At 73.1% G+C, this 56,997-nt stretch carries 52 protein-coding genes (2 of these 52 running past the window's edge); 34 read left to right on the top strand and 18 right to left on the bottom strand.

Annotated elements, in window-relative coordinates:
* The 6 genes from gatA to pucL all read left to right on the top strand — a co-directional run.
* Positions 1-465, top strand: partial view of an Asp-tRNA(Asn)/Glu-tRNA(Gln) amidotransferase subunit GatA gene (gene gatA, locus OHL10_RS10965; protein ID WP_265522243.1) — the 3' end only. It extends 1,053 nt beyond the left edge of the window; the window shows 465 of its 1,518 coding nt (coding positions 1,054-1,518); its start codon lies off the left edge, out of view; its stop codon occupies positions 463-465.
* A complete protein-coding gene (gene gatB / locus OHL10_RS10960) occupies positions 462-1,970 on the top strand; it encodes an Asp-tRNA(Asn)/Glu-tRNA(Gln) amidotransferase subunit GatB (RefSeq protein WP_265522242.1) in 1,509 nt (502 codons plus the stop codon). The genes gatA and gatB overlap by 4 nt, the downstream gene beginning before the upstream one ends.
* 41 nt (positions 1,971-2,011) lie before the next feature.
* Positions 2,012-2,578, top strand: coding sequence for a GNAT family N-acetyltransferase (locus OHL10_RS10955; RefSeq protein ID WP_265522241.1), 567 nt, complete (start codon positions 2,012-2,014; stop codon positions 2,576-2,578).
* A gap of 198 nt (positions 2,579-2,776) precedes the next feature.
* Positions 2,777-3,289 carry a 2-oxo-4-hydroxy-4-carboxy-5-ureidoimidazoline decarboxylase gene (gene uraD, locus OHL10_RS10950; protein WP_265522240.1) on the top strand — a complete coding sequence of 171 codons (513 nt, stop codon included), beginning with the start codon at positions 2,777-2,779 and terminating at the stop codon, positions 3,287-3,289.
* Positions 3,286-3,663, top strand: a complete 378-nt coding sequence (uraH, locus tag OHL10_RS10945) for a hydroxyisourate hydrolase (RefSeq protein ID WP_265522239.1) — start codon at positions 3,286-3,288, stop codon at positions 3,661-3,663. The genes uraD and uraH overlap by 4 nt, the downstream gene beginning before the upstream one ends.
* Positions 3,664-3,665: 2 nt before the next feature.
* Positions 3,666-4,586 (top strand): factor-independent urate hydroxylase, encoded by a 921-nt coding sequence (pucL, locus tag OHL10_RS10940; RefSeq protein ID WP_265522238.1) that lies wholly within the window; start codon positions 3,666-3,668, stop codon positions 4,584-4,586.
* An 89-nt stretch (positions 4,587-4,675) separates the two neighbouring features.
* Here the strand turns inward: pucL and OHL10_RS10935 are convergent, their stop codons facing one another.
* Positions 4,676-5,458 (bottom strand): IclR family transcriptional regulator, encoded by a 783-nt coding sequence (locus OHL10_RS10935; RefSeq protein WP_265522237.1) that lies wholly within the window; start codon positions 5,456-5,458, stop codon positions 4,676-4,678.
* Positions 5,459-5,585: 127 nt separating this feature from the next.
* Here OHL10_RS10935 and aceB point away from each other — a divergent pair, with 127 nt between their 5' ends.
* The 4 genes from aceB to alc are packed head-to-tail and all read left to right on the top strand — an operon-like array spanning position 5,586 to position 11,009.
* Entirely contained in the window at positions 5,586-7,235 is a 1,650-nt protein-coding gene (aceB, locus tag OHL10_RS10930; RefSeq protein ID WP_265522236.1) for a malate synthase A, read from the top strand.
* Positions 7,232-8,533 (top strand): DUF6986 family protein, encoded by a 1,302-nt coding sequence (locus OHL10_RS10925; protein ID WP_265522235.1) that lies wholly within the window; start codon positions 7,232-7,234, stop codon positions 8,531-8,533. Before aceB ends, OHL10_RS10925 begins: the two co-directional genes overlap by 4 nt.
* A complete protein-coding gene (gene allB, locus OHL10_RS10920; RefSeq protein WP_265522234.1) occupies positions 8,530-9,885 on the top strand; it encodes an allantoinase AllB in 1,356 nt (451 codons plus the stop codon). Before OHL10_RS10925 ends, allB begins: the two co-directional genes overlap by 4 nt.
* A complete protein-coding gene (alc, locus tag OHL10_RS10915) occupies positions 9,885-11,009 on the top strand; it encodes an allantoicase (RefSeq protein WP_265522233.1) in 1,125 nt (374 codons plus the stop codon). The genes allB and alc overlap by 1 nt, the downstream gene beginning before the upstream one ends.
* A 23-nt stretch (positions 11,010-11,032) precedes the next feature.
* Here alc and OHL10_RS10910 read toward each other — a convergent pair whose 3' ends face one another.
* Positions 11,033-12,409, bottom strand: a complete 1,377-nt coding sequence (locus OHL10_RS10910; RefSeq protein ID WP_265522232.1) for a cryptochrome/photolyase family protein — start codon at positions 12,407-12,409, stop codon at positions 11,033-11,035.
* Positions 12,410-12,468: 59 nt separating this feature from the next.
* Positions 12,469-13,125: a DoxX family protein gene (locus OHL10_RS10905; protein ID WP_265522231.1), complete on the bottom strand. Its 657-nt coding sequence runs from the start codon at positions 13,123-13,125 to the stop codon at positions 12,469-12,471.
* Between the two features lie 266 nt (positions 13,126-13,391).
* Between OHL10_RS10905 and ilvD (OHL10_RS10900) the strand changes: the two genes are divergently transcribed.
* The 3 genes from ilvD (OHL10_RS10900) to OHL10_RS10890 all read left to right on the top strand — a co-directional run bounded on the left by ilvD (OHL10_RS10900) (position 13,392) and on the right by OHL10_RS10890 (position 17,787).
* Entirely contained in the window at positions 13,392-15,257 is a 1,866-nt protein-coding gene (gene ilvD, locus OHL10_RS10900; protein WP_265522230.1) for a dihydroxy-acid dehydratase, read from the top strand.
* A 22-nt stretch (positions 15,258-15,279) separates the two neighbouring features.
* Positions 15,280-16,986 carry a dihydroxy-acid dehydratase gene (ilvD, locus tag OHL10_RS10895; RefSeq protein WP_265522229.1) on the top strand — a complete coding sequence of 569 codons (1,707 nt, stop codon included), beginning with the start codon at positions 15,280-15,282 and terminating at the stop codon, positions 16,984-16,986.
* A 132-nt stretch (positions 16,987-17,118) separates the two neighbouring features.
* Positions 17,119-17,787, top strand: a complete 669-nt coding sequence (locus tag OHL10_RS10890) for a VOC family protein (protein ID WP_265522228.1) — start codon at positions 17,119-17,121, stop codon at positions 17,785-17,787.
* A gap of 35 nt (positions 17,788-17,822) precedes the next feature.
* Here OHL10_RS10890 and OHL10_RS10885 read toward each other — a convergent pair whose 3' ends face one another.
* The 3 genes from OHL10_RS10885 to OHL10_RS10875 all read right to left on the bottom strand — a co-directional run bounded on the left by OHL10_RS10885 (position 17,823) and on the right by OHL10_RS10875 (position 19,821).
* Complete coding sequence (locus tag OHL10_RS10885; protein WP_265522227.1) at positions 17,823-18,089, bottom strand: hypothetical protein; 267 nt, start codon at positions 18,087-18,089, stop codon at positions 17,823-17,825.
* A gap of 126 nt (positions 18,090-18,215) precedes the next feature.
* Positions 18,216-18,473 (bottom strand): hypothetical protein, encoded by a 258-nt coding sequence (locus OHL10_RS10880; RefSeq protein ID WP_265522226.1) that lies wholly within the window; start codon positions 18,471-18,473, stop codon positions 18,216-18,218.
* A gap of 73 nt (positions 18,474-18,546) precedes the next feature.
* Positions 18,547-19,821: a cytochrome P450 gene (locus OHL10_RS10875; protein ID WP_265522225.1), complete on the bottom strand. Its 1,275-nt coding sequence runs from the start codon at positions 19,819-19,821 to the stop codon at positions 18,547-18,549.
* A gap of 103 nt (positions 19,822-19,924) precedes the next feature.
* On the opposite strand from OHL10_RS10875, the gene OHL10_RS10870 reads away from it, so the two are divergent.
* The 9 genes from OHL10_RS10870 to OHL10_RS10830 all read left to right on the top strand — a co-directional run bounded on the left by OHL10_RS10870 (position 19,925) and on the right by OHL10_RS10830 (position 30,367).
* Entirely contained in the window at positions 19,925-21,001 is a 1,077-nt protein-coding gene (locus tag OHL10_RS10870) for a 3-oxoacyl-ACP synthase III family protein (protein WP_265522224.1), read from the top strand.
* On the top strand, positions 20,998-21,771 hold the full coding sequence (locus OHL10_RS10865; RefSeq protein ID WP_265522223.1) for a glycosyltransferase family 2 protein: 774 nt from the start codon (positions 20,998-21,000) through the stop codon (positions 21,769-21,771). The genes OHL10_RS10870 and OHL10_RS10865 overlap by 4 nt, the downstream gene beginning before the upstream one ends.
* Complete coding sequence (locus tag OHL10_RS10860) at positions 21,768-23,018, top strand: cytochrome P450 (RefSeq protein WP_265522222.1); 1,251 nt, start codon at positions 21,768-21,770, stop codon at positions 23,016-23,018. The genes OHL10_RS10865 and OHL10_RS10860 overlap by 4 nt, the downstream gene beginning before the upstream one ends.
* A complete protein-coding gene (locus OHL10_RS10855) occupies positions 23,015-24,730 on the top strand; it encodes a class I adenylate-forming enzyme family protein (protein WP_265522221.1) in 1,716 nt (571 codons plus the stop codon). Before OHL10_RS10860 ends, OHL10_RS10855 begins: the two co-directional genes overlap by 4 nt.
* Positions 24,730-25,683, top strand: coding sequence for an NAD-dependent epimerase/dehydratase family protein (locus tag OHL10_RS10850; RefSeq protein ID WP_265522220.1), 954 nt, complete (start codon positions 24,730-24,732; stop codon positions 25,681-25,683). Before OHL10_RS10855 ends, OHL10_RS10850 begins: the two co-directional genes overlap by 1 nt.
* Positions 25,684-26,004: 321 nt before the next feature.
* Positions 26,005-27,909, top strand: a complete 1,905-nt coding sequence (locus tag OHL10_RS10845) for an acetolactate synthase large subunit (protein WP_265522219.1) — start codon at positions 26,005-26,007, stop codon at positions 27,907-27,909.
* A 14-nt stretch (positions 27,910-27,923) separates the two neighbouring features.
* Positions 27,924-28,448 carry an acetolactate synthase small subunit gene (gene ilvN, locus OHL10_RS10840; protein WP_265522218.1) on the top strand — a complete coding sequence of 175 codons (525 nt, stop codon included), beginning with the start codon at positions 27,924-27,926 and terminating at the stop codon, positions 28,446-28,448.
* Between the two features lie 11 nt (positions 28,449-28,459).
* Positions 28,460-29,515: a ketol-acid reductoisomerase gene (gene ilvC, locus OHL10_RS10835; RefSeq protein WP_343224625.1), complete on the top strand. Its 1,056-nt coding sequence runs from the start codon at positions 28,460-28,462 to the stop codon at positions 29,513-29,515.
* 321 nt (positions 29,516-29,836) lie between these two features.
* The gene (locus OHL10_RS10830) at positions 29,837-30,367 is read left to right on the top strand and encodes an ASCH domain-containing protein (RefSeq protein ID WP_265522216.1); all 531 of its coding nucleotides are present in this window, start codon (positions 29,837-29,839) and stop codon (positions 30,365-30,367) included.
* Between the two features lie 102 nt (positions 30,368-30,469).
* On the opposite strand, the gene OHL10_RS10825 is transcribed toward OHL10_RS10830, so the two are convergent.
* A complete protein-coding gene (locus OHL10_RS10825) occupies positions 30,470-31,720 on the bottom strand; it encodes an ROK family transcriptional regulator (RefSeq protein WP_265522215.1) in 1,251 nt (416 codons plus the stop codon).
* A 194-nt stretch (positions 31,721-31,914) separates the two neighbouring features.
* Here OHL10_RS10825 and OHL10_RS10820 point away from each other — a divergent pair, with 194 nt between their 5' ends.
* On the top strand, positions 31,915-32,958 hold the full coding sequence (locus OHL10_RS10820; RefSeq protein ID WP_265522214.1) for a 3-isopropylmalate dehydrogenase: 1,044 nt from the start codon (positions 31,915-31,917) through the stop codon (positions 32,956-32,958).
* A gap of 182 nt (positions 32,959-33,140) precedes the next feature.
* On the top strand, positions 33,141-34,274 hold the full coding sequence (locus tag OHL10_RS10815) for a branched-chain amino acid aminotransferase (RefSeq protein WP_265522213.1): 1,134 nt from the start codon (positions 33,141-33,143) through the stop codon (positions 34,272-34,274).
* A gap of 47 nt (positions 34,275-34,321) precedes the next feature.
* On the opposite strand, the gene OHL10_RS10810 is transcribed toward OHL10_RS10815, so the two are convergent.
* The gene (locus OHL10_RS10810) at positions 34,322-34,918 is read right to left on the bottom strand and encodes a hypothetical protein (protein ID WP_265522212.1); all 597 of its coding nucleotides are present in this window, start codon (positions 34,916-34,918) and stop codon (positions 34,322-34,324) included.
* Positions 34,919-35,287: 369 nt separating this feature from the next.
* On the opposite strand from OHL10_RS10810, the gene cimA reads away from it, so the two are divergent.
* The 5 genes from cimA (at position 35,288) to murQ (ending at position 42,098) form a co-directional block, all read left to right on the top strand.
* Positions 35,288-36,925 (top strand): citramalate synthase, encoded by a 1,638-nt coding sequence (cimA, locus tag OHL10_RS10805; RefSeq protein WP_265522211.1) that lies wholly within the window; start codon positions 35,288-35,290, stop codon positions 36,923-36,925.
* A gap of 65 nt (positions 36,926-36,990) precedes the next feature.
* Positions 36,991-38,040 carry a lipoate-protein ligase LplAB gene (lplAB, locus tag OHL10_RS10800; protein ID WP_265522210.1) on the top strand — a complete coding sequence of 350 codons (1,050 nt, stop codon included), beginning with the start codon at positions 36,991-36,993 and terminating at the stop codon, positions 38,038-38,040.
* 247 nt (positions 38,041-38,287) lie between these two features.
* On the top strand, positions 38,288-39,868 hold the full coding sequence (locus OHL10_RS10795) for a glycoside hydrolase family 3 N-terminal domain-containing protein (protein WP_265522209.1): 1,581 nt from the start codon (positions 38,288-38,290) through the stop codon (positions 39,866-39,868).
* Positions 39,865-41,145 (top strand): anhydro-N-acetylmuramic acid kinase, encoded by a 1,281-nt coding sequence (locus tag OHL10_RS10790; protein WP_265522208.1) that lies wholly within the window; start codon positions 39,865-39,867, stop codon positions 41,143-41,145. The genes OHL10_RS10795 and OHL10_RS10790 overlap by 4 nt, the downstream gene beginning before the upstream one ends.
* Positions 41,142-42,098, top strand: coding sequence for an N-acetylmuramic acid 6-phosphate etherase (gene murQ, locus OHL10_RS10785; protein WP_265522207.1), 957 nt, complete (start codon positions 41,142-41,144; stop codon positions 42,096-42,098). Before OHL10_RS10790 ends, murQ begins: the two co-directional genes overlap by 4 nt.
* A 54-nt stretch (positions 42,099-42,152) precedes the next feature.
* Here murQ and OHL10_RS10780 read toward each other — a convergent pair whose 3' ends face one another.
* Entirely contained in the window at positions 42,153-42,719 is a 567-nt protein-coding gene (locus OHL10_RS10780) for a GNAT family N-acetyltransferase (protein ID WP_265522206.1), read from the bottom strand.
* Positions 42,720-42,950: 231 nt separating this feature from the next.
* Positions 42,951-43,676 carry a YggS family pyridoxal phosphate-dependent enzyme gene (locus OHL10_RS10775; protein ID WP_265522205.1) on the bottom strand — a complete coding sequence of 242 codons (726 nt, stop codon included), beginning with the start codon at positions 43,674-43,676 and terminating at the stop codon, positions 42,951-42,953.
* 62 nt (positions 43,677-43,738) lie between these two features.
* On the opposite strand from OHL10_RS10775, the gene OHL10_RS10770 reads away from it, so the two are divergent.
* Positions 43,739-44,113, top strand: coding sequence for a YccF domain-containing protein (locus OHL10_RS10770; RefSeq protein ID WP_265522204.1), 375 nt, complete (start codon positions 43,739-43,741; stop codon positions 44,111-44,113).
* Positions 44,114-44,197: 84 nt separating this feature from the next.
* On the opposite strand, the gene ybaK is transcribed toward OHL10_RS10770, so the two are convergent.
* Positions 44,198-44,746, bottom strand: coding sequence for a Cys-tRNA(Pro) deacylase (gene ybaK / locus OHL10_RS10765; protein ID WP_265522203.1), 549 nt, complete (start codon positions 44,744-44,746; stop codon positions 44,198-44,200).
* A gap of 58 nt (positions 44,747-44,804) precedes the next feature.
* Here ybaK and OHL10_RS10760 point away from each other — a divergent pair, with 58 nt between their 5' ends.
* Positions 44,805-45,536, top strand: a complete 732-nt coding sequence (locus OHL10_RS10760) for a sulfite exporter TauE/SafE family protein (RefSeq protein ID WP_265522202.1) — start codon at positions 44,805-44,807, stop codon at positions 45,534-45,536.
* A gap of 43 nt (positions 45,537-45,579) precedes the next feature.
* Here the strand turns inward: OHL10_RS10760 and OHL10_RS10755 are convergent, their stop codons facing one another.
* Positions 45,580-48,234, bottom strand: a complete 2,655-nt coding sequence (locus OHL10_RS10755; protein ID WP_265522201.1) for a DEAD/DEAH box helicase — start codon at positions 48,232-48,234, stop codon at positions 45,580-45,582.
* Positions 48,235-48,350: 116 nt separating this feature from the next.
* On the opposite strand from OHL10_RS10755, the gene OHL10_RS10750 reads away from it, so the two are divergent.
* The gene (locus OHL10_RS10750; protein WP_265522200.1) at positions 48,351-49,799 is read left to right on the top strand and encodes an alanine/glycine:cation symporter family protein; all 1,449 of its coding nucleotides are present in this window, start codon (positions 48,351-48,353) and stop codon (positions 49,797-49,799) included.
* A gap of 31 nt (positions 49,800-49,830) precedes the next feature.
* On the opposite strand, the gene OHL10_RS18685 is transcribed toward OHL10_RS10750, so the two are convergent.
* The 5 genes from OHL10_RS18685 to OHL10_RS10720 form a co-directional block, all read right to left on the bottom strand.
* Positions 49,831-50,298: a phosphotransferase gene (locus OHL10_RS18685; RefSeq protein ID WP_343224624.1), complete on the bottom strand. Its 468-nt coding sequence runs from the start codon at positions 50,296-50,298 to the stop codon at positions 49,831-49,833.
* Between the two features lie 354 nt (positions 50,299-50,652).
* On the bottom strand, positions 50,653-51,639 hold the full coding sequence (locus tag OHL10_RS10735) for a 3-methyladenine DNA glycosylase (RefSeq protein ID WP_425498998.1): 987 nt from the start codon (positions 51,637-51,639) through the stop codon (positions 50,653-50,655).
* Between the two features lie 63 nt (positions 51,640-51,702).
* Positions 51,703-52,098: an MmcQ/YjbR family DNA-binding protein gene (locus OHL10_RS10730; RefSeq protein ID WP_265522198.1), complete on the bottom strand. Its 396-nt coding sequence runs from the start codon at positions 52,096-52,098 to the stop codon at positions 51,703-51,705.
* Between the two features lie 132 nt (positions 52,099-52,230).
* Positions 52,231-53,271: an aldo/keto reductase gene (locus OHL10_RS10725; RefSeq protein ID WP_265522197.1), complete on the bottom strand. Its 1,041-nt coding sequence runs from the start codon at positions 53,269-53,271 to the stop codon at positions 52,231-52,233.
* A gap of 9 nt (positions 53,272-53,280) precedes the next feature.
* Positions 53,281-54,507, bottom strand: coding sequence for a heparan-alpha-glucosaminide N-acetyltransferase domain-containing protein (locus tag OHL10_RS10720; RefSeq protein WP_265522196.1), 1,227 nt, complete (start codon positions 54,505-54,507; stop codon positions 53,281-53,283).
* A gap of 133 nt (positions 54,508-54,640) precedes the next feature.
* Between OHL10_RS10720 and OHL10_RS10715 the strand changes: the two genes are divergently transcribed.
* Together OHL10_RS10715 and OHL10_RS10710 are read left to right on the top strand one after the other, a co-directional pair.
* Entirely contained in the window at positions 54,641-55,522 is an 882-nt protein-coding gene (locus tag OHL10_RS10715) for a class I SAM-dependent methyltransferase (RefSeq protein WP_265522195.1), read from the top strand.
* Between the two features lie 50 nt (positions 55,523-55,572).
* Positions 55,573-56,355 (top strand): fumarylacetoacetate hydrolase family protein, encoded by a 783-nt coding sequence (locus tag OHL10_RS10710; protein WP_265522194.1) that lies wholly within the window; start codon positions 55,573-55,575, stop codon positions 56,353-56,355.
* Between the two features lie 7 nt (positions 56,356-56,362).
* On the opposite strand, the gene glsA is transcribed toward OHL10_RS10710, so the two are convergent.
* Positions 56,363-56,997, bottom strand: the 3' end of a protein-coding gene (glsA, locus tag OHL10_RS10705; RefSeq protein ID WP_265522193.1) for a glutaminase A. The gene runs 751 nt beyond the window's last position; 635 of the gene's 1,386 nt are visible here — the last part of the coding sequence; its start codon lies off the right edge, out of view — the gene reads right to left on this strand; the stop codon is at positions 56,363-56,365.

The following is a 56,997-nucleotide window of genomic DNA, read 5'->3' as shown; positions in this document are numbered from 1 at the left end:
ATGGCTGCCACCCGCGGTCAGGGGTTCGGCGACGAGGTGAAGCGGCGCATCATCCTCGGCACGTACGCGCTCTCCGCCGGCTACTACGACGCCTACTACGGCAGCGCCCAGAAGGTCCGCACACTCATCCAGCGGGACTTCGACGCCGCGTTCGCCCAGGCTGACGTTCTGGTCTCGCCCACCGCGCCGACCACGGCGTTCCGGTTCGGGGAGAAGCTCGACGACCCCTTGGCGATGTACCTCAACGACGTCGCGACCATCCCGGCGAACCTCGCGGGAGTCCCGGGGATGTCCCTGCCGAACGGGTTGTCCGACGACGGACTGCCGGTCGGGTTCCAGATCCTCGCCCCGGTGAAGGCGGACGACCGTCTGTACCGGGTGGGCGCTGCGCTCGAGGCCGCGCTGGAGAACACGTGGGGCGGGCCGCTGCTCGACCGTGCCCCGGAGCTGGAGGTGTCGCGATGAGCACGCAGACCCAGGTGGACCTCGTCGACTACGACGAGGCCGTCCGCCGGTACGACCCGGTGATCGGGATCGAGGTGCACGTCGAGCTCGGCACCCTGACCAAGATGTTCTGCGCGGCCGAGGTGGAGTTCGGTGGTGAGCCCAACACGCAGGTCACCCCGGTCTCGCTGGGGCTCCCTGGCGCCCTGCCCGTCGTCAACGGCAAGGCCGTCGAGTACGCGATCCGGATCGGGCTCGCGCTGAACTGCGAGATCGCCGAGAGCTGCCGGTTCGCGCGCAAGAACTACTTCTACCCGGACGTGCCGAAGAACTTCCAGACGTCGCAGTACGACGAGCCGATCGCCTTCGACGGGTGGATCGACGTCGAGCTCGAGGATGGCACGGTCCACCGTGTCGAGATCGAGCGCGCGCACATGGAGGAGGACGCCGGGAAGAACACGCACGTCGGCGGTGCGACCGGCCGCATCCACGGCGCCGAGTACTCGCTCGTCGACTACAACCGGGCCGGGATCCCGCTGGTGGAGATCGTCACCCGTCCCATCACGGGTGCTGGCGAGCGAGCCCCCGAGGTCGCGCGTGCGTACGTGCAGACCCTGCGTGACATCTTCCGGGCGCTCGACGTCTCCGAGGCGCGGATGGAGCGCGGCAACGTCCGTGCGGACGTGAACCTCTCGCTCCGGCCCACCCCGGAGTCCCCGCTCGGCACGCGCACGGAGACGAAGAACGTCAACTCGTTCCGCTCGGTCGAGCGCGCCGTGCGCTACGAGGTCTCGCGCCAGGCCGCCGTGCTCGACGCCGCCGGCACCGTGACGCAGGAGACCCGGCACTGGCACGAGGACACGGGCATCACGACGCCCGGTCGCGTGAAGTCGGATGCGGAGGACTACCGGTACTTCCCTGAGCCCGACCTCGTCCCCGTCGCTCCGAGCCGCGACTGGGTCGCCTCGATCAAGGCGAGCCTCCCCGAGCTGCCGGTGGCGCGTCGTCGTCGGCTGCAGCAGGAGTGGGGCTACGCGGACGCGGAGATGCGGGACGTCGTGAACGCCGGCGCTCTCGACCTCATCGAGGCGACGGTCACGGCCGGTACGAGCCCCGCAGGTGCGCGCAAGTGGTGGATGGGCGAGCTCGCACGTCGTGCGAAGCAGACCGACACCGAGCTCGCCGCGATGTCGGTGACCCCCGAGCAGATCGCGCAGCTCCAGGGCCTCGTGGACTCGGGCCGGATCAACGACAAGCTCGCCCGGCAGGTGCTCGAGGGCGTCCTGGCGGGAGAGGGTGACCCGGAGCAGGTCGTGGTCGCCCGGGGCCTGGAGGTCGTGTCCGACGACGGTGCGCTCCTCGCCGCGATCGACGACGCGCTCGCCGCGCAGCCCGACATCGTGGAGAAGGTCCGTGGGGGCAACCTCGGACCGGTGGGCGCCATCATCGGTGCGGTCATGAAGGCCACCCGCGGTCAGGCCGACGCCGGGCGCGTGCGGGCGCTCGTCATCGAACGGATCGGCTGAGTGCGAGTGACGGCACCGGCGACCCACCGGGTGGTGGGCCGGTGACCCGGGGGCCCGTCGTGCACGGCGAGATGGTGCGGCTGCGTCCGATCGAGGAGCGTGACGCCGATCGCCTGTGGGAGTCGTTGCAGGACCCGGAGGCGATGCGCCTGACCGGGACGACCGCGGACTTCACCCGCGAGCAGGTCGAGGAGTGGGCCCGGACGGTCGCCGACCGTCCGGGTCGCTACGACTGGGCGATCACGGCCGGTGCGGTGCGGGACGGTCAGCCGGTGAGCGACGAGCTCATCGGGGAGATCGTCCTCAACGAGATCGACGAGCACGCCCGCTCGGCGAACCTGCGCCTCGTGCTCCTGCCGAACTACCGCGGCCGCGGGTACGGCCGGGAGGCGATCTACGAGGTGCTGCGGTTCGCGTTCGACGGCGGGCTGGAGCTGCACCGTGTGAGCCTGGACGTCCTGAGCATCAACCCTCGGGCGCGGATGCTCTACGAGTCGCTCGGCTTCCGTGAGGAGGGCCGCCTGCGGGACGCGTTCCGCGACGGTGACGGCTGGGCCGACGCGGTCGTCATGAGCATCCTCGAGGACGAGTTCCGCGCGGGAACCTGACGGACGATGACCGAAGCCCGCACGGGGTGGGGCACGACGCGAGCGAGCGTCGTGCCCCACCCCGTGCGGGCTTCGTCGTGCCTGCGGGCGATCTGCGGAGATCGCCGTGCCGTGCTACCTCTTGACAGCACCAACGACACCATGGGCTAATTCACCACACGGAAAGTTCATTCCGACATGCGGAAACAGGAGGTACGGGTGGAGGATCACCGGACGAGCCTGGCTGCCTTCAACGCCGCTCCTGCTGCCGCGGCCCGGCCGCTCCTGCTCGCGTGCGTCCCGGTGGAGCGTTGGGCCGACGAGATCCTCGCCGGACGGCCGTACGCGGACCGGTCCGCCGTCCTCGCCGTCGCCGAGCGTGCTGCCGAGCCGTGGAGTCGCGCGGAGATCGATCGGGCACTGGCAGCGCACCCCCGGATCGGGGAGCGACCCGTGGCCCCGGGCGCCGAGGCCGCCTTGTCGCGCTCCGAGCAGTCCGGCGTGGACCCCGACGACGCGGACGTCGCTCGCCGGCTGGCCGAGGGCAACCGCGCGTACGAGGAACGGTTCGGATACGTCTTCCTCGTGCGCGCCGCGGGCCGGGACGCCCACGAGATCCTCGCCGCCCTCGACGAGCGCCTGGGTCACGCACCCCACGAGGAGATCCAGGTCGCCGCGCGCAACCTGCGAGAGATCGCGGTCCTGCGGTTGGAGAGGATGCTGGACGCATGAGAAGTCACGTCACCACCCATGTTCTCGACACGTCCCGGGGTGCCCCCGCCGAGGGTGTGCAGGTCCGTCTCGAGGAGGCGGGGGCCACGGACGGCGCGACCGCCACGTCGGTGAGCGGCCCGTCGGTGATCGCCACGGGCGTGACCGACGCCGACGGGAGGGTCGGGCAGCTCGGCCCGGAGCGGCTGGCCGAGGGTGTGTACCGGCTGGTCCTCGCGACGGGGGACTACTTCGACGGCCGGGGCACCGAGTCGTTCTACCCGGAGGTCGTGGTCGTCTTCCGTCTGGTCGACGCCCCGGACGGGCAGCCGCAGCACTTCCACGTCCCCGTCCTGCTCAGCCCGTTCGCCTACTCCACCTACCGAGGGAGCTGACCATGTCCGAGCCCGCAGCGCGCACCGCGGTCGTCCTCGGGGACAACCAGTACGGCAAGGCGGAGGTCCGCCTCGTCCGTGTCGACCGCTCCACACCCCGGCACGAGATCACCGACCTCAACGTCAGCTCCCAGCTGCGCGGCGACCTCGAGGACGTCCACACCCTCGGGGACAACGCGCACTGCGTGGCGACCGACACCCAGAAGAACACGATCTACGCCCTCGCCCGGGACGGCATCGGGTCGATCGAGCAGTTCGCGCTGCGGCTGGGCGCGCACTTCACGGACGGCTTCGAGTGGATCACCGGCGGTCGGTGGGAGGTCGAGCAGTACACCTGGGACCGCATCGACACCTCCGCGGGGGAGCACGACCACTCGTTCGTGCGGTCCGGCGGTGAGACCCGGACGACGGTCGTCCAGCGCGCGGGCGACGAGGTGTTCGTCGTCTCGGGGCTGACGGACCTCGTGGTCCTCAAGTCGACCGGGTCCGAGTTCCACGGCTTCCCGCGCGACCGCTACACGACCCTGCCGGAGACGTCGGACCGCATCCTCGCGACCTCGGTGACGGCCCGGTGGCGGTACGCGGGCATCGACCCGGAGTCGTTCGACTTCGACGGAACGTTCGCCGCGGTGCGGGCGACGCTGCTCGAGACGTTCGCGACGACCCACTCCCTGGCGCTCCAGCAGACCCTCTACGCGATGGGCGAGAGCGCGCTGCAGGTGCACCCCGGCATCGCGGAGATCGCGTTCTCGATGCCGAACAAGCACCACTTCCTCGTGGACCTCACGCCGTTCGGGCTGGACAACCCGAACGAGGTCTTCTTCGCGGCCGACCGGCCCTACGGCCTCATCGAGGCCACGGTCCGGCGGGCGGACGCGCAGCCCGAGCCCCGGGCGTGGAGCACGGTGGCGGGGTTCTGCTGAGGCGCACCATGGGCACGGGAGCCGACCGACACCACGGAACCCACCGGACCCCCCGCACGCACCGGACCCGGCCGCTGCGTGCGGGCGGGTCAGGTCGTGACGAGCTCGCGCGCGAGGACGCGGGCGGCCTCGTGCAGGATCGGGACGGCGGACTCGCCGAACTCGACGCTCACGCGGGTCGTGGGTCCGGAGACGGAGAGCGCGGTCGGGGTCGGGGCGTCCGGGACACCCACGGCGAAGCAGCGCACCCCGAGCTCCTGCTCGCCGTCGTCGATCGCGTACCCCCGCTCACGGGTCCGGTGGAGCTCGACGAGCAGGTCGTCGACGTCGGTGATGGTCGCGCTGGTCGCCGGTGGCATCCCGGTGCGGGCGACGATCTCGCGGACCGTGCTGTCGGGGAGCTGGGCGAGCACCGCCTTGCCCACGCCGGTGCTGTGGGGGAAGACCCGGCGTCCGACCTCCGTGAACGTCCGCATCGCGTGCCGGGAGGACGCCTGGGCGACGTACACGACCATGTCGCGGTCGATCATGGCGAGGTTCGCGGACTCGCCGAGCCGGTCGGCGAGCTGCTCGAGGTGCGGCCGGGCGCCGGCACCGAGCTGCCGGCCGGCGCTCTCGCCGAGCCGGATCAGCCGGGGACCCAGGGTGTAACGGCGCGACGGCGTCTGGCGGACGTACCCGCGTCCGAGGAGCGTGCGCAGGAGCCGGTGGATCGTGGGCAGCGGCAGCCGCGCGGCCTCGGCGAGCTCGCTGAGCGTCGCCTGCCCGCCGGCGTCGGCGAGCAGCTCGAGCAGGTCGATCGCCCGGTCGACGGACTGGACGTTCCCTGCGGCCGTCCCGGTCCGCCGGGGCGGCTCCTCGCTCTCGGTCATGGTGCGTGCCTCTCGTCGTCGAGCGGATGGTCGTCCGGTCGCGGCTGTGCGCAGGGGAACGCGTCGACCGACCATCATTCCGTATCACGGAAACAGTACGACACGTCGAGCACGAGGAAGGACCAGCATGTCGGGAACGACGCAGATCATCGAGGCCCCTACGGTCGACCGTTCCGAGGAGGTCCTCACGCCCGAGGCGCTCGCCTTCGTCGGTGAGCTGCAGCGTCGCTTCGGGGCGCGCCGTGACGAGCTGCTCGCCGCGCGCGCGGCCCGCCGGGAGGAGGTCGCCCGGACCGGGACGCTCGACTTCCTGCCCGGCACGGCCGCCGTCCGGGACGCCGAGTGGTCGGTCGCGCCGGCGCCGGCCGACCTGCAGGACCGGCGGGTGGAGATCACGGGTCCGCCGACGCCGAAGATGGCGATCAACGCCCTCAACTCGGGCGCGAAGGTCTGGCTCGCCGACCTCGAGGACGCCTCCACACCGCACTGGCGCAACGTCGTGGGCGGGCAGGTCGTGCTCCGGGATGCCACCCGGCGCACGCTGGCGTTCACCCAGCGCGGCGCCGACGGCGACAAGACGTACGCCCTGCGCACCGACGCCCCGCTCGCCGTGATGGTCGTCCGCCCGCGCGGCTGGCACCTCGACGAGCTGCACGTGCACGTCGACGACGCGCCCGCCGTCGGCGCGCTCGTCGACTTCGGCCTGCACTTCTTCCACAACGCCGCAGAGCTGCTCGCGCGCGGGTCCGGCCCGTACTACTACCTGCCCAAGATGGAGTCCCACCTCGAGGCCCGCCTGTGGAACGACGTGTTCACCCACGCGCAGGAGGCGTTGGGGATCCCGCACGGGTCGGTGCGGGCCACGGTGCTCGTCGAGACCATCCCGGCGGCGTTCGAGATGGAGGAGATCCTCTACGAGCTGCGCGAGCACGCGTCCGGCCTCAACGCCGGCCGGTGGGATTACCTGTTCTCCGTCATCAAGTACTTCCGTGACTCCGGGCCCTCGTTCACGCTGCCCGACCGGGGCGCGATCACCATGACGGCGCCGTTCATGCGCGCGTACACCGACCTGCTGGTCTCCACGTGCCACCGTCGCGGCGCGTTCGCGATGGGCGGCATGGCCGCGGTCATCCCGAACCGTCGCGAGCCGGAGGTCACGGCGCGGGCGTTCGAGAAGGTGCGCGCCGACAAGCAGCGGGAGGCCCACGACGGCTTCGACGGGTCGTGGGTCGCGCACCCCGACCTCGTGCCGGTGTGCCGCGAGGTGTTCGACGACGTGCTCGGCGACCGGCCGAACCAGGTGGACCGGCGCCGCGACGACGTCTCGGTCACCGCCGCCCAGCTCCTCGACGCCTCGTCGGCCACGGGCGACGTCACCGAGGAGGGGCTGCGCGGCAACCTCTACGTGTCGGTCGCCTACGTCGCGGCGTGGCTCGACGGGAACGGTGCGGTCGCGATCCACAACCTCATGGAGGACGCCGCGACGGCCGAGATCTCGCGCTCGCAGGTCTGGCAGTGGGTGCGCAGCGGCGCGCGGTTCACCGCGGGCGACCGTGCGGGCGAGACCGTCACGGCGGACCTCGTGCGCGCGCTCCTCGGCGAGGAGACCGCCCGGCTGCGGGACGACGTCGGGCACGAGGCGTACGACGTGGGCTCCTACTCCCGCGCGGCCGAGCTCGTGATCGAGATCGCCCTCGGCGACGACTACGTCGACTTCCTCACGCTCCCGGCGTACGAGTCCGTGGTCGCCGCGGAGCGCGCGGAGGGCGGGCGGTGAGTCCCGACGACCCCGGGCCGGTCCTCGGGGAGGACCTCCTCGCCCTGCTCGACGACCGGCTCGGGCCGAGCGACGACGCGCTGGAGCAGCAGTACCCGGGCGACGACGGCACCCGCCAGCCCGTGCACACCGTGTACGTCCCGGCCGACCGCTTCCACCGCGGGCTCGTCGCGCAGTGGGGCGACGAGGCCCGCGCGACGCTCGCCGCCGCGGGCGGGTCGGAGCATCTCGCCCGCGTGCACGGGCTGTCCGGCGAGCTCGCCGAGCACGTCGCCCGGCTCGTCGACGCGAAGCTCGAGGTCGAGCCGATCGAGGACCTGCGGATCGACCTCGAGGACGGGTACGGCCGGCGCGCGGACGCGACCGAGGACGCCGACACCCGCGCCGCTGCGCGTGAGCTTGCCGCCGCCGAGGAGCGCGGCGCCGCCCCGGCCTTCGTCGGGCTCCGCATCAAGGCGTTCGAGCGAGCGACCCGCCGGCGCGGGATCCGGACGCTCGACCTCTTCCTCGCCGAGCTCGTCGCCGCTCGCGCGGGTGCCTCCGGCGGCTCCCGGGACGGGCTGCCGGACGGCTTCGTCGTCACGCTGGCGAAGGTCCAGTCCGTCGCGCAGGTCGAGGCCATGGCCACGGTGTGCGAGCGGCTCGAGCAGGCGCACGGTCTGGCGACGGGACTGTTGCGCTTCGAGGTCCAGGTCGAGACCCCGCAGGCCGTGCTCGGCGCCGACGGCCGGGCGACCGTCGCCCTGATGGTGCACGCGGGCGCCGGGCGCGTCGTCGGGCTGCACTACGGCACGTACGACTACAGCGCCTCGCTCGGGATCGCGGCCGAGCACCAGTCCGCCGACCACCCGGCCGCAGACCACGCCAAGGCGATCATGCAGCTCGCGGCCGCCGGGACCAGGGTCCGCGTGTCCGACGGGTCGACGAATGTCCTGCCCGTGGGTGAGCCCGCGGCCGTCGACGCGGCGTGGGCCCTGCACGGGAGGCTCGTGCGGCGCGCGCTCGAACGCGGCTTCTACCAGGGATGGGACCTGCACCCGGCCCAGCTCCCGAGCCGGTTCGCCGCGACGTACGCGTTCTACCGGCGGGGGAGCGTCGACGCGCTGCGCCGGTTGGCGGCCTACACCCGCCTGGAACCCGGCGGGGTCCTCGACGAACCGGCCACCGCACGCGCCCTGGCATGGTTCGTGCTGCGGGGGATCGACTGCGGCGCGCTCACCGAGACCGAGACCCGCGCGGGCAGCGGCCTGGACCGCGCGCACCTTGCCGCGCTGCGCAGCACGGGAGGTGTCCGGTGAACCAGCCGACGGACAGGCCCGACCTCGACCTCGTGGTGCGCGGTGAGCGGGTGCTCGTCGCGTCCGGGTTCCAGCCGCGCGAGGTGGGGATCGCGGACGGGATGATCCGGACGATCGAGCCCCTGGGCGCGGGGCTCGTCGGCGAGCGGGTCGTCGAGCTGACGGGCGACCAGGTGCTGATCCCCGGGCTGGTCGACACACACGTCCACGTCAACGAGCCGGGTCGTACGCACTGGGAGGGCTTCGCCTCGGCGACGCGGGCCGCCGCCGCGGGCGGGGTCACGACGATCGTCGACATGCCGCTCAACTCCGTCCCGCCCACGACCGACGTGCAGGCGCTGCAGCTCAAGCGGAGCGCGGCGCAGGACCAGGTCTTCGTCGACGTCGGGTTCTGGGGCGGGGCTGTGCCGGGCAATGCCGGCGAGCTGCGCGCGCTGTGGGACGCGGGCGTCTTCGGCTTCAAGTGCTTCCTGCTGCACTCCGGCGTCGAGGAGTTCGGCTTCCTCGAACCCGACGACCTCGAGGTCGACCTGAGGATCCTCGCGGAGTTCGACGGGCTGATGATCGTGCACGCCGAGGACTCGCGGGCGATCGACCACGCCCCCAGCCCCCACGGCGAGGACTACGCGGCGTTCCTCGCGTCACGGCCGCGCGGCGCGGAGAACCTCGCCGTCGCCGAGGTCGTCGAACGCGCGCGACGCACCGGCGCCCGCGCCCACGTCCTGCACCTGTCGAGCTCCGACGCGCTGCCGATGATCCGCTCCGCCAAGCGCGACGGGGTCCGCCTGACGGTCGAGACGTGCCCGCACTACCTGGCGCTCGCCGCGGAGGAGGTCCCGGACGGGGCGACGCAGTTCAAGTGCTGCCCACCGATCCGCGAGGCCGACAACCGCGAGCTCCTCTGGGAAGGGCTGCTCGACGGCACCATCGACGCCGTCGTCTCCGACCACTCGCCGTCGACCGCCGACCTCAAGGCGTTCGACACGGGCGACTTCGGGATCGCGTGGGGCGGGGTCTCGTCCCTGCAGCTCGGCCTGTCGATCGTCTGGACGGCCGCCCGCACCCGCGGTGTGCCGCTCGCGCGCGTCGTCGAGTGGATGTCCGCCCGGCCCGCGGCGCTCGCGGGCCTCACGCGCAAGGGCGCGATCGCCGTCGGGCACGACGCGGACCTCGTCGTCTTCGAGCCGGACGCGGCGTTCGTGGTCGACCCGGCGCGCCTGCACCACAAGAACCCCATCACGCCGTACGCGGACCGCGCGCTCGCGGGCGTCGTGATGACCACCTTCCTGCGCGGTCACGAGGTCGACCTCACCCGACCCGCCGGACGGCTACTGACGAGAGGACTCTCCTGATGACCGCACCGCACGCCGACGCCGTCCCCGCCGCGCGCTTCCTCGCCCTGCCCGACCTCGCGTCCCGCGCGCTCGGGGGCAGCGTCGTGTGGGCGAGCGACGAGCTCTTCGCGCAGCGGGAGAACCTCATCACGCCCGGCCCGTCGGTGTTCGACCCGACGGTGTTCGGGCACAAGGGGAAGGTCTACGACGGCTGGGAGACCCGGCGGCGGCGCGACGGCGGCGACCGGGACGCGGCGATCGTGCGGCTGGGCGCCGCGGGGATCGTGCACGGAGTCGTCGTCGACACGGCGTGGTTCCGCGGGAACTACCCGCCGTACGTCTCGGTCGAGGCGACGTCGGTCGAGGGCTACCCGTCGACCGAGGAGCTGCTCGCCGCACCCTGGACCACGATCGTGGAGCGCCAGGAAGCCCAGGGCGACTCGCCGAACGCCTACGAGGTGGACGACCGGACCCGCTGGACGCACGTGCGCCTGACGATCTACCCCGACGGCGGCGTCGCGCGGCTGCGGGTGCACGGCGAGGTCGTCGCCGACCCGCGCTTCCTGGTCGGCACGATCGATCTCGCCGCGGCGGAGAACGGGGGCCGGCTCGTCGAGACGTCCGACGCGTTCTACTCCTCGCCGGCGAACCTCATCATGCCGGGCCGCGCCGCCCACATGGGTCAGGGCTGGGAGAACGCGCGTCGGCGCGGGCCGGGCAACGACGTCGCCGTGTTCGCGCTCGCGCAGCGCGGGACGGTGCGGCACGTGGAGGTCGACACGACGTACTTCGTAGGCAACGCGCCGGGCGCGGTGCGCCTCGCGGTGCACGACGCCGGGACGCACCCGGGGGAGGGCGACGACCTGACCGCGGGGGCGCCGTCGGGCACCTGGGTGGACGTGCTGCCCCGCACCGACGTGCTCGCGGACACCCGCCACCGGTACGTCGTCGCGGACGCGCCGCCCGCGACGCACCTGCGCCTGGACGTGTACCCCGACGGCGGGCTGTCGCGGCTGCGCGTGTGGGGCGACCTCTCGCCCGAGGACCTCGTGGCGGCGCGACGACGCTGGTGGGCCGCGCTGCCGGAGGCGCACCGCGCACTCGTCCCGCACGAGGCCCCGCCGCCCGCCGTGGCCGGCTGAGCGCTGCGGGTGACCGCTGCGGGTCAGGCGCGCTTGCCGCGTTCGAAGTCGTCCAGCGACACCTTGCGCTCGACGCCGTGGTCCACGATCTGCTCGGGGTAGTCGGCGGGTGGCCGGTCGAGTGCCCACGGCTCGTGCACGGCCCTGCCCGGGACGTCGCGCAGCTCGGGGACCCAGCGCCGGACGTACGTGCCGTCCGGGTCGAACTTCTTGCCCTGGGTCACCGGGTTGAAGATGCGGAAGTACGGCGCCGCGTCACGTCCCGTGCCGGCCACCCACTGCCAGTTCAGCTGGTTCTGCGACACGTCCCCGTCGGCCAGGTGCGCCATGAAGTGGTCGGCGCCGCGCTGCCAGCGCACGTGCAGGTCCTTGACGAGGAACGACGCCACGACCATCCGCACCCGGTTGTGCATCCAGCCCTCGGCGAGGAGCTGGCGCATGCCCGCGTCGACCATCGGGTACCCCGTGCGGCCCGCCGCCCACGCCGCCAGGTACTCGTCCTCGGTGGACCCGCTCGCCCATGCGTCCTCGGGCACGACGTCGCGCAGCGAACGGCGCGCCGCGCCCGGGTGGTGGTGGAGCACGTCGGCGTGGAACTCGCGCCAGGCGAGCTCGGAGCGGAACGTCGTCACGTCGTCCGACGGCGCGCCGTCGTCGAGGGCCTCGCGCAGGTCCGCGAGCAGCGTCCGCGGGTGCACCTCGCCCCACTTGAGCGGGATCGACATGCCCGACGTCGCGGGGCGGTCCGGGCGGTCGCGCTCGCTCGCGTAGCCCGCGAGGTGGTCGGTGAGGAACTCGCGCCAGCGCCGGCGCGCCGCGAGCTCGCCGGCAGCCGGCAGCCCGGCGTCGGTGCCGGGGTCGTCCGGGACCCCGTCCGAGCGGACGTCGGCCCAGGGGACCTCGCGCGGGCGCGGTACCGGGGCGCGCCAGCCGTGCTCGAGCCACGCGTTGCGGAAGGGGGTGAACACCTGGAACGGGTCGCCCTGCTTGTTCCGCACCCGCCCGGGCGCCACCGCGTACGGCGAGCCGGTGCGCTCGAGGTGGGCGCCGACGTCGGGCAGGGCCTGCTCGACCTCCCGGTCACGGCGCGCCCCGTAGGGCTCGTAGCTCGCCGCGACGTGCACCACGCCGGCCCCGACCTCGCGCGCGACCTGCGGCACGATCTCCCGCGGGTCGCCGTGCCGCACGACGAGCCGGCCACCGGTCGCCTCCTCGAGCGCCCGGAGGCTGCGGGCGAGGTAGGCACGACGCGGAGCGCCCGCTGACTCCCACAGGCGCGGGTCCAGGACGTAGAGCCCGACGACGTCGCTGCCCGCGTCCCGCGCCTCGGCCACGGCGGCGGCGAGAGCGGGGTTGTCGGACAGGCGCAGGTCACGGCGGAACCAGTGGATCGACGTCATCTCGACACGGTATCCGGGCGTGCCCATAGACGCGCCCCGCCGGCGCGCTCGCCGACGTATCAGCGGAGCCAGGGGAGCCGGCGCACCAGAGGCAGGCGTGCCCACCGCCGTCCGAGCCCCCACGTCTCCCCGGCGAAGGTCAGGGCGAGGACCGCGAGCAGGAGGATGACGACGACGTGGGAGTCCACCACGGGGTTGGTGGAACCGGCCGCGAGCGGCCACCCGGCGACCCACAGCAGCGCCATGAGCAGCGAGCCCGCGACCGCGGCCACGCGCACACCGATGCCTAGCAGCAGCGCGACGCCCACCGCGGCGAGCCCGACCATGAAGAGCCAGTCGGTGACCGGGCCGGCGATCGCCGCGAAGGTCGGCGCGAACGGACCGCCCGCGCCGTGCTGCAGGTAGCCCTGGGTCGGTTCCCCGCCGCGGACCCAGGCGTTCTCGGGTGCGGTCGCGTACCCGAGCCCGAGGAGCTTGTCGAGGAACGGCCACAGGAAGACGAGCGCGACGCCGACCCGGGCGAGGGCCAGGGCGCGGCGCGCGGCGGGGGTCGTGACGACGTCGTGCTGGGTGCGGCCGCCGGTCGCGACCTCACCGGACCGCCGGGTGGCCCCGGGCGCTGTGCCGTTCGGTGTGCCGTTCGGTGTGCCGGCCGGGGTGCCGGTGGATGTCGCGTCGGATGTCGCGTCGGATGTCTCGGTGGCAGGCGCGGTCATGGTGTGCCCTTCTCGGGAATGTCTGGGGGGAGTCCGACGCCGCGCGTCGGTCGGCACAACGTCCCACCTGGGTCCGGGTCGTTCAACCCTTTCGTCGTGATTGTGGGGAATACCCGTACCGGGGACCGCGTACGTGTGCGGGTAAGGAGGTCGCGCTCCCACGCGCTCGACCACAGGGCGGACGGCACCGCCCGGGCCGTTCCCGCCGGTCGTACAGTGGCCGGGCGCCGCTCGGCCGCGGTGCCGCACCACTCGAAGGAGCTGACATGAGCCGTCCCCTGCGCTCTCGGACGTCCACCCACGGTCGCAACATGTCCGGAGCGCGTGCGCTCTGGCGCGCGACCGGCATGGGCTCGGAGGACTTCGGCAAGCCGATCATCGCGATCGCGAACTCGTACACGCAGTTCGTCCCGGGTCACGTGCACCTCAAGGACATGGGCGACCTCGTCGCCTCCGCGATCCGTGAGGCGGGCGGCGTCTCCAAGGAGTTCAACACCATCGCCGTCGACGACGGCATCGCGATGGGCCACGCCGGGATGCTCTACTCGCTGCCGAGCCGCGACCTCATCGCCGACTCCGTCGAGTACATGGTCAACGCGCACTGTGCCGACGCCATCGTGTGCATCTCCAACTGCGACAAGATCACCCCGGGCATGCTCAACGCCGCGCTGCGGCTCAACATCCCGGTGATCTTCGTCTCGGGCGGCCCCATGGAGGCGGGCAAGGCCGTCGTGGCCGACGGCGTCGCCTCCACACCCCTGAACCTCGTCAACGCGATCAACTACGCGGCGGACGACGCGGTCAGCGACGCGGCCCTCGCCCAGGTCGAGGAGAACGCGTGCCCCACGTGCGGCTCGTGCTCCGGGATGTTCACCGCGAACTCGATGAACTGCCTCACCGAGGCGCTCGGGCTGTCGCTGCCCGGCAACGGGTCGACCCTCGCGACGCACGCCGCCCGCCGCGAGCTCTTCCTCGAGGCCGGCCGGACCATCGTGGACCTCGCCCGCCGGTACTACGACGAGGAGGACGACACCGCCGCGCCGCGCTCCATCGCGAACCGGGCGGCGTTCACCAACGCGATGGCGCTCGACGTCGCGATGGGCGGGTCGACGAACACGGTGCTGCACGTCCTCGCCGCCGCCCAGGAGGGGGAGATCGACTTCGACCTCACCGACATCGAGCGGATCAGCCGCGCCGTCCCGTGCCTGTCCAAGGTCGCACCGAACCACCCGCGGTTCCACATGGAGGACGTGCACCGCGCCGGCGGCATCCCCGCCCTGCTCGGCGAGCTCGACCGCGCCGGCCTGCTCGACCACGACGTCACCTCCGTGCACACGCCGACGCTGCGTGCGTGGCTCGACGACTGGGACGTGCGCGGCGGCAAGGCGACCGAGCGCGCCGTCGAGCTGTTCCACGCCGCGCCCGGCGGGGTCCGGACCACGCAGGCGTTCTCGACGTCGAACCGGTGGGACCACCTCGACACCGACGCCGCGGAGGGCTGCATCCGCGACCTCGAGCACGCGTACACCGTCGAGGGCGGCCTCGCCGTGCTGCGCGGGAACCTGGCCGAGGACGGTGCCGTGTTCAAGACCGCGGGCGTCGACCCGGACGTGTTCCACTTCGTCGGCCGGGCGCTCGTGTGCGAGTCGCAGGACGAGGCCGTCGAGAAGATCCTCACCAAGCAGGTCGAGCCAGGGCACGTCGTCGTCGTGCGCTACGAGGGCCCCGCGGGCGGGCCGGGCATGCAGGAGATGCTCTACCCGACGTCGTTCATCAAGGGTCGTGGGCTCGGCAAGGTGTGCGCGCTCATCACCGACGGCCGGTTCTCCGGCGGGTCGAGCGGCATCTCCGTCGGCCACGTCTCGCCCGAGGCCGCGGCCGGCGGCGTCATCGCCCTCGTCGAGGACGGTGACGAGATCGAGATCGACGTCGACACCCGGCTCATCCGGCTCAACGTCCCCGACGAGGTGCTCGCCGAGCGACGCGCCAAGATGGAGGCGTCCGAGAACCCGTGGCAGCCCGTCGACCGCGACCGCTACGTGTCCCCGGCGCTGCAGGCGTACGCCGCGATGGCGACCTCCGCGGACCGCGGGGCCGTGCGTGACGTGTCCCTCATCCAGCGTCGTCGTTGACCGAGCGACCTAGACTCGACCCATGACCAGCACCGACGCCGTACCCGACATCAAGCCACGTTCTCGCAAGGTGACCGACGGTCTGGAGGCGACGGCCTCGCGCGGCATGCTGCGCGCCGTCGGGATGGGCGACGACGACTGGGTCAAGCCGCAGATCGGCGTCGCCAGCTCGTGGAACGAGATCACGCCCTGCAACCTGTCCCTCGACCGGCTCGCGAAGGCCGTCAAGGGCGGTGTCCACGCGGGCGGGGGGTACCCGCTGGAGTTCGGCACGATCTCCGTGTCCGACGGCATCTCGATGGGCCACGAGGGCATGCACTTCTCACTGGTCTCCCGCGACGTCATCGCGGACTCCGTCGAGACGGTCATGCAGGCCGAGCGGCTCGACGGCTCGGTGCTCCTCGCGGGCTGCGACAAGTCGCTGCCCGGCATGCTCATGGCGGCGGCGCGGCTCGACCTGGCGTCGGTCTTCCTCTACGCGGGCTCGATCATGCCGGGCTGGGTCAAGCTCGAGGACGGCACGGAGAAGGACGTGACGATCATCGACGCGTTCGAGGCCGTCGGTGCGTGCTCGCGCGGGCTCATGAGCCGCGAGGACGTCGACCGCATCGAGCGGGCCATCTGCCCGGGCGAGGGCGCCTGCGGCGGGATGTACACCGCGAACACCATGGCGTCCGTGGCCGAGGCCATGGGGATGTCGCTCCCGGGTTCGGCCGCCCCGCCGTCGGCCGACCGCCGTCGCGACAACTTCGCCCACCAGTCCGGCGAGGCAGTCGTCGAGATGCTGCGGCGCGGGATCACCGCCCGGGACATCATGACGAAGGAGGCGTTCGAGAACGCGATCGCCGTCGTCATGGCCTTCGGCGGGTCGACGAACGCCGTGCTGCACCTGCTCGCGATCGCGCACGAGGCCGAGGTCGACCTCACGCTCGCCGACTTCGACCGCGTCGCCTCCCGCGTGCCGCACCTCGGGGACCTCAAGCCGTTCGGCCGCTACGTCATGAACGACGTCGACCGCATCGGTGGTGTCCCGGTGGTCATGAAGGCGCTGCTCGACGCCGGGCTGCTGCACGGTGACTGCCTCACGGTGACCGGCAAGACGGTCGCCGAGAACCTGGCCGACATCGCGCCGCCCGACCCGGACGGCAAGATCCTGCGCGCCCTCGACAACCCGATCCACCACACCGGCGGGATCACGATCCTGCACGGGTCGCTCGCGCCCGAGGGCGCCGTCGTGAAGTCCGCGGGCTTCGACGACGACGTCTTCTCCGGGACGGCGCGCGTCTTCGAGCGTGAGCGCGCCGCGCTCGACGCCCTCGAGGACGGCACGATCACCGACGGCGACGTCGTGGTCATCCGCTACGAGGGCCCCAAGGGCGGCCCCGGTATGCGGGAGATGCTCGCGATCACCGGTGCCATCAAGGGGGCGGGCCTCGGCAAGAGCGTCCTGCTCCTCACGGACGGGCGCTTCTCGGGCGGCACGACGGGCCTGTGCGTGGGCCACGTCGCCCCCGAGGCCGTCGACGGCGGCCCCATCGCGTTCGTGCGGGACGGCGACCCGATCCGCCTCGACGTCGCGAACAAGACGCTCGACGTGCTCGTGGACCCGGCCGAGCTGGAGGCCCGCAAGGCCGGGTGGGCACCTCTGCCGCCGACCTACACGCGCGGGGTGCTCGCCAAGTACGCGAAGCTCGTGCAGTCGGCCTCGCGCGGCGCGATCCTGGAGTAGGCCTCCGGCCCCGCCCGCACGAGGCGAGCGGGGGACGTGCTCGCTAGGGTGAACGCGAGGGTGCGGGACGAGCGGCTCGCGCTCCGCGCCCGGGGGCGTCCCTGCGACAGAGCGGTCCGAGGAGAGGTCACGATGAGCGACGGCACCATCAGCGCGCACGAGTTCCACGCCAGCGACGGGATCGAGGACTGGCGTGTCGTCCTGAGCTCGGCCCGCACCGTGTTCCGCACGGGGTCGTTCACGGCCGGGGTCGAGCTCATCGAGGCGATCGGTGAGCTCGCCGAGGCGGCGAACCACCACCCGGACGTGGACCTGCGCTACGGCACGGTCGAGGTGCGGCTCACCTCGCACGACGTCGGCGGGCTGAGCACCCGCGACGTCGAGCTCGCCCGGCTCGTCTCGGCCGCGGCACGCGAGCTGGACATCCTCGCCGACCCGTCGGGGGTGCAGGAGACGGAGATCGCGATCGACGCGCTCGTCGGCTCGGCCGTGCAGCCGTTCTGGCGCGCCGTGCTCGGCTACACCGAGGAGAAGGGCGGGGGCGGCCCGGCGCCCGCGGTGACGGACCCGCTCGGGCACGGCCCGGCGTTCTGGTTCCAGCAGATGGACGCCCCGCGCCCGCAGCGCAACCGCATCCACGTCGACGTCTGCGTCCCGCACGACCAGGCCGAGGCGAGGGTCACCGCCGCGATCGCGGCGGGTGGGCACCTCGTCTCCGACCGGCGGGCCCCGGCGTTCTGGGTGCTCGCCGACGCCGAGGGCAACGAGGCGTGCGTCTGCACCTGGCAGGCGCGCGGCTGACCGCCCCGCCGCGGACGCCCTTCCGACTCGACTGCCTAGTGAGCGGTCGTGCCGCCCCCGCGCTCACCCTGGAGCGCGCGGACCACGAGCGACCCGACGATCGTCGCGATCCCCAGGTGGAAGGCGATCGTCCCGAGGTGCGATGCGACCCGGAACATCGCGTCCAGCAGGCCTGTGCTCCCGACCCAGCTCCAGAGTCCGTGGCTGCCGAGCAGGATCTGGTCGAACAGCGCACCCGCGAGCAGCAGCGAGACGCCCCACCAGAACATGGCGGTGGCGGACAGACGAGGCGGCAGGTTCATATCGCTCCAATCGGGCAGACGTGTCCCGAGAGACTAGAGGATTCCCGAATCGGACGCCGACGGGCCTACAGGTCACGACGTTCTCGAGTCATCGCCGAGACCTGCTCAGCACTCTCGCTGCACAGGTCAGTCCCGGTCGACGGTGCGCACGCGGAACCGCGTGCCGGTCGCCCGCTGACGGACGGAGATCCGGGTCGCGATGCCGCCGAGGACGGTCGCCGGGGCGTGGACGCCTGCGGCGACGAGGGCCGCCCGGACCTCGGCGGCGGGACGCCCCACGTACTGGTGCGCGACGTCGGTCAGGCGCCGTTCGTCGTCCGGGTGGCACTCGTTGATCCAGCGGTCGACCTCGTCCAGCGGCTTCGGCCCGTCGCGTCTCCACATGGTTCGAGCCAAGGGCTTCGCTCGGGGACGGCCAGAGGTCGCGCGTGCCCGGCGTGCCGCGACGCGTCGCCCGTCACGCCCGGGTGAGCACGAGTCGCTCGTAGCCGGGCACGAGGACGTTCGACTTCGCCCGGCGGTCGACGACCCGCAGCGGCGCGCCGTCGTCCCACAGCGCGTGCAGGAGGGCGGCGATCTCGGCGCGTGCGAGCGCGGCGCCGAGGCACAGGTGGCGACCGGCGCCGAACCACAGCTGCCGGGTCTCGCGCACGTACGGCCGGTCCGCGCGGAAGGGTCCGGCACCGGCGTTCGCGCTCCACGTGAGGAGCATGATCCGTTCACCGGCACGCAGCGTGCGGCCGGCGACCTCGACGTCGGCAGCCACTCCTCGCCCGATGACGGAGGCAGGGCTGGTCACCCGCAGCCCTTCGCGCACGACGTTCTCGACGGCGTCGGGCTCGCCCGGGGCGCGCGGGCGCGGGTCTGCGCGCTCGGCGGACATCCGGGCGAGGAGGCGGTGCTGCTCGCCGGTGTCGACCAGCAGGGCGGCGGTGCGGGACATGGCCGAGGCCGAGGTCTCGGTGCCCGCGACCATGAGCAGGCTCGCGAGTCCGGTCGTCTCGTCGAGCCCGAGGCCGAGCTCGCGGCAGCGGCCGAGCAGGGTGTCGGGCGGCGCGGAACGCCACCCGTCGGGCACCCCGCTGGTCAGCTCGGCCACGATCTCGCGTGCCGCGGCCACCTGCTCGCCGCTCAGGTACGTCGAGCCGGCGCTGCCCAGGGCGATCGACGCGAGCCGTTCCCCGGTCGCGAAGGCCCGGGCGGCGTCGTCGTCGGTGGGTGGGCCGGCGGTGGGGATGCCCAGCAGCGAGATCATCATCCGCCCCACGAGGACGGTCGCGAGGCGCGCCACGTCCACCGTCCCGCCGTCGCGCAACGTCCCGCGCGCGGCGACGAGCTGGTCCGACCACGCCCCGGACACGAGGGCGGCCGCGCTCGACTCCGTGAAGAGCTCGCGCGAGCGGGTGCGCAGGTCGTGGTGGCCGGGGCCGTCGAACAGGTCGAGCACCCAGTCGCCGAGGATCTGCGCCCACAGGTGCCCGACGCCGCCCTCGCCGACGATCGTGAAGTGCCGGTGGTCGGTGAGCACCGTGCGCGCGACGACGGGGTCGGCGCTCACCCAGCCGAGACCCGGGACCTTGCGGAGCCCACCCTGCCGTGCCCGCGTTCCCGACGCGCCCCTGCGTGCGCGGCGGGGACCGGCGGCCGCGTGGCCGGCGAGCAGGACGGCGGCCATCGCGGGCCGGGCGCGCCACAGCACGCGCAGCTCGTGGGAGGTGGTGAGGGACGGCACGGACCCAGTGTGGTGCATCGCGGGTGACGGCAGACCGTCGGCGCCGAATCTCACCCGCGGGACACGGCGTCGTGCCGCGGTACCTGTCGATACGCTGTCGCGAGTGTCCACGACCTCCGACGCCGGGCCCCTCGCCCCGGGCGTCACCCCCACCCGCGCCGTGCTGAGCGCCGTCGGCGTCCACCTGCCCGAGGACGTGCGCGACGTCGCGGCGGCGGAGCGCGCGCTCGCGCAGCGGAGCCCCGGAGCGGTCCCGCGCGTCCCGATGGTCTCGCGCCTCACGGGGGTCCGTCAGGTGCACGTGCTGCCGGCGGACTGGGACGCCTCCGACCTCGCGGTCGCCGCCGCGGCCAAGCTGCTCGCCGCGCAGGGCCTCGCCCCGACGGACGTGGACCTCCTGATCTTCGCGTCCGCCAGCCAGGACATGGTCGAGCCCGCGACGTGCCACATCGTCGCGGCGAAGCTCGGCGTGCGCGCCCCGGTGATGGACGTCAAGAACGCCTGCAACTCGGTCCTCAACGCGCTCGAGGTCGCCGAGGCGCTCGTCGCGACGGGACGCTACGCGACGATCCTCGTGGCGTGCGGGGAAGCGCCCTCGCGGGCGGTGCGCTGGGACGTGCCGGACCGCGCGACGTACGTGCTGTCCGCGCCCGGGTACACGATGTCCGACGCCGGTGCGGCCGTGCTCGTCCGGCGTGCCACGGCGGGCGACCAGCAGGCCGAGGGCGGGCCCCGGGGCATCCTCGCGAGCGCGTTCGGCGCGGAGTCGAGCCACTGGGACGTGGGCATGCTGCCCGGGGGCGGGACGGCGCACCCGCGCGACGTCGACCGCACGTACTTCGAGATCGACGGCTCCCGGCTGCGCGAGGCGTTCCTCGCGCTGGGCCCCGACGTGATCCTCGATGCCCTCGCCCGGGCGGGGATGACGTGGGACGACGTCGCGCTCGTCGCCGTCCACCAGGTCGCGCTCGCGTACCTCGACGACGTGCACGACGCCCTGGGACTGCCGTCGGGGAGGACCATCGTCACGGTCGCCGAGCACGGCAACGTCGCCTCCGCGACCCTGCCGCTGCAGCTCGCGACCGCGCTCGAGACGGGCCGTGTCGGTCCGGGGGACGTCGTCGTGCTGGTCGGCCTGGCCGGCGGCATCAGCATCGGCGCGATGGTGGTGCGCCTGTGACCCCGGCCCCCGCGCCCGTGAGGCTCGCGGTCGTCGTGCCGGCGCGCGACGAGGCGCACGGCATCGGCGCGACGCTTTCGGCCCTGCGCGACCAGGAGGACGGGGACTTCGACCTCGTGGTGGTGGACAACGGGTCCTCGGACGGCACCGCGGACGTCGTGACGGCGTCGGCCCGCGCGTGGGGCATGGACCGCTGGCAGGTGGTGCACGAGTCCCAGAAGGGCACGGGTGCGGCAGCCGACACCGGGATGCGGGCCGCGATCGCCGCAGGCGCGACCCACCTCGCGCGGACCGACGCCGACTGCCTGCCCACCCCGGACTGGACGCGCCGGGTGCGTGCCGCGTTCGCGACGGGTCACGACCTCGTCGCCGGCCGGCTGGTCGCCCGGACCGACGACCGCCCGGTTTCGCGGCTGCAGCGCTCCGTGCTGTCCGGTGCGGTCGTCGTGGCGAGCACGTTCGGTCGCTTCCGCCCGGGCAACCAGGACCCCGCCTACCGGGGGCCCTACGTCATGGCGCCCGGCTGCAACATGGCGATCACCGCGGACCTGTACGAGCAGGCCGGCGGGTTCCCCCGCACCGCGATCGAGGACCTCCACGAGGACCGTGCCCTCGTCAACGCGGTGCGCCGGCTCACCACCCGCTACGGCGCGCACCGCGAGGTCGTGGTGCACGCCTCCGCCCGGCGCGCGCACGCGTGGGGACTGGTCCGCACACTCGGCTGGTACGCGGACCACCGCTACCGCCCCGACGTCGTGGACATCCGGTGACGGGGACGACGACGGCGACCCGGCCGGGCGGGCACGTCCCGTCGGACGCGGCGCAGGGGCTGCGGCGCGCGATGGTCTGGGAGGAGCGCGTGCAGCGCGCGGCCCACCCCGTCGTCTACCCGGCGATCCGCGGGATGCGTCGGCTCGGGCCGGTCGTCCGGGTGCCTGGGCTCGGGGTCGTGGTGTCCGACGCCGCCACCGCCCGCGAGGTCCTGCTCGACACCGAGCGCTTCACCAAGGTCGGCCCGGGGTCGCCGGCCGAGCTGTGGACGCCCGTCCTCGGCCCGTCGGTGCTGCTCAACATGGAGGGTGCCGACCACGCGAACCTGCGCCGCGCCCTGTCGGGGCTCTTCACGCCCCGTGCCGTGCGCGAGCTCACGGGCGCCACGGTCGGCGCCGTCCTCGACGACCTCGCCCCTCGGCTCCTCGCCGGTCGGCATGTCGACCTCGTCGCGCAGACCGCCGCCATGGCGGGCACCGTCATCTGCGCCATGACCGGCCTGCCGCCGACCGACGCCGCCGTGCGCGAGGCGATGACGGCGGCGCAGTCCGTCGTCGGCCTGGTCCGGCTGCACCGACGGAGCCTGACCCCCGCCCAGGTGCGCCACGCCCGGGCCGTCCTCGCTCGGCTCAGCGAACCTGCCCGCGCTGCGTACCGAGACGGCGACGAGTCGACCGTGCCCGGGCGGATGCGTGGCCTCGGGCTCACGGAGACCGAGGCGATGGGCGCGGTCGGGGCGTTCGTCCTCACCGGCACCGAGACGATCCAGTCGTTCGTCCCACGGCTCGTGGCGCTCGCGGCCGACACCGGCTGGCTCGACCGGCTGCTGACGGGTGACGCCGCGCTGCGCGGGCGCGCCGTCGAGGAGGCGCTGCGCATCACCGCGCCCACCCCCGCCATGCTGCGCTCGGTGCGGGCCGACGCGCACGTCGGCACGGTGCGCGTGCGGGCGGGGGACCGGGTTGTCATCGCGACCATCTCGTGCTGCCGGGACGCCGGACCCTTCGACCCCGACACACCGACGAGCCCGGCCGTGCGCCACCTGTGGTTCGGTGCCGGGCCGCACTTCTGCCTCGGCATGCCGCTCGCCATGGCGCAGGTCGACGCCGTCCTCGACGCCCTGGCGCCCGTCGCGCGAGCCGGGCGCGCCCTCGAGGTCACCGACCGGGCGGTGGCGCGCGGTGTGCTCATCCCGGCGTACCGGTCCCTGGAGCTCGCTGCCGGCGCTGCGGCCGGTCCGCGATGACCGGACCGGACCGGTCCGGCGAGCCGAGCCCTGCCCACCTGCTGACCTGGATCCTCGCGCGCGGCGCACCCGGGCACCCCGACGCCGGGGCCGTGGCCCTGCGCCGCTGGTCCCGCCCACGCACCGGGCGCGAGCCCCGCCTGCGCGACGAGCTGACGTACGGCGAGCTCGCCCGGCGGGTCGAGGCGACCACCGCGGCGCTGCGCGCCCGTGGTCTCGCGCCCGGCGACCGGGTGCTGTTCTCCGTGCGACCCCGACCCGAGGGAGTGGTACTCGCGCTCGCGGTCCTGCGCGCCCGCGCGACCGTCGTCTTCGTCGACCCGGGCTCGACCCCCGAGCTGTTCGCCGCCCGCGTCGCGGCCGCCGCCCCGACGTGGGCGATCACCGAGGCGCTGCTCTACGCGGTCTCCCGCGGACCGCTGCGGCGCCTCGCCCGCTCGCGCGGCCTGCTCCTGCCCGACTACGCGGGCCTCCCGCTGCGGCACGTCCACTCCGGACGCCGGCTGCCAGGTGTCCCGCGAGGCGCGGTCTCCGCGCGCACCCTCGCGCGCGGCGCCCGGTCGGCGCCCACACCGGACGCCACCCTGGCGCCGGGCGAGCCCGGCGACGAGGCCCTGGTGGTCTTCACGTCGGGCACGACGTCGGATCCCAAGGCCGTGGTGCACTCCGCCGGCTCGCTCGGGGCCGGGTGCGACCTGCTCCGCGGGGTGTTCGCGGCGCAGCCGGGCGAGACGGTGCACACCGACCAGATGCTGCTGGGCATCCCCGCGCTGCTGGCCGGCGCCGTGTGGTCCGTCCCCGCCGACCCGCCGGCACGGGACGTGGTGGCGTTCGCGGTGCAGGCCGGCCGGTCCGCCGGCACCTACCTCGTCCCCGCCGACGTGACCGCCCTGCTCGACGCGGTCGAGTCCGGCCGGGTGCCCGCGGCCGGGCCGCGCGTCGCGCTCGTCGGGGGAGCACCCGTGACCCGGACGCTGCTCGACCGGGCACGGCGCGTCCTTCCCCGGACGCGGTGGGTGGCGGTCTACGGCATGACGGAGATCCTGCCCGTCGCCGTCGTCGAGGCCACCGAGAAGCTCGAGCACACCGGGGACGGCGACCTCGTCGGACGACCGCTGCCCGGCGTGACCGCGCGCATCGACGGCCCCGGGCCCACCGGCGAGCTCGTGCTCGGCGGACCCTCGCTCATGACCGGCTACCTCGCCGACCTCACGCGGCGCGGCCGCGTGCCCGAGGGCGCGATCGACGAGCACCGCACCGGCGACCTGGCGCAGATCGACGCCGATGGCCGGATCCTGCTCGTCGGACGCACCCGCGACATGATCATCCGCGGCACGGTGAACATCTACCCCGGCCTCTTCGAGCCCCGCGTCGCCGCACTGCCCGGGGTGGGGGAGGCCGTCCTCGTCGGGGTGCCGCGCGACGACGGCGACGAGCGCGTCGCTCTCGTCCTCACGTCGGACCGGACCGCCGCCCCGATCGCGGACGACGACGGCACGAGCCGGCCCCGCGCCGTCGTGCTCACCGACGACCACCCCCTCGTCCGGGACGTGCGCACGCGCCTCGCCGACGTCCTCGACCACGGGGCGTTGCCCGACGTCGTCCTGCACGCCGACCACCTCCCGCTCGGCGGGCGGAGCCGCAAACCCGACCGGGGGGCGCTCGCGGACGCGGTGCGGGGGAGCGGGCTCCTCGACGGGGTCGTGCGCTGATGCGCCTCGCCGTGACCGGTGCGTCGGGCTTCGTCGGTGGTGCGGTCGCCCGCGACGCAGTCCGGCAGGGGCACGAGGTCCACGTGTTCTCCCGGCGCGATCCCCGCATCGCCGGAGCGCGCTTCCGGCCCTGGGACCTCACCGACGGCGCGCTCGCCGACCCGCCGGACGTCGACACCGTGGTGCACGCCGGGGCGACGGTCTCCGACTGGTGCACCGAGCAGGTGGCGCACGCGGTCAACGTCGCCGGCACCCGTGCGGTGCGGGAGACGTTCCCGGGCGCGCGGCTGGTGCACGTGTCGTCCGGCAGCGTCTACGACCCGTACCGACCGACCGTGCGCGGGCGTGAGGTCGACGCGCCGGTGGGCAGGTACCTCAACGCCTACGGTCGGTCCAAGGCGGCGGCCGAGCGGTACCTGCAGGAGGACGCGCGGCGCGCGGACCACGGTCGAGGCCCGATCGTGGTGCTGCGCCCGCACGCGGTCTACGGACCGGGCGACACCACGCTGCTGCCGCGCATCGAGGGTGCCGTGCGCGGGCGGAACCTCGTCATCGTCGGCGACGGCCGGGTGCTGCAGCACCTCACCCACGTCGACACCCTCGTCCGTGCCGTCCGGGCGGCGACGACGGTGGACGTGCCACCCGGCGAGGCGCTCGTCGCGAACGTCGCCGACGCCGAGCCGGTCGTGCTGCGCGACGTCCTGGTCGACCTCCTGGACCGTCGTGGGCACGGGCAGGTGCGGGTCGTCGGGATCCCGGCACGACCCGGCCGCGTCCTCGCCGGAGCGCTCGAGGTGGTGGCTCGTGCCGCCAGGCGGACGAGCGCCCCGCGACTGACCCGGTACGCCATCAGCCACCTGGCGTCAGAACGCACCTACGACCTGCGGGTGCTCCACGACGTCCTCGGGGTCGAGCCGCGCGCGACGTCGACGGAGGGCGCCGAGGGCTGGTGACGGGCCCGGTACCAAGGGATGAGACGCCAGGCTCGACGGATGACATCGCTGGGGGAAGGGCGTAGTGTGCACAGCGTGCAGACGATCATTCTCGTAGTACTTCCTGAGCGCGCCGGCTGAGGCCAAGCTCCCAGGTCTCGTCAGCGCGCTCACCCCTCGAAAAGCCCTCACCCGGGAACGAGGGGTTTTTTCATGCCACCACCACTGAGCACCGCTCGGCGGCCACACCCCGGCCGCACCCACCGGAGCACCACCAGTGCACCGACGCACCACCGCCAGACCAGCTCGTCGTACCGATAGCCCTCAACACAGGAGATTCCGATGGTCCAGGGCCCCCAGCCGGCACCGCCGAGGCCGAGCGCTCCGTCGCCGATCGCCGCGTCCAAGCCGGCACCGACACCCGCGAACGTCGCGCCGCGCACCGACGGCCGTCGTGCCGTCTCGTCCGTCCGCTCCGCCGGCCCCACGGTCCCGGCCGAGGACGTCACGGGTGCGCAGTCGATCGTCCGGTCGCTCGAGGAAGCCGGCGTCGAGGTGGTCTTCGGGATCCCCGGCGGCGCCATCCTGCCGACGTACGACCCGCTCATGGACTCCACCCGGCTCCGGCACATCCTCGTGCGGCACGAGCAGGGCGGTGGGCACGCGGCGTCGGGCTACGCCCACGCGACGGGCCGCGTCGGGGTGACCATGGCGACGTCGGGCCCGGGCGCGACGAACCTCGTCACCCCCATCGCGGACGCCAACATGGACTCGATCCCCCTCGTGGCGATCACGGGCCAGGTCGGAGCCTCGGCGATCGGCACCGACGCCTTCCAGGAGGCGGACATCGTCGGCATCACCCTGCCGATCACCAAGCACAACTTCCTCGTCACCGACCCCGACGAGATCCCTCGCGTCATCGCCGAGGCGTTCCACATCGCCCAGACCGGTCGTCCCGGTCCGGTGCTCGTCGACATCGCGAAGTCGGCCATGCAGTCGCGCACCTCCTTCTCCTGGCCCCAGGAGATGCAGCTGCCCGGGTACCACCCGGTGACCAAGCCGCACTCGAAGCAGATCAAGGAGGCCGCGCGGCTGCTCGCGACGGCCCGGCGCCCGGTGCTGTACGTGGGTGGCGGCACGATCCGCGCGAACGCGAGCGAGGAGCTGCGGCGTCTCGTCGACGCGTCCGGCGCGCCGGCCGTCACGACCCTCATGGCGCGCGGCGCCCTGCCCGACTCGCACCCGCAGAACCTCGGGATGCCCGGGATGCACGGCACCGTGCCGGCGGTCGCCGCGCTGCAGAAGGCCGACCTCATCATCTCCCTCGGGGCACGCTTCGACGACCGCGTGACGGGCAAGCTCTCGAGCTTCGCGCCGCACGCGACGATCGTGCACGCGGACATCGACCCGGCCGAGATCGGCAAGAACCGCGAGGTCGACGTCCCGATCGTGGGTGACCTCAAGGAGGTCCTCGCCGACCTGCTGCCCGAGCTCGAGCGCGAGCACTCGGTGCAGGGCAAGCCGGACCTCGGTGCGTGGTGGCACCAGATCGACGACTGGCGCGAGACGTACCCGCTCGGGTACTCCGAGCCCGACGACGGGCACCTCGCCCCGCAGCACGTCATCTCGCGGCTCGGGCAGATCTCCGGACCGGACTCCATCTACGTCGCGGGCGTCGGCCAGCACCAGATGTGGGCCGCGCAGTTCATCCGCTACGAGCACCCGAAGACGTGGCTCAACTCCGGTGGTCTCGGCACCATGGGCTACTCGATCCCGGCCGCGATGGGTGCGAAGGTCGGCCAGCCGGACAAGACCGTGTGGGCGATCGACGGTGACGGCTGCTTCCAGATGACCAACCAGGAGCTCGCGACCTGCACGATCAACGAGATCCCCATCAAGGTCGCGCTGATCAACAACTCGTCGCTCGGCATGGTCCGCCAGTGGCAGACGCTGTTCTACGAGTCGCGGTACTCGAACACCGACCTGCACACCGGTCACGGCACCCGGCGCGTCCCGGACTTCGTCAAGCTCGCCGACGCCTATGGGTGCGAGGGCATCCGGGTGGAGCGCGCCGACGAGATCGACGCCGCGATCCACCGCGCCATGGAGATCGACGACCGCCCGGTCGTCATCGACTTCAACGTCTCCCGCGACGCCATGGTGTGGCCGATGGTCGCGGCCGGCGTGAGCAACGACGACATCCAGTACGCCCGCGGGATCTCGCCCGCGTGGGAACGCGAAGACTGAGAGAGAGCACGAACATGAGCCGTCACACCCTCTCCGTCCTCGTGGAGAACAAGCCCGGCGTGCTGACCCGCGTCGCGGGGCTGTTCGCCCGTCGCGCCTTCAACATCCACTCCCTCGCCGTGGGGCCGACCGAGCACGAGGAGATCTCCCGGATCACCGTCGTGGTCGACGTCGAGCAGAACCCGCTCGAGCAGGTCACCAAGCAGCTCAACAAGCTGGTCAACGTGATCAAGATCGTCGAGCTCGACGCGGGCGCCTCCGTCCAGCGGGAGCTGATGCTCGTCAAGGTGCGTGCCGACGGCGCGAACCGGACCGGTGTCCTCGAGGTCGTCGAGCTCTTCCGCGCCAAGGTGGTCGACGTCGTCCCCGACGCCGTGACCATCGAGGCCACCGGGAACCCGGACAAGCTCGCGGCGCTCCTCGGCGCGCTCGAGCCCTACGGCGTCCGCGAGATCGTCAAGTCGGGAACCGTGGCCATCGGCCGTGGCTCCCGCTCCATCACCGACCGGGCGCTCGAACGCATCGCCCGGTCTGCCTGAACCCGTTACGCATCACCCCCTACACAAGGAGATCCACCGTGGCTGAGCTGTTCTACGACGACGACGCCGACCTGTCCATCATCTCTGGCCGCAAGGTTGCCGTCATCGGCTACGGGAGCCAGGGCCACGCGCACGCGCTGAACCTGCGCGACTCCGGTGTCGACGTGCGCGTCGGCCTGCGCGAGGGCTCGGCGTCACGCGCCAAGGCGGAGAACGAGGGCCTGCGCGTGCTGTCCGTCGCGGACGCCGTCAAGGAGGCGAGCGTCGTCGTCATCCTCGCCCCGGACCAGGTGCAGCGTCACGTGTACCGCGACGAGATCGCGCCGAACCTCAACGAGGGCGCCGCGCTCGTGTTCGGGCACGGCTTCAACATCCGCTTCGGCTACATCAAGCCCGAGGCCGGTCACGACGTCGTCATGGTCGCGCCCAAGGGCCCGGGTCACCTGGTGCGCCGCGAGTACACGGACGGCCGTGGCGTCCCCGTCATCGTCGCCGTCGAGCAGGACGCCTCGGGTGCCGCCTGGGAGCTCGCCCTGTCCTACGCCAAGGCGATCGGTGGCCTGCGCGCCGCCGGCATCAAGACGACGTTCACCGAGGAGACCGAGACCGACCTGTTCGGTGAGCAGGCCGTCCTGTGCGGTGGCGCCTCGCAGCTCGTCCAGTACGGCTTCGAGACGCTGACCGAGGCGGGCTACCAGCCCGAGGTCGCGTACTTCGAGGTGCTGCACGAGCTCAAGCTCATCGTCGACCTCATGGTCGAGGGCGGCATCGCCAAGCAGCGCTGGTCGGTCTCCGACACCGCCGAGTACGGCGACTACGTCTCCGGCCCGCGCGTGATCGACCCGAGCGTCAAGGAGAACATGAAGGCCGTTCTCTCCGACATCCAGAACGGTGCGTTCGCGGAGCGCTTCATCAACGACCAGGACGCCGGCGCGCCGGAGTTCAAGGAGCTGCGCGCCAAGGGCGAGTCGCACCCGATCGAGGCCACGGGCCGCGAGCTGCGCAAGATGTTCGCGTGGGTGAAGCCGTCGGACTCCGACTACACCGAGGGCAGCGCCGGACGCTGACGTAGGCAGAGCGACGAAGGAGCTCTTGCCGGAGTCGGCGGGAGGTGTCTGCCCGACCGGGAGTACCGAGGGCAGCGCCGGACGCTGACGTAGGCAGGGCGACGAAGGAGCTCTTGCCGGAGTCGGCGGGAGGTGTCTGCCCGACCGGGAGTACCGAGGGCAGCGCCGGACGCTGACGTAGGCAGAGCGACGATGGACGTGGGCGGGGCGGGCCGGTTGGCCCGACCCGCCCACTGTCGTGTACGGAGGATTCGGTGCCTATCGGGCGCTTTCTGGTGAGTCGTGTGGTTCTTGCGGGTGCCGTGCGACAAGATGTGTGCCATGAGCCACGACGAGCCGCAGCCCGACCTTCCCGGCGACGACGACCCGCTGGCCGCAGAGATCCTCGAGTTCTGGGAGGTCGCGCGGGGGCGGGCGGGCCTGGGGAAGGTCGACGTCGTGACGGGTGGGTCCGCGGCCTCGCGGGTCCCGCCGCCGGCGTGGTCGTTCGGTGACGAACCGCAGCTCGCGGACCGGCTGCTTGCTGCCGTCCTGAGCGGGGCGAAGACGGCGACGTCGTCGGCGCAGTGGGAGTACGGCGACGGGGCACCGGTCCCGGTCCCGGGCGAGCTGGCGATCCTGCTCGACGGCGCGGGTCACCCGCGGGCGCTGATCCGCACGGCGTCTGTCGAGGTCGTGCCGTTCGACCAGGTCGGTGCCGACTTCGCGGCTGCGGAGGGCGAGGGCGGCGGGTCGCTCGAGGAGTGGCGGGCCGAGCATCACGAGTACTTCGCGAGGACGTTGGTGGGCCGTGAGCCGGCGGACGATATGCCGGTCGTGTGCGAGCGGTTTGAGCTTCTGTACCCGCGGTGAGGCCTGGGCCGCTGCACCTGCGGTAGGGATCTGCGGTGGGGGCGGGTGGTGACCGCCGTCCCCTGCGACGGCCACCGCCCCCCGGGGCACAGCGAAGAGGAGCTACCCCGAGACGGTGGACCGGGTGGCGGTCGTGCCGACCCGGTGGTGACCTGACGTCGCGGGGGCTGTTCCGGCGTCGGGCACGGAGCGGGTGACGCTCTGCAGGAGCAGTGCCCGCACCTCGGCGGCGACGACGGACCGTGCGCCCCGCAGGACGGCGTGGTCCGGTACGGCGCTGGCGAGCACGCGCACGGGTGCCTGCTCGGTCTGCTCGAGCACGGCGGTCGTCGCCGCGGCGAGGCGGTCCCCGCCGGCGCGCCCGGTCGGTCCGCCGAGGACGACGACGTGGGGCTGCAGGACGGCCACGACGGGCTGGATCGCGACCGCGGCACGCCGGGCGAGGTCCTCGACGAACGCGACGCTGGAGGGGGCGTCGGGGTCGGTGGTGACGGCGGCGAGGTGCGCGGCGAGGGTGTCGCCGGGGACCCCGACGGTGCGGGCCACCTCGGCGACGCGCAGCCCGCCGACGAGGTCCTGGACGTTCTGGGAGTTGTCGATGTCCGACGCCGGGACGGCGAGGTAGCCGATCTCGCCGGCCGCGCCGGTCGAGCCGTGGTGCACCGCGCCGTCGATGAGGGAACCGAGCCCGACGCCGTCGCCCATCCACAGCAGGGAGAACGTCGGCTCGTCCCGGCCGGCGTCCCGCTCGGCGATCGCGGCGAGGTTGACGTCGTTCTCGATGCGGAACCCGAATCCCAGCGAGGCCTCGAGGATGCTGCGCACGGACTGGCGTGGCCAGCCGGGCAGGTCGCCCACGAGGGCGAGGTCGCCGCTGCGGGGGTCGGCGGCGGCCTGTACGCCCACGACCGCGGTGCCGACGCGTGCGGCGGGCATGCCGGAGGCGTCCGTGACGGCGGACAGGGCGGTGTGGACGTCGACGACGGCGCTACGCTCCTCGGAGGCGGGCAGCGTGACGTCGGCGAGGACGGTGCCGAACGCGTCGACGAGGCTCGCGTGCACACCGGTGGGCACGACGTCGAGCGCGAGGCCCAGCATCACGTCGGCCCGCGCGGCGTACATCACGGCGTGGGGGCCGCGGGCGCCTTGGACGGCGCCGGTGGTCTCGATGAGGCCGGCCTGCTCGAGCCGGGCGACGATCTGCGAGGCGGTCGGGCGTGAGACGCCCGTCCGGTCACCGATCTGTGCGCGTGTCATCGGGCCCGTCTCGAGGAGCAGCTCGAGCGCGGCGCGGTCGTTGATGGACCGCAGGAGCCCGGGGGTGCCGGGGACGTGGAGTGCGGTCGTCTGCATGGCGGGCACCCTTCGAACGGCCGTGGGCGGCTGGAACCGGACGGCAACATCTTAGTTAAGATTCTTAAGAATTATGCACCATCGGGCGCGGCCCAGGCGCCACGTCCGCGCTTCGGACGACGCGCGCACGGAGGTGTCGTCCGAGGTGTGAGATCCCCGTCCCGAAGTGTGGCGAACGGTCGTAGTGTCGACGCATGACGCGCAACATCGATCTGGCAGTCGTGGCCGGAGACGGCATCGGGACCGAGGTCGTCGAGCAGGGCCTCGCCGTCCTGGAGGCCGTGCTCTCCGGGACCGACGTGAAGGTCTCCACGACACCGTTCGATCTGGGCGCGCGCCGTTGGCACGCGACGGGCGAGACCCTCACGGACGAGGACCTTGCCGCGATCCGCACCCACGACGCGATCCTCCTCGGGGCCATCGGCGACCCGACGGTGCCGTCCGGCGTCCTGGAGCGCGGGCTCCTGCTCAAGCTGCGCTTCGCGCTCGACCACTACGTGAACCTGCGTCCGGGCAAGCTCTACCCCGGGGTGACGTCGCCCCTCGCGAACCCGGGCGAGATCGACTTCGTCGTCGTGCGCGAGGGCACCGAGGGCCCTTACGTCGGCAACGGCGGTTCGCTGCGCACCGGCACGCCGCACGAGATCGCGACCGAGGTCTCGCTGAACACCGCGTTCGGCGTCGAGCGCGTCGTGCGCGACGCCTTCGCGCGTGCGCAGTCGCGGCCCCGTCGGCACCTGACGCTCGTGCACAAGCACAACGTGCTCGTGCACGCCGGGCACCTGTGGCGCCGCACCGTGGAGGCCGTGAACGCCGAGTTCCCCGACGTCACCACCGACTACCTGCACGTCGACGCCGCGACGATCTTCCTCACGACGAACCCGTCACGCTTCGACGTGATCGTCACGGACAACCTGTTCGGCGACATCCTCACCGACCAGGCCGCGGCCATCACGGGCGGGATCGGGCTGGCGGCCTCGGCCAACATCAACCCGGACCGCACCGCGCCGTCGATGTTCGAGCCCGTGCACGGCTCGGCGCCCGACATCGCGGGCCAGGGCAAGGCCGACCCCACGGCGACGGTGCTGTCCGTCGCCATGCTGCTCGACCACCTGGGTCTGGCGGAGGAGTCGGCTCGCGTCGAGGCGGCCGTCGCGGCCGACCTCGCCGAGCGTGGTGGGCGAGTACGGTCGACGGCCGAGGTGGGTCGCGAGCTCGCCGCTCGCGTCGCCGGCTGACCGTCGCCGGCCCCACGACGGGTGCCGGCGACGGCCGGTAGCCGCGGTTCCTCGGTCGTCTTCACCGCGTCCAGCAGACCAGATCGCTGACGGCGACGCGCCCGGACGTCCCATCTCCTCCCGGGACGTGGAAAACTAGGCGTGGAAACCGCCAGGGTCGCCAGGTGAAAGGCCCCATCGTCATGAACAGCCCGCTTGCAGCGCAGCACAGCCCGTCCGCGTCCGAGGACCTCGTCGGCCTCTTCGACATCCGGCCCTCCGACGCCCCCGCCTCCGCCGAGGAGCGGCAGGCGGCGATCGCCGCACCGAAGTTCGGCACCGTCTTCACGGACCACATGGCCCGGATCAGCTGGTCCGCCCAGGACGGGTGGAAGGACCGCCGCATCGAGCGGTACGGTCCGCTCCAGCTCGACCCGGCCACCGCCGTCCTGCACTACGCCCAGGAGATCTTCGAGGGTCTCAAGGCCTACCGTCACGAGGACGGATCGGTGTGGACGTTCCGCCCCGAGGCGAACGCGGCCCGGTTCGCGCGCTCGGCGCACCGGCTCGCCCTGCCGTCGCTCAGCGTGGAGGACTTCATCGGGTCCATCACCGCGCTCGTGCGGACCGACGTCGAGTGGGTCCCGAGCGGCGAGGAGGCGAGCCTCTACCTGCGTCCGTTCATGTACGCCTCGGAGCCGTTCCTCGGTGTGCGGCCCTCGCTCGAGGCCGAGTACCTCGTCATCGCCTCACCCGTCGGCCCGTACTTCGCGGGCGGCGTGAAGCCCGTCTCCATCTGGGTGGAGCGAGAGTTCAGCCGGGCGGGTGCCGGCGGCACGGGCGCCGCGAAGTGCGGCGGGAACTACGCCTCCAGCCTGCTGCCGCAGGTGCGTGCCCAGGAGCACGGCTGCGAGCAGGTGTGCTTCCTCGACGCGTCGACGGGCACCCTCCTCGAAGAGCTGGGCGGCATGAACGTGTTCGTCGTGAAGTCCGACGGCTCGGTCGAGACGCCCGAGCTCACGGGGTCGATCCTCGAGGGCGTCACGCGGTCGTCGATCATCCAGCTGCTCTCCGACCGCGGGCACACCGTCGTCGAGCGACGGATCCCGCTCGACGAGCTGCTCGCGGGCATCGAGGACGGGTCCGTGACCGAGGTCTTCGCGTGCGGCACGGCCGCGGTGGTCACCCCGATCGGGCGTCTGGCCGGGTCGAGCTTCGACCACACGATCTCCGGCGGAGGCGCGGGTGAGCTGACGATGGCCGTCCGCGGCGAGCTCACGGACATCCAGACGGGACGCGCGGCCGACCGCCACGGCTGGCTGCGCCGCCTCGCCTGAAGGCCACGGAACACCGCTGTGGGCAGCGTTCGGTGGGTCTTGGTGGGTCAGGGAGTCGTGCGGGCGGGTCGGCGGATGATGGTGCGGCCCGCGACACCGGCGAGCAGCGACCAGATCGCCACGCCGATCAGCAGGTTCACCAGGCCCGACAGCGCGGCCACCACGGTGTCCGAGGTCCAGGCGAACGGCAGGACCGCCAGGACGATGATGACCAGCGCCATGATCCAGCCGAAGAACGCCCGCGGGCGCGGCGTCGAGAGGATCAGGACGTGCAGCAGCCCCGCCGCCAGGATCGCGAGGATGGCCGCGTCGATCGCGTAGGTGGCCTGGTCCGAGCCGGTCGAGAAGAGGTCCGGCGGTGGGACGAGTCCCACCGAGAAGATCCGTTCGAAGATGATGACGGCGATGAGGCCGATGAGCGCGGCCACGAGCGCCGTCGCCGCGGCTCCCGCCCAGAACCGTCCGGCCTCCACGCTCAGGCGCGGGTCGTAGGGGCTGCCGGCGTCAGGGGAGACGGGGAAGTCGCCGTTGGGGTCGTTGGCTCGGCGGGGCGGGACGGCGGGCGGCTGCCCGCCCGGGGGGACGTTGCCGGGGTTGTTCCCGGGAGGGACCTGACCGCGCTGCGGGTAGTTCGGGTCGCTCATGATGATGGCTCCTCACCTGTCGGGGCGCTGTTCAGTCCGTGGACATCTCTCCATCCTTGCGGATCCTGTGCTTGCATGTGTCCTGTGACACACCTCGTCTCCCAGCTCATTATCGAGTAGCGCGTCCGGTACACACACCGAACGCGCTAGACCTCCCGCACCCTCGGGGGGTTTTTTTGTTGCTGGGCACCACCTCCGCCCGGCAGCGCACGCGCCGGGCTCGAGCTTCACGAGAGCGACCGCCCGGCGTGGCTGGGACCGGGGCGCGACCCGCGGCGGCACGACCGCCGCACCGTGAGCCGCGCCTAGAGTGGGAAAGACCTCGGGCGAACGCCCGGACCCGACGACCGCAGTCGAAGAGAGCGCACGATGAACCACCAGCACAAGCCGGCACCGTTCCACGTCTACGACACGACCCTGCGCGACGGCGCGCAGCAGGAGGGCATGAACCTGTCCGTCGCGGACAAGCTGGCCATCGCGCCGCTGCTCGACGACCTGGGGGTCGGCTTCATCGAGGGCGGGTGGCCGGGAGCGATCCCCAAGGACACGGAGTTCTTCGCCCGCGCGGCCAAGGAGCTGGAGCTGAAGAACGCCGTGCTCGCGGCGTTCGGCGCGACCCGCAAGGCCGGGGTCCGTGCGTGGGAGGACCCGCAGGTCCGCGCGCTCCTCGATTCCGAGGCGCCCGTGGTGACGCTCGTCGCGAAGTCCGACATCCGGCACGTCGAGCGGGCTCTGCGCACCACGGGTGCCGAGAACCTCGCGATGATCACCGACACCGTCTCGTTCCTCGTCGGGGAAGGCCGGCGCGTCGTGCTCGACGCCGAGCACTTCTTCGACGGGTACCGCTACGACACCGCCTACACGCGGTCGGCCGTGGAAGCCGCGTTCGCGGCAGGTGCCGAGGTCGTCACGCTGTGCGACACCAACGGCGGCATGCTGCCGGAGTGGGTCGGCGAGATCGTCACCGAGCTGCGCACCGCCCTCGGGTCCACCGACGGGTCCGACGCAGCGGCGCGCGACCAGCTGCTCGGCATGCACGCGCACAACGACTCGGGCTGCGCCGTCGCCAACTCCCTGGCGGCCGTGGCGGCCGGTGCCGCGCACGTCCAGGGCACGGTCAACGGCTACGGCGAGCGGACGGGCAACGCCGACCTCATCACGGTCGTCGCGAACCTGGAGCTCAAGCACGGCCGCACCCTGCTCGCGGGCGGTGGTCTGGAGGAGGCCACGCGGATCGCGCACGCGATCAGCGAGATCACGAACATCTCCCCGTACGGTCGTCAGCCCTACGTGGGGGCGAGCGCGTTCGCCCACAAGGGCGGGCTGCACGCGAGCGCGATCAAGGTCGACCCGGACCTCTACCAGCACATCGACCCCACGCGGGTCGGCAACGACATGCGCATGCTCATCTCCGACATGGCGGGGCGGGCCTCGATCGAGCTCAAGGGGCGCGAGCTCGGCTTCGACCTCACGGGGCAGGCCGACCTGCTCACGCGCGTGACGCACCGGGTCAAGGACGCCGAGGCGCACGGGTACACCTACGACGCGGCGGACGCGTCGTTCGAGCTGCTGCTGCGCTCCGAGCTGGACAGCGAGCTGCCGGCGTACTTCCGGGTGGAGAGCTGGCGCACGATCGTGGAGCGGGCGGGGTCTCGGGGCGTCGAGGCCACCGCCGAGGCGACCGTCAAGCTGCACGCCGGCGGCGAGCGCATCGTCAGCACCGGCGAGGGCAACGGCCCGGTGAACGCGCTCGACCACGCCCTGCGCCTCGCGCTCACCCGGGTGTACCCGGAGATCGAGGCGTTCGAGCTCATCGACTTCAAGGTGCGCATCCTCGACACGATGCACGGCACGGACGCGATCACGCGCGTGCTCATCGAGACCACCGACGGGCAGCGCTCGTGGTCGACCGTGGGCGTCGGGCCGAACCTCCTGGAAGCCTCGTGGGAGGCCCTCACCGACTCCGCGATCTACGGCCTCATCCACGCGGGCGTCGACCCGCGCTGACCCGCGCCGCCCCCGACGGACCTGGCACAGTCCCGGAGCACGCCCCCAGCGCTTACGCTGGGGGCGTGCGCGGAGAGTACAAGGTTCCTGGTGGCAAGCTCGTCGCGGTCGACCTCGCGGTCGAGGAAGGTCGGCTCGCCCGTGTCGCGGTGAGCGGTGACTTCTTCCTCGAGCCCGACGAGGCGCTGGAGGACATCGACCGTGCTCTGACGGGCATGGGGGAGTCGTCGACGGTCGCCCAGCTCACCCACACGGTCGAGGCCGCGCTCGGCGACGGCGTCACGCTCGTGGGTTTCACGCCGGAGGCGGTGGCGATCGCCGTGCGGCGCGCGCTGGGTCACGCGAGCGGCTGGGGTGACCACACGTTCGAGATCCTCCACGAGGGTGCCGAGAGCCCGGCGATGCACCTCGCCCTGGACCAGGTGCTCACGGAGGAGCTCGACGCCGGACGGCGCGGCCCGACCCTGCGCATCTGGGAGTGGGGCGGCCCGGCGGTGATCATCGGCTCGTTCCAGTCGCTGCGCAACGAGGTCGACGTCGAGGCCGCCGAGCGGCACGGCATCACCGTGGTGCGGCGCATCTCGGGCGGAGGCGCGATGTTCGTCGAGCCGGGCAACACGATCACCTACTCGCTGTACGTGCCTGCCTCGCTCGTCGAGGGGTTGAGCTTCGAGCGTTCGTACGCGTTCCTCGACGACTGGGTGCTGGGGGCGCTGGCCGACGTCGGCATCGAGGCGACGTACAAGCCGCTCAACGACATCGCCTCGCCCGCCGGCAAGATCGCGGGCGCCGCGCAGAAGCGCCTGCGCGGCGGTGGGGTGCTTCACCACGTGACGATGGCGTACGACATCGACGCCGACAAGATGACCGACGTGCTGCGGATCGGTCGCGAGAAGCTGTCCGACAAGGGCACGAAGAGCGCGAACAAGCGGGTCGACCCGCTGCGCTCGCAGACCGGCATGACGCGCGAGGCCGTCATCGAGGCGTTCAAGGAGCACTTCCGCGGACGGTACGACACGATCGAGGGCAAGGTCACCCCCGAGGAGCGGACGCTCGCCGAGGAGCTCGCCCGTGCCAAGTTCTCGACGCCGGAGTGGACCGCCCGCGTCCCGTAGTCGGCGCTCGCCGACCGCCTCCCGACCGACCTCCTCCCGGTGTGGCATCGCTCACCGGCAAGCAGTGGCACCTGCGCCTGGAACTTATCGTCATGTCAGTACACTCTGAGGTAAGTTACTTTCAGGCGGGCGCTCCCGCCGGGCGACGCCTGCGCACGACAGGGCGGTCCCGCAGCGCGGGAGAGGACCGAGGAGATCCCATGCACCGACCGAGCACAGCGACGACCCGCACCTGCGCGGTGCGCCGATGACCGCCGTCGTGCGCGCCGTCAACGGCGTGCTGCTGCCCGGGTTCACGGGCACCACCGAGCTCCCGGCCTGGCTCGTGGAGGCCTGCCGCGACGGGCTGGCGGGCGTCGTGTACTTCGGCCACAACACGCCCGACGTAGCGACGACCGCCCGGCTCTCGGCTCGCCTGCACGAGGTGTCCGCCGACCTCCTGGTCGCGATCGACGAGGAGGGCGGCGACGTCTCCCGGCTCGAGGCGGTCACCGGCTCGAGCATCCCCGGCAACGCGGCGCTCGGGGTCGTCGACGACCCCGAGCTCACCGAGGAGGTGGGGACCGCGCTGGGGCGACTCCTCGCCGCGACCGGTATCGACCTGGACCTGGCTCCCGCCCTCGACGTCAACTCCGACCCGGACAACCCCGTCATCGGGGTGCGGTCGTTCGGCGCGGACCCCGAGGTGGTCACCCGGCACGGTGCGGCCCTCGTGCGCGGGATGCACCGTGGGGGAGCCGGCGCCTGCGGCAAGCACTTCCCCGGGCACGGGGCGACCGACGTCGACTCGCACCTCGACCTCCCCGTCGTCGACGCCTCCCTGGACGAGCTGCGACGCCGTGACCTGCCGCCGTTCGTGCACGCGTTCGGCGCCCCGGACGCCTCAGGCGAGCGCCTCGACGCCGTCATGACGGCGCACCTGCTCGTCCCGGCGCTCGGGCCCGCCCCCTCCTCGCTCGAGCCGGCCGTGACCGCGCTCGCGCGGGAGCTGGGCTTCGAGGGCCCGGTCATCACCGACGCGCTCGACATGGGAGCCGTCCAGACGTACGGCGAGGACGCCCCGGACGGCGGTCACGGCATCGGGGAGATCGCCGTGCGCGCGGTGGAGGCCGGCGCCGACCTGCTGTGCCTCGGGACGACCGTCGGTCGCGACGACGAGGCGCTCTTCCGGCAGGCGCAGAGCGCTCTGGTCGCGGCCGTCGAGGAGGGCCGCGTCGGTCTCGACCGGTTGCGGGCCTCCGCCGACCGGACGGCACGCGCCGTCGCGACGATCCGGGCGTTCCGCGAGGAGGCGGGGACCCGCTGCTCCGCGGACGCCGCGCTCGACGCCCTCGCCGACCTCGAGCGCGTCGGCGCGCGCGCGGCGGTCCGTGCGGTGCGTCGGCACGGACCCGTGCCGATGCCGCTCACGTCCGCTCCCGAGGTCGTCGACCTGCGCCTGCGGTTCGACCACGCGGCCGGCCGCACCGCCCAGCACGTGCAGCGCGCGGTCGACGAGGTGTTCGCCGGGGCGGAGCACCACCGCCCGGCCGACGACGCGCAGTGGGCCGCGACCCTCGAGGCCGTGTCGGGATCGCACCGTCCGCTCGTCGTCCTGACCCGCGAGCCGCTGGCCGGCTCGGCCGAGCGTCACCGGCTCGACGCGCTGCTCGTGGCACGTCCCGACCTCGTCGTCCTGCACACCGGGTTCCCGGGTGCGGTCGACCAGTGGTTCCCCGTGGCCGACGACGGGCCGAGCGTCGTCGTCGCCTGCGGCACGGGGCGTGCGAACGCCCGCGCCGCGGTCGATCTGCTGCGCCGTGGCGCGGGCACGGAGGCGGGCGCATGATCGTCCTCGGGCTGTCGTCCGGAACGTCGGTCGACGCGATCGACGTGGCCGCGGCCGAGTTCCAGACGGGCGACGACGGTGTGCTGCGCATGCGGCCGCGTGGTCACACCGAGTATCCCTGGCCGGCCGCGCTGCGCGAGCGCATCCTCAAGGCTCTGCCGCCCGCGACCCTCGGCATGGGTGAGGTCGCGCAGCTCGACACGCTCATCGGGCAGGAGCTCGGCAAGGCGGCACGGCGGGCGATCGACGACGTCGCGGGCGGCGACGTCGACCTCGTCGCGTCGCACGGCCAGACCCTCTACCACTGGGTCGTGGGCGCGCGGGCGCGCGGGACACTGCAGCTCGGGAACGCCGCGTGGATCGCCGAGCGGGTCAAGCGGCCCGTCATCAACGACTTCCGGGTCGCCGACATCGCCGCGGGCGGGCAGGGTGCGCCGCTCGTGTCCATCCTCGACGCGCTGTGGCTCGGCACGGAGCGGACCGGCGGGACGGGGTCGCGGAGCCTCGCGCCGCACAGCGCCGCGCTCAACATCGGGGGGATCGCCAACGTCACGCTCGTGGGGCACACCGACGACCCCGTCATGGGGTGGGACACCGGCCCCGGGAACTGCCTCATCGACCTCGCCGTGACCCGGCTCACGGACGGGCGCGAGCACTACGACCGCGACGGCGCGCTCGCCGCCCGCGGCACCGTGGACGCCGTCGCGCTCGACGCGCTCCTGGCGGACCCCTACTACGCGGCGCCCGCGCCCAAGTCGACCGGACGCGAGCTCTTCGACGCCCAGTACGTGGCGTCCCTCCTCGCCTCCGTGCGCCCCGGGCTCACCGGCCCCGACCTCGTGGCCACCCTCACCGAGCTCACCGCGGTGACGGTCGCCCGCGCGCTCGCGGGGCGCCCCGTGCGCCGCGTCGTCGTCTCGGGCGGCGGTGCGTACAACCCCGTGCTGCTCGACCGGCTGCGGGTCCACCTGCGCGAGCTGGTCGACCCGTCGTGCGAGCTGCTGACCGCCGACCGGCTCGGGCTGCCCGTCGACGGCAAGGAGGCCTACCTCTTCGCGCTCCTCGGGTACCTCTCGGCGCACGGTGTCCCCGGCACCGCGCCGGGGGAGCAGCGCCGTCGCGCCACCGGTGCCCGGCGCCCCGTGGTGCTCGGCTCCCTCACACCCCCGACGCCGGTGCCGTGGCCCGCGCTGTCGACCCCCGTGCGCCGACTGGTGCTCACCAACGATCCCGGCGCGCTCCAGCCGCAGCCGGCCCAGAAGGGACCTCGCCGATGACGCACACCCGCACCCCTGCGACGCACGCACCGGGGGACGACTGGCAGGACGTGCTGCGGTTCACGTCGCCCACCGAGGAGCGCAACCCCCGTACGACCGACGTCGACCTGCTGCCGACCGCCGACGTCGTGCGCCTCATCACCGACGAGGACGCGACCGTCGCCGACGCCGTCCGTCGTGAGCGCGACCGCATCACGCAGGCCGTCGACCTCGCCGTGGCGTCGCTGAGCAGCGGCGGCCGGGTGCACTACGTCGGCTCGGGCACCTCCGGGCGCCTCGGTGTGCTCGACGCCGTCGAGCTCCTGCCCACCTACGGGGTCGGCGACGAGTGGTTCGTCGCGCACCTCGCGGGCGGGGTCGGCGCGATGATGCTCGCGGTCGAGGGCGCCGAGGACGACGTCGAGCTGGGCCGGTCCGACGTCGCGGATGTCACCGCACACGACGTCGTCGTGGGGCTCGCCGCCAGCGGGCGCACGCCGTACGTGCGCGGTGCGCTCGACCTGGCGCGGGAACGCGGGGCGCGGACCGTCCTGGTGAGCGCGAACCCGACGGCGCCGCTCGCCGACCGCGTCGACGTCGCGATCCTGCTCGACACAGGGCCGGAGGTCGTCACCGGATCGACGCGCATGAAGGCGGCGACGGCGCAGAAGCTCGTGCTCAACACCTTCTCGACCGCGACGATGATCCGGCTCGGGAAGACCTACTCGAACCTCATGATCGACGTGCGCGCCACCAACCAGAAGCTGCGTGCGCGGATCGTGCGGATGCTGGTCCAGGCCACGGGCCTGGACAGCGCGGCCTGCGAGGCGGTGCTGCACGACGCCGACGGCGAGGTGCACGTCGCGCTCGTCATGGGTCTCGCGTCGGTCGACGCGCGGACGGCACGCCGTGCCCTGCAGGGCAACGGCGTGCCGGGTGTGCGGTCGGCGCTCGGGGTGCTCGGCCGGGCCTGAGAGGCGGCCGGCGGGACCAGGAGAGGGTCAGGCCACGCTGGCGGCGAGCTTGGCTCAGGCCACGCTGGCGGCGAGCTTGGCGACGAGCACGGTCCCGCTCTTGGTGAGCTGCTGGCCGTGCTGGGCGAACCCGAGCCGGTCGTGGAAACGCAGCGACCCGTGGTTCGGCGGGTCGAGGTTGACCTCGCACGTGACGACGTCGCGCTGTGCCGTGCGGGCGGCGTCGAACACGGTGCGGTAGAGCTGGCGCCCCACACCCCGGTCGCGCGCACCCTCGCCGATGACGATGCGGTCGACGTAGAGGTGGTCGAGGCCACGCTCCTCGAACCAGTCGTAGTTCTCGCTCGAGTACCCCGCACCGGGGTCGAGGGCGAGCAGGAAGCCCAGGGGCTCGTCGGGGTCGGCCGTGTCGGCCGCGACGACGGCGAGGGACGCCACGTCCACCAGCGCGCGCATCTCGTCGACCGGTGTCACGGGGACGGCCGGGACGGCTGCGTCGTTCAGCTCGACGAGGCGGGGGAGGTCGTCCTCCGTCGCCGGACGCAGCAGCGTCCGCGGGGTCGAGTGGCGCTCGAGGTGCTCCAGCGCCGGGTCTGCCAGCAGGGTGGTCGTGCTCGTCATCGATGTCCTGTCGTCGACGGGTTCGCAGCGACGTCCCAGGGGTTCAGGACGTGACTGCCCGCAGCTCATGGTGGATGGACCGCGGTCCGGCTCGGGTCACCCGTGGGCGCACGCCGACGGGGGCGAGTGCGCCCGTGAAGATCTGGGGACGTCCGGCACGGGACGTTCTACTGTACCGAGGTCCTCCATAGATGCGAAGTCGACCGAGGGCGTCATCAGGTCAACAGCAGGTCAAGTCGGCCGCGCGCCGAACACGGCGGTGCCGACACGGACGATGGTCGCGCCCTCGGCCACGGCCAGCTCCAGGTCGCCGCTCATCCCCATCGACAGCTCCGTCGCGGAGCCCGTCCCGGGGGCACCGGAGGCGAGCACGTCGTCGCGGACACGGCGCAACCGGGCGAAGCCCGCACGGACCAGCGCGGTGTCGCGGGAGTTGGCGCCGATCGTCATGAACCCCACGAGGCGCACGCCGTCGAGGGCCGCCACGTCGCACGCGAGGTGAGCCGCGTCGTCGGGCAGGACGCCGGACTTCGACGGCTCGCCCGACACGTTGACCTGCACCATCACGTCCAGGACACGACCGGCGCGCGCACAGCGGTCCGACAGGGCGCGGGCGAGCGCGAGGGAGTCGACCGTCTCGACGGTGCCTGCCGTGGCGAGAACCTGGTTCACCTTGTTGCGCTGCAGATGACCGATCATGTGCACCTCGACCCCGGAGGGGACGAGGTCCTCGAGGTCCGGGGCCTTCGCGATGAGCTCCTGGACGCGGTTCTCGCCGATCAGCGTCGCACCGGCGGCGACCACGGCCCGCACGGCCGCGGCGTCCTGCGTCTTGGTGGCCACGAGGACCCGGATCTCGGCGGGGTCACGCCCGGCCGCCCGGGCGCCCGTGTGAACTCGGTCACGCACGGCCGCGTAGCGCTCCGCGATCTCGCTGGACTGGTCGGGGGAGGGCACGGCGCAAGTCTAGGTGGCCGGTCGCGCGACGGGACCGTCACGGGACACGGGACAATGGGTCCATGAACACGATCCTCAACGTCATCTGGTTGGTCTTCGCCGGGATCTGGCTCGCGCTCGGCTACGTCGTGGCGGGGATCATCTGCTGCGTGCTGATCGTCACCATCCCGTTCGGGATCGCGTCGTTCCGCATCGCGGGGTACGCGCTGTGGCCGTTCGGCCGCACCGTCGTCGACAAGCCGCGCGCCGGGGCGTTCTCCACGATCGGGAACGTCATCTGGGTGATCGTGGCGGGCATCTGGCTGGCGATCGGGCACGTGATCACGGCGATCCCGCTGTTCGTCTCGATCATCGGCATCCCGCTCGGCATCGCGAACCTCAAGATGATCCCGATCTCGCTGCTCCCCCTGGGCAAGGAGATCGTGCCGACGCGCTAGGCCCCGGGTGGCCGGGGTGGAACCCCTGTGGCGCGAGACAGAACCTCAGTCGCCGAGGTAGAACTCCAGTGCGCCACTGGAGTTCTACCTCGGCGACCGGGGTTCTACCTCGCGCTCGGGGTTCTCTCTCGTGGGGCGGGCGACGGGGGCCGTGACCGCGCCGGTGAGGCGGACGAGGTCGGCGGGGGCGAGCCCGACGTCGAGCCCGCGCCGCCCGCCCGAGACGTAGACGACGTCGTGGTCGCCCGCCGAGGCGTCGAGCACCGTCCGCAGGCGCTGGCGCTGGCCGAGCGGTGAGATCCCGCCGACGACGTACCCCGTGGCGCGCTCAGCGGCAGCCTGGTCGGCCAGGGTCGCCTTCTTCGCCCCGACCGCCTGCGCGAGCGCCTTGAGGTCGAGCATCCGGTCGACCGGGACGATCCCCACCACGAGGTTCCCCTCGACGCTCGCGACGAGCGTCTTGAAGACCTGGGCCGGCTCGACGCCGATCGCGGCGGCGGCCTCCAGGCCGTAGCCGACCTCGGACGTCGGGTCGTGCTCGTAGGGGTGCAGGGTGTGCGGGACCCCGGCCGCGGTGAGGGCGACGACGGCGGGGGTCCCGGCGTGCGCGCCCGTCTTCTGCTTCTTGGCCACGAGGCGATTGTGCCGCACGGCGGGCGCGGGGCGGTGGCTCGCCTACCGTGGTGGGGCCATGGTCATCCTGCTGCTCGCCCTCGTCCTGCTCGGCGCCGCCCTGCAACGCCTCACGGGCATGGGCTTCGCGCTCGTCGTCGGACCCTTCGTCGTGCTCCTCCTCGGCCCGCTGCCGGGGGTCCTGCTCGTCAACGTCTGCGGCGCGCTCAGCTCGCTCGTCATCTGCTGGCGGTTGCGCCGCGGGATCGACTGGCGGCGCTACGCGCTCCTCGCGCCGCCGGCCCTGGTCGGGGTTGCGCTCGGGGCACTCGTCCTCGACGAGCTGCCGACCGCGGGGACGGAGGTCGTCGTCGGCGCGCTGGTGGTCCTCGGGATGACTGTCTCGCTGCTCGCCGGCCGGGCGCCGAGCGCGCAGGGGCCCGGGGCCGGCATCACCGCCGGTCTCCTGAGCGGCGCGATGAGCGTCGCCGCGGGGACCGGCGGACCGGCCGTCGCGGTGTACGCGGTCGCGTCCCGGTGGGACCCGCGCTCGTTCGCGGCGACGATCCAGCCGTACTTCGTCACGGTCGCGTCCGCGTCGGTGGTCGCCAAGCTGCTCCTGACTCCCGCCGCGCTCCCGTCCCTGCCGACGACGGTGTGGGTGCTGCTGGGCGCCGCCTGCCTGGTCGGGATCGTCGCGGGCGACCGCCTCGCGCCGTACCTGTCCGTCCGCACGATGCGCACCGTGCTCGTCGTCCTCGCCTACGTCGGCGGCACCGCGACCCTGGTGCGCGGCCTCACGGGGCTGTGACGAGGACGCTCACCGAAGGGGACGTGTCACCTGGCACGCACCGTCACATCGGCCCGACGCCGACCACCGTGACGACGGCCGCCCCGGCCTCGTCGCTCGCCGCCAGGTCGACGACGGCGGTGATGGCCCAGTCGTGGTCGCCGGCCGGGTCGTCGAGCACCTGCCGGACGAACCAGGTGCCGGGCGCGACCTCGTGCCCGCCCGGCGCCGTGCCGGACTCGACGACCTGCACGAGCGCGGACGAGCGGGCGTCGGGCCCGATGCCGATCGCGTCGTCGCCCTGGGCGTCGAACAGCGGGTCGAGCGCGTCGCCCCACGCGTCGGCGTCCCAGCCGGCCGCGCCGTCGAGCGCGGCGAGGGCCGCGTAGTCCTCCCGCGCGGCGAGCTCGACACGCCGGAACAGGGCGTTGCGCACGAGGCGGCGGAAGGAGCGCGGGTTGCCGGTGACAGGCCGGACGGGCGCCTCGGCGCCCGCGCCCGACAGCGGCCCGTCGCCGGTCTCGTCGTCCGCGTCGTCGTCGACCGGGTGCGCCAGGCGCTCCCACTCGTCCAGCAGCGACGAGTCGGTCCCGCGCACCAGCTCGCCCAGCCACTCGGTGATCTCGTGGACCTCCTCGGTGCGGTGCTCCTCGGAGACGGTCTGCCGCATCGCCCGGTATGCGTCGGCGAGGTAGCGCAGGACGACGCCCTCGGTCCGCTCGAGCCCGTAGACCGAGACGAACTCGGAGAATGTCATGGCCCGCTCGACCATGTCCCGGACGACGGACTTGGGGGAGAGCTCGGCGTCCGCGACCCACGGGTTCGTGCGCTTGTAGAGCACGAACGCGGGTTCGAGCACGTCGGCGAGCGGCCGCGGCCACGTGACGCCCTCCAGCACCTCCATCCGCTCCTCGTACTCGTACCCCTCGGCCTTCATCGCGGCGACGGCCTCGCCGCGGGCCTTGTTCTGCTGGGCCATGAGGACCTGGCGCGGGTCGGAGAGGGTGGCCTCGATGACGGAGACGACGTCGGTCGCGTGCGTCGCGCTCTCGACGTCCAGCAGGTCGAGGGCGGCCAGGGCGAACGGCGACAGCGGCTGGTTGAGCGCGAAGTCGCGGGGGAGGTCCACGGTCAGGCGCACCCCCGGACGGAAGCCGCCGGGTGCGGCAGGGTCGGCCTCGCGGGTCTTCTCCACGATCCCGGCGATGCGCAGCGACCGGTAGATCCGGAAGACCTGGCGCACGTGCTGCTCGCGCTGGCCGTCGGTGTCGTGGTTCGCGGTGAGCAGGTGGCGCATCGCCGCGACGGGGTCCTCGCCGCGCCCCGAGCGGGCGAGGACGTTGAGGACCATGGCGTGGTTCACGGTGAAGTGGCTCGTCAGCGGCTCGGGGTCGGCGTCGCGCAGGCGCTCGTACGTGGCGTCCGTCCAGTTGACCGAGCCCTGCGGCGCCTTCTTGCGGACGATCTTCTTGAGCTTCTTCGGGTCGTCGCCCGCCTTGGCGAGCTGCTTGCGGTTCTCGATGACGTGCTCGGGCGCCATGACGAGGACCTCGCCGACGGTGTCGTACCCCGCGCGCCCGGCCCGGCCGGAGATCTGGTGGAACTCGCGCGCCGTGAGGTGGCGCATGCGCTCGCCGTCGTACTTCACGAGGCTCGTGAGCAGGACTGTGCGGATCGGGACGTTGATCCCCACACCGAGGGTGTCCGTCCCGCAGACCACCTTGAGCAGACCGGCCTGGGTGAGGCGCTCGACGACGCGGCGGTACTTGGGCAGCATGCCCGCGTGGTGCACGCCGACCCCGTGGCGAAGGAACTTGCTGAGCGTCTTGCCGAAGCCCGTGCCGAAGTGGAAGTCGCCCAGCTCAGCGACGATCGCGTCCTTCTCGGCGCGCGTCGCGACGTTCATGCTCAGCATCGCCTGCGCCCGCTCGACGGCGTCCTTCTGCGTGAAGTGCACGACGTACACCGGGGCGCGGTGCGTCGTGACCAGCTCCTCGATGACCTCCGTGAGCGGTTCGACGACGTAGCTGAAGTGCAGCGGCACCGGCCGCTGCGCGCTGCTCACCACCGCGACGGGCCGGCCGCTGCGCCGCTCGAGGTCCTCCTCGAACATCGTCGTGTCGCCGAGGGTCGCGGACATCAGCAGGAACTGGGTGTTCGGCAGCTCCAGGAGCGGCACCTGCCACGCCCAGCCGCGCTGCGGGTCGGCGTAGAAGTGGAACTCGTCCATGACCACCTGGGCGACGGCGTCCTCACCGGCCCGGGTGCCGCCGTCGCGCAGCGCGATGTTCGCGAGGATCTCGGCCGTGCAGCAGATGATCGGGGCGTCCGGGTTCACCGCGGAGTCGCCCGTCATCATGCCGACGTTCTTCGAGCCGAACGCGGCCACGAGCGCGAAGAACTTCTCGCTCACGAGCGCCTTGAGCGGCGCCGTGTAGTACGTCCGCCCCCCGCGGCCGGCGCGGTGGGCGGCGAGCGCCGCGAACTGCGCACCGATCGCCACCAGCGACTTGCCCGACCCCGTCGGCGTCGAGAGGATCACGTGCGAGCCCGTGACGAGCTCGATGACGGCCTCGCTCTGGTGCGGGTAGAGCTCGAGACCCTGCTCGGTGGCCCACGTCGAGAACCCCTCGTAGAGGGCGTCGGGGTCGGGGTCGGAACCCGTCGGCGCGGGGACGTGGGCGAGGAGGGAGGCGGCGGTCCCGGTCGTGGTGCTCATCACGGTCCATCATCCCAGGTCCGGCTTCCGGCCTGGCGGTACCCGGCCGGCTCCTCTACGTTCTCCTTCAAGGCCGGCGACGGCGACAGCACGAGGGCGCGACGAAGGAGCCGGCGATGGGACCCATCGAGGACGCGATCAACTGGCTGAGCGACGGCCTCTACACCTACGTGCTCGTCTACCTCCTGATCGGCGCGGGCCTGTACTTCACGATCCGCTCGCGGTTCGTGCAGGTCCGGATGTTCCCGGCCATGATCAAGGCGGTCGGCAGCTCCCGCTCCGGCGCGGGGGAGGGGATCTCCTCCTTCCAGGCCTTCTGCGTCGGGCTCGCGTCGCGCGTCGGCACGGGCAACATCGCGGGTGTCGCGATCGCGCTCGTCCTGGGCGGGCCCGGCGCGATCTTCTGGATGTGGGTCGTGGCCGCGGTCGGGATGGCGACGGCCTTCATCGAGGCGACGCTCGCGCAGATGTTCAAGGTCCGCGCGGCGGACGGCTCCTACCGCGGCGGGCCCGCCTACTACATCCAGCGCGGCCTGGGATCGCGTCGCTGGGGCGTCGTCTTCGCCCTCCTGCTGATCTTCGCCTTCGGCTTCGCGTTCAACATGGTGCAGGCCAACACGATCGCCACGACGTTCTCGACGTCGTACTCGGTCAACCAGGGGTGGATGGCGGTCTTCCTCATGATCCTCGCGGCACCCGTGCTCTACGGCGGCGTGCGCCGGGTCGCGAAGGTCGCCGAGATCATCCTGCCCGTCATGGCGGGCCTGTACATCCTCCTCGCGCTCGTCGTCATCGCGCTCAACGTCGGCGAGATCCCCACCGTGATCGGCCAGATCTTCGCCGGCGCGTTCGGCCTCGACGAGGCGCTCGCCGGCACGACGGGCGGCATCCTCGCCGCGATGCTCAACGGTGTGAAGCGCGGCCTGTTCTCCAACGAGGCCGGCATGGGCAGCGCCCCGAACATCGCCGCGACCGCGACGACCTCCCACCCCGCCAAGCAGGGACTCATCCAGTCCATCGGCGTGTTCGTCGACACGATGCTCGTGTGCTCCGCGACCGCGTTCATCGTGCTCATCTCCGGCGTCTACGAGCCGGGGGTCGAGCCGGTCGCCGAGGGCGCGGCGCTAACCCTCGCGTCCGTCTCGGCACAGCTCGGCACATGGACGACCCTGCCCATGACGCTCCTGATCTTCGTGTTCGCGTTCTCGTCCATCCTCGGCAACTACTCGTACGCCGACGTCAACCTCGCCTACCTCGGCATCCGGGGGCGTGCGCTGACCGCGCTGCGCACCCTCGTCCTCGCGGCGGTCGGGATCGGGTCCCTGCTCGAGCTCAACGCGGTGTGGGCGCTCGCGGACGTGGCGATGGCGGGCATGGCGATGGTCAACCTCGTCGCGATCATGCTCCTGGGCCGCTGGGCCTTCGGTGCGCTGAAGGACTTCGAGGTCATGCGCAAGGAGGGGCGCGACGACCGCTTCGTCGGGAGCGGCAACCCCTACCTGCCCGGCGAGCTGCCGGGCGACGTGTGGGCGCCGCAGGCGGAGGACGCGCGCACGCCTGTCTGACGCGGCGGGACCTCGGCGAGGCGCACTCGCCTCAGCCGAGGTCCCACAGCAGCCGGTAGTACGCGATCCGCTCGGGGTCCGGCGCGACGCCGTAGGCGGCGTAGACGATCCCGTCGTACCCGGGCCCGTAGTTCCACTCGGTGCTCCAGGCGGCCACGGCGAGATCGGCCCACCGGTCGGCGACCCCGAGCGAGCCCAGGTCCACGTGCGCGGCGAACGTGCCGTCGTCGTGCAGCAGCGTGTTGGGGACGCAGGCGTCCCCGTGGCACACCACGAGGCGGTCGACGGGTGGCGGGTCACCGATCCGGGCATACGCCTCGTCGGCACCCAGCCGTGCGTGCTCGTCGGACCAGCGCTCGGGGCCGCCGTCGCCGGCGGCACGCCGCGCGCGCCCGGGCGGCGCGGTCCTCGGCGCTCCAGGTGTACGGGCAGGCGTCGGCGGGTGCGGCGTCGTGCAGCACGCGCAGGCCCTGCCCGACGGCGGCCGCGGCGGTGGCAGGGTCGGCCACCCAGCGCGGGTCGACGGCGGAGCGCGCCTCGATCGCGGCGGTGACCAGCCAGGTCGCGTCCGGGTCGCCGCCCACGTCGAGGACGCGCGGGACGCGCACGTGCTCGCCCGCCCAGGCGAGGCGCCCGGCCTCCGCGCGCAGGTCGATCTCGGGGGTGCCCGCCGGGACCCACTTCACGTACCGCGTCGGGCCGGACCCGTCGGATGCCGCGGGTTCGACGCGGAACGTCAGCCCGCCGAGCTCGTTGCGCCACACGGGGGTCACGTGCCCGTCGCCCGCGAGCGACGCCACGGCGTCGGGTACCGGGACGTGACCGGTCGGGATCGCCGCCAGCGGCACCCTGCTCACAGGGCGGTGCGTCGTGCGACGAGCGCCGAGCACACGGCGCCGAGCCGGCTGCGCAGGACCGCCCCCCGGTCGGTGAACTCGCGCTGCGCGCGGACGTACGCGGTCTTGCCCTCGGCCGTCTCGATCGCGATCGGGGCGAGCCCGTACGCTGAGACGTCGTAGGGGCTCGCCTGCATGTCGACCACCCGCACGTCGCGCGCCAGGTCGAAGCAGTCCAGCAGGAGGTCGCCCGGGACTGCGGGGGAGAGCTTGAGCGCCCACTTGTACAGGTCCATCGTGGCGTGCAGGCAGCCCGGCTGCTCGAGCTCGGGCTGGGTCGCACGCGTCGGCTGCAGCCGGTTGAGACCGGTCGCCTGCGGGGTGAAGAAGCGGAACGCGTCGAAGTGCGTGCAGCGCACCGGGTGGGAGTCGACGACCTCGTCGGTGCCCGCGTGGCCGAGCCGCAGCGGCAGCGGGTGGCGCTGGTCACGGCCGTGCTCCCGGTCGCGGTAGACCATCGCCCACTCGTGCAGCCCGAAGCACCCGAACTGTGCCGGCCGGCCCGCCGTGCGCTCGAGCAGGTCCAGGACGTAGTCGACCGTCTCGCCGCGGTCGGCGAGGAACGCGCGCGTGTCGAGGGTGATGCCGTGCGGCGTGCTCGCGGTCCACCGCCAGGCCGCGCGCTCGGCGTACGCGGTGTGCTGGTCGTCAGGCCGTCCCGGTGGCGGAGGCGCCAGCACGACCCCCGGGCCGGGGTGCCAGCGGCGCAGCTGCGCCGGGCGGGTGGGGTAGTAGGTGAAGAGGAAGTCCTCGATGGCGTGCGTCGCCCCACGCGCCTTGCGCTCACGCCACCCGGCGGTGCGCTCGTCCGCCCGCGCCGCGTGGGCAGCGGCCACCGCCTGCCAGCGGCCGGCGGGAAGGACGGCGTCGGCGGTCCGGTCGGCGGCGCGCGGGGTGAGTCCGGGTGGTCCGGACGTCGGCGCGTCGAGGGGAGCGGTGGTCAGGGGCACCCCTCCAGGGTAGGTCCCGCCCGCGGACGAGGCGTTGACCAGCGGTATCGACCAGCGCTACTCGGTCTGTGGACCGTCCGTCGCGGCGAGGTAGGTCGCTGCGAGCCGCGTCGGCGCACGGGCGAGCCAGCCGTCCCGCACGAGGTCGCCGAGCTCGGGGACGGGGAGGTCGTCGAGGCGGGCGAGGACCACGGGGTAGCCGACGAAGTGTGTCGTGGTGAAGAAGACCCCGGAGTCGTCGCCGACGAGGGCGAGCTTCTCCCCTTCGTCGGCGACGTAGAACGCGACGACCGGGCCGTCGGGTGCGGCGGCACCGAGCTCGTCGAGGTCGCGGCGCCGCAGCGGTCGCTCCCAGACGAAGACCTTGCCGTGCACGGCCCACTCGTGCGGAGCCTTCTGCGAGGCGCCCGGGAGCACGAGCGCTGCCCGTCCGACGTCGTCCCACGTGGCCATGGCACCACGGTAGGCCTCACCATGCCGATGCCGCCCGCCGACCATGCGCTCGGCGACCGTCAGCGTCCGGGAGCGGTCGCCCACCGCATGCTCGGCGGAAGCGTGGTGGGAGGGAGAGGGGGAGGGGGCGGGTCAGAACGGGGCGATCTTGCTGGCTGGCGGGAAGATGTCGTCGAGCTCGGCGAGGTCCTGCGCGGAGGGCACCCACGCGGCGGCGGCCGCGTTCTGCCGCACCTGCTCGGGCTTCGTCGCGCCCGCGATGACGCTGGAGACCTGGGGCTGGGCCAGGAGCCACCCGAACGCGACCTGCAGCTCGGTGATCTCCCGGACCTCGCAGAACGCGTGCAGGCGGGCGAGCGCCTCCCAGGGCGCGGTGTCGAGGAGGTGCGGCTTGGACGTGACGAGCCGGCCGTCGTCGGGCCGCGCGCCGTGCGCGTACTTGCCCGTCAGCAGACCGTTCGCGAGCGGGAAGTACGGCAGGACACCCAGGTCGTAGGCCTGCGCGGCGGGCAGGACCTCGAGCTCGGCCGCCCGGTCGATGAGGTTGTACTGGTTCTGCGCCGAGACGAACCGCACGCTGCCGTGCGCGCGTGCGGTGTGCTCGGCGTCGGCGATCTGCCAGCCCGCACGGTTCGAGTGCCCGACGTAGCGGACCTTGCCCGAGCGCACCAGGTCGTCGAGCGCCGAGAGCGTCTCGTCGACCGGGGTCAGTCCGTCGGGCGTGTGGTACTGGTACAGGTCGATCCACTCGGTCCGCAGCCGGCGCAGCGAGCTCTCGACCGCGCGCACGACGTAGCGCCGGGACCCGCGCGCCCGGAAGTCCGCGCCGTTGGCCCCCCGCATCGGCATCCCGAACTTCGTCGCCACCACGACGTCGTCGCGCCGCCCTTCCAGCGCCTGGCCGAGGAGCTCCTCCGACAGGCCCGGGCGGGCGCCGTACGCGTCGGCGGTGTCGAAGAACGTCACCCCGGCCTCGATCGCGGCGTCGATGAGCGCGCGGGTGCCCTCGAGGGTCTCGGTCGCGGTCTTCGACCGGCCCAGGTTGTTGCACCCGAGGCCGACGGCGGAGACCGCCAGGCCGGAGCGACCGAGCCGGCGCAGCGCGGGGGACGTGTCCGCGGGCTGGCCGGAGGTCGTGGTGGAGGAGGAGCCGGACGGGGCGTTCGTCGTCATGGGCCGACCCTACGACGCGCCCGTGCCGCTCCCCACCCGTGGTGCGGGCTCGGCGCCGCCGAGCGACGACGCGCGGGCGGCGACCTCTGCGAAGAGCCGTTCGATCGGGCCGCGCCCCAGCGCCCACCGCCACACGGTGGCGAACGCCAGCGACGCGACGACCAGCCACAGCAGCGGGGTGTTCGTCAGCTGGTCGTGCGCCTGCGGTCCCCACCGCCAGATGACGACGATCTGCAGCGAGTACACGGTCAGGGCCATGGCGCCGACGGCCGCGACCGGTGCGAGCACCCGTGACCCGAGGCGTCCGACGAACAGGCACAGCCCCAGGACCGCCACCGCGAACCCGCCGGAGCCGAACACCTCGAGGCTCGTGTCGGTGTGCGGGCCGGCGAGCCAGAGGTAGTCGGGCGTCGGCCAGGGGTCCGACCACGACCGGGGCGAGCCCAGGCTGGAGGCGCCCGCTGCCCGCAGCTCGATGTCGTCGGCCCCGCCCAGCGAGCCCACGATCGCCGTCGACAGGGCGGTGCACGCCACCCCGAGGGTCAGGCCGCCCGTGAGGAGGACCGAGCGCAGCACGGGCGAGGTGAGGTCGCAGCGGCCGATCGCCATGCCGGCGAGCACGTACGCCATCCACACCGCCGCCGGGTAGTGCCCCGTGACGAGGAAGTCCGTCACCGCGCCCGAGCCGTCGCGCGGCAGCCGCAGCCCCCACCGGGCGAGCGCCTCGGCGCCCCAGTACGTCACGAGCGGCCCGACGACGCCCAGCGCGACCGCGAGCCCGAGCAGCCGACGCGGTGACCACCGCAGGAACGGAAGCGCCAGCACGAAGTACGCGGCGTAGAAGCCGAGGATGAGCAGGACACGCGTGCCCAGCAGGTCGAGCAGCGCCACCAGACCCAGCAGCAGCGCCGAGCGCACGAGGAGGCGGGTGCGGACCTGCAGCGCGGGCAGGCCCACGAGCGGCTTCTCACGGCCCGAGACGAGCGCGAGGGAGACGCCCGCGACGAGGGCGAAGAGGATCGACGACCGCCCGTGCGACACCGACAACCAGCCGGACAGCTCGCCGAGGTCGTCCGAGGTGAAGCCCACGTGCGCGGTGAACATCCCGAGCACGGCGATCCCGCGCGCGACGTCGACCCCCGCCACGCGACCCGGGCCCCCCAGGAGCCGCTCGAGGTGCCTGCCCGCGGGTGCCCGGCCGGGCGTGGTGGTCGGCTCGCCGGAGGGTGAGGTCATGGGGGCGATTGTGCGCCCCGGCGGGCCCCGGTGCACGACGGCGCGCGCCCGCGCGGTCCCGCGGAGCGCGCGGGCGCGCCCATGATGTGAGAACGGGGTCGAGAACGCCCCGCGGGAGATCTACGGTGCGGGTATGACGGATACCCACCCGCGCGACGTCGCGTCCCCCGACGCCCCCACCGGGGCCACGGGGAGCAACCCCCGCAAGGAGTCCGAGTCGTACACCCACGGGCACCACGAGTCGGTGCTCCGGTCGCACCGCTGGCGCACCGCCGAGAACTCCGCCGGGTTCCTGCTGCCGCACCTGCGGACCGACATGACGCTCCTCGACGTGGGCTGCGGACCGGCGACCGTCACGGTCGACCTGGCCGAGCGCCTGCCCCAGGGCCGGGTCGTCGGTGTCGACGCCTCGGCCGCGGTGCTCACCAGCGCGCGCGAGCTCGCCGCCGAGCGCGGCGCGCAGAACCTCTCGTTCCAGCAGGCCAACGCCTACGAGCTCCCGTTCGCCGACGCCTCGTTCGACGTCGTCTTCGCCCACCAGCTCCTCCAGCACCTCTCCGACCCCGTCGCCGCGCTGCGCGAGCTCAAGCGCGTCGCCCGGCCCGGCGGCCTCGTCGCCGTGCGCGACGCCGACTACGCCGCGATGACCTGGTACCCCGAGTCCGCCGGTCTGACCGAGTGGAACACCCTCTACCACGAGGTCACCCACGCCTACGGGTACGAGGCCGACGCCGGCCGCCGCCTGTTCTCCTGGGTCCAGGAGGCCGGGTTCGACCCGGCCGGGATCGTGCCCTCGGCGGGCGTGTGGTGCTACGCGACGCCCGAGGACCGTGCCTGGTGGGGAGCACTGTGGGCCGAGCGCTGTGTGGCGTCGAACTTCGCCGTCCAGGCGCAGGAGTCGGCGCTCGCGGACGACGTCGCCCTCGAGCTGCTCGCCCAGGACTGGCTGCGCTGGGCCGAGGAGCCCGACGGCTGGTTCGCGCTGCTGCACGGCGAGGTCCTCGCCCGGGTCTGAGGGCGCGCGTCCGGGCGTGCCCGGGTCCGGGGCGCCGGTACGCTGAACCCGTGCGCATCGCCAGATTCACCACCGGAGACGACCCCCGCTACGGCCTCGTGCAGGAGGAGGCGGGAACCACCTACCTCGCGGTCCTCAACGGGGACCCGCTGTACATGCCCGTCGCACCGACGGGTGAGCGGCTCGAGCTGGGCGACGGCGTCCGGCTCCTCGCGCCGGTCATCCCGCGTTCCAAGATCGTCGCCGTGGGCAAGAACTACGCCGCGCACGCCGAGGAGATGGGCGGCGAGGTGCCCTCGCGCCCGCTGGTCTTCTTCAAGCCCAACACCTCGGTCGTCGGCCCGGACGACCCGATCGTGCTGCCCGGCTTCACGCGCGAGGCCAGCTACGAGGCCGAGCTCGCGGTCGTCATCGGCCGGCTCGCGAAGGACGTGTCCCCGCAGGCCGCGGCGTCGTACATCCTCGGCTACACGGTCGCGAACGACGTGACCGCGCGCGACGCCCAGCGCACCGACGGGCAGTGGGCCCGCGCGAAGGGCTTCGACTCCGCGTGCCCGCTGGGGCCGTGGATCGACACCGATCTCGACCCCGAGGACGTCGCCGTGCGCAGCCGGGTCAACGGCGAGCTGCGCCAGGACGGCCGCACCCGGGACATGGTCTTCGACATCCCGTACCTGGTCTCGTACATCTCCGAGGCGTTCACCCTGCTGCCCGGCGACGTCATCCTCACGGGCACGCCCGCCGGGGTCGGCGCGATCGAGGCGGGCGACCGGGTCGAGTGCGAGGTCGAGGGCCTGGGCGTGCTGAGCAACCCGGTCGTCCGGCGGGACTGACGCCGGTTCAGGCCGTCGCGAGCAGCTGGTCCTCGCACCAGCGCTGGGCGTCCTCGAAGGTGGTCGTCCGGTGCTCGACCCCCGTGACGAGCCCTCGCTCGAACGGGTCCACCACCACCACGTGGACCCGCTGCGACTGCAGCCGCTCCACGAGCCCGCCGAGGAGCTGTGCGCCGAGGCTGATGACGCGCGAGGCGCGTGACAGGTCGAGGATCAGCCAGCACTCGCCGTCCGGCAGCGGCGAGGGCAGCTCGTCGACGGACCGCAGGATCGACTCGGCCGCCGCGAACTCCACCGAACCCTGGACCGCCCGCACGGAGATCGCCGAGCCGAGGTCGCGCAGCCGGCGCCGCTGGCCGGGCGTACGGTGCGCGAGCTGCCGCAGCCGGTCCACCCGGGTCGAGCGGTACAGGGCCGAGACGTCCCGGTCGGGACGGTGCATCAGATGCAGGTCGAACCGGCGGGAGATCTCCTGCGCGGCGGCCACGGAGCGCACGCTGTTGCCGCGCGCGTCGAGGGGCGGGCTGAACAGGCCCAGCCCGAACTGGCCGACGCCCGCGCACACCAGACCGCCCGAGACGCCGCTCTTGGCCGGCAGCCCGGCGCGCAGCAGCCACTCGCCCGCGTAGTCGTACATGCCGC

This window comes from Oerskovia flava, assembly GCF_026163685.1.
Lineage (GTDB): Bacteria > Actinomycetota > Actinomycetes > Actinomycetales > Cellulomonadaceae > Oerskovia_A > Oerskovia_A flava.
The sequence above is the reverse complement of the archived record's forward strand: the minus strand, read 5'-3'. Positions and strand labels throughout refer to the sequence as shown.

Excerpts from the sequence above, each read along its gene's own strand:
- gatB (WP_265522242.1), top strand. The coding sequence starts at position 462 with ATGAGCACGCAGACCCAGGTGGACCTCGTCGACTACGACGAGGCCGTC.
- uraH (WP_265522239.1), top strand. The coding sequence starts at position 3,286 with ATGAGAAGTCACGTCACCACCCATGTTCTCGACACGTCCCGGGGTGCC.
- pucL (WP_265522238.1), top strand. The coding sequence starts at position 3,666 with ATGTCCGAGCCCGCAGCGCGCACCGCGGTCGTCCTCGGGGACAACCAG.
- OHL10_RS10935 (WP_265522237.1), bottom strand. The coding sequence starts at position 5,458 with ATGACCGAGAGCGAGGAGCCGCCCCGGCGGACCGGGACGGCCGCAGGG.
- aceB (WP_265522236.1), top strand. The coding sequence starts at position 5,586 with ATGTCGGGAACGACGCAGATCATCGAGGCCCCTACGGTCGACCGTTCC.
- alc (WP_265522233.1), top strand. The coding sequence starts at position 9,885 with ATGACCGCACCGCACGCCGACGCCGTCCCCGCCGCGCGCTTCCTCGCC.
- OHL10_RS10910 (WP_265522232.1), bottom strand. The coding sequence starts at position 12,409 with ATGACGTCGATCCACTGGTTCCGCCGTGACCTGCGCCTGTCCGACAAC.
- OHL10_RS10905 (WP_265522231.1), bottom strand. The coding sequence starts at position 13,125 with ATGACCGCGCCTGCCACCGAGACATCCGACGCGACATCCGACGCGACA.
- ilvD (WP_265522230.1), top strand. The coding sequence starts at position 13,392 with ATGAGCCGTCCCCTGCGCTCTCGGACGTCCACCCACGGTCGCAACATG.
- ilvD (WP_265522229.1), top strand. The coding sequence starts at position 15,280 with ATGACCAGCACCGACGCCGTACCCGACATCAAGCCACGTTCTCGCAAG.
- OHL10_RS10890 (WP_265522228.1), top strand. The coding sequence starts at position 17,119 with ATGAGCGACGGCACCATCAGCGCGCACGAGTTCCACGCCAGCGACGGG.
- OHL10_RS10885 (WP_265522227.1), bottom strand. The coding sequence starts at position 18,089 with ATGAACCTGCCGCCTCGTCTGTCCGCCACCGCCATGTTCTGGTGGGGC.
- OHL10_RS10880 (WP_265522226.1), bottom strand. The coding sequence starts at position 18,473 with ATGTGGAGACGCGACGGGCCGAAGCCGCTGGACGAGGTCGACCGCTGG.
- OHL10_RS10855 (WP_265522221.1), top strand. The coding sequence starts at position 23,015 with ATGACCGGACCGGACCGGTCCGGCGAGCCGAGCCCTGCCCACCTGCTG.
- OHL10_RS10850 (WP_265522220.1), top strand. The coding sequence starts at position 24,730 with ATGCGCCTCGCCGTGACCGGTGCGTCGGGCTTCGTCGGTGGTGCGGTC.
- OHL10_RS10845 (WP_265522219.1), top strand. The coding sequence starts at position 26,005 with ATGGTCCAGGGCCCCCAGCCGGCACCGCCGAGGCCGAGCGCTCCGTCG.
- ilvN (WP_265522218.1), top strand. The coding sequence starts at position 27,924 with ATGAGCCGTCACACCCTCTCCGTCCTCGTGGAGAACAAGCCCGGCGTG.
- OHL10_RS10830 (WP_265522216.1), top strand. The coding sequence starts at position 29,837 with ATGAGCCACGACGAGCCGCAGCCCGACCTTCCCGGCGACGACGACCCG.
- OHL10_RS10825 (WP_265522215.1), bottom strand. The coding sequence starts at position 31,720 with ATGCAGACGACCGCACTCCACGTCCCCGGCACCCCCGGGCTCCTGCGG.
- OHL10_RS10820 (WP_265522214.1), top strand. The coding sequence starts at position 31,915 with ATGACGCGCAACATCGATCTGGCAGTCGTGGCCGGAGACGGCATCGGG.
- OHL10_RS10815 (WP_265522213.1), top strand. The coding sequence starts at position 33,141 with ATGAACAGCCCGCTTGCAGCGCAGCACAGCCCGTCCGCGTCCGAGGAC.
- OHL10_RS10810 (WP_265522212.1), bottom strand. The coding sequence starts at position 34,918 with ATGAGCGACCCGAACTACCCGCAGCGCGGTCAGGTCCCTCCCGGGAAC.
- cimA (WP_265522211.1), top strand. The coding sequence starts at position 35,288 with ATGAACCACCAGCACAAGCCGGCACCGTTCCACGTCTACGACACGACC.
- OHL10_RS10795 (WP_265522209.1), top strand. The coding sequence starts at position 38,288 with ATGACCGCCGTCGTGCGCGCCGTCAACGGCGTGCTGCTGCCCGGGTTC.
- OHL10_RS10790 (WP_265522208.1), top strand. The coding sequence starts at position 39,865 with ATGATCGTCCTCGGGCTGTCGTCCGGAACGTCGGTCGACGCGATCGAC.
- murQ (WP_265522207.1), top strand. The coding sequence starts at position 41,142 with ATGACGCACACCCGCACCCCTGCGACGCACGCACCGGGGGACGACTGG.
- OHL10_RS10780 (WP_265522206.1), bottom strand. The coding sequence starts at position 42,719 with ATGACGAGCACGACCACCCTGCTGGCAGACCCGGCGCTGGAGCACCTC.
- OHL10_RS10770 (WP_265522204.1), top strand. The coding sequence starts at position 43,739 with ATGAACACGATCCTCAACGTCATCTGGTTGGTCTTCGCCGGGATCTGG.
- OHL10_RS10760 (WP_265522202.1), top strand. The coding sequence starts at position 44,805 with ATGGTCATCCTGCTGCTCGCCCTCGTCCTGCTCGGCGCCGCCCTGCAA.
- OHL10_RS10755 (WP_265522201.1), bottom strand. The coding sequence starts at position 48,234 with ATGAGCACCACGACCGGGACCGCCGCCTCCCTCCTCGCCCACGTCCCC.
- OHL10_RS10750 (WP_265522200.1), top strand. The coding sequence starts at position 48,351 with ATGGGACCCATCGAGGACGCGATCAACTGGCTGAGCGACGGCCTCTAC.
- OHL10_RS10730 (WP_265522198.1), bottom strand. The coding sequence starts at position 52,098 with ATGGCCACGTGGGACGACGTCGGACGGGCAGCGCTCGTGCTCCCGGGC.
- OHL10_RS10725 (WP_265522197.1), bottom strand. The coding sequence starts at position 53,271 with ATGACGACGAACGCCCCGTCCGGCTCCTCCTCCACCACGACCTCCGGC.
- OHL10_RS10720 (WP_265522196.1), bottom strand. The coding sequence starts at position 54,507 with ATGACCTCACCCTCCGGCGAGCCGACCACCACGCCCGGCCGGGCACCC.
- OHL10_RS10715 (WP_265522195.1), top strand. The coding sequence starts at position 54,641 with ATGACGGATACCCACCCGCGCGACGTCGCGTCCCCCGACGCCCCCACC.